Below are 57,671 nucleotides of genomic sequence, written 5' to 3'. Positions count from 1 at the left end.
CGAGAACGCCACGCTCACAGTGCCGATGACCGCCACCGCGAAGGGAACGGTCTACGTCAGTGAGATTGACGTCACCAAGACGGTGGACAAGGCCACCGTCGCAGTGGGCGAGCAGGCCACCTTCACCTTCGTCGTGAAGAACACCGGCACCGCCACCCTCAACACCGTCGCGTTGGATGACCCGAAGTTCCCCAGCTGCAACCAGGCCAATGTTGGCCCCTTGGCACCCGGGGCTTCGAAGACGGTCACCTGCACCGTCACCCCCTTCACCGCGGCCGCCGCCAGCGCCCTGACCAATACCGTCACGGCGACGGGCACCCCGCCGTCCGGCATCAAGGTCACCGACACCGCCCAGGTGGACGTCGGCAACAAGGCCCTCCAGCTGGTGAAGAAGGCGACCACCACCGACGTGAACGGCAACAGCCTGCTGGACGCCGGCGACACTGTGACCTACACCTTCACCGTCGCCAACACCGGCTCGCTGCCGCTGACCAAGGTGGTGGTGGCTGACCCGCTGCTCACCGGCCGGGCGATCACCTGCGTGCCGGACGCCCTGGAGCCGGGTGAGGTGTCCAACTGTTCCGTGGCGGAGACCCACACCGTCACCCAGGCCGACGTCGACGCCGGCACCCTGAAGAACACCGCCACCGCCACCGGTACGGCGCCGGACAACAGCACCACCACCGGCACCGCCTCGGTCACCCTCACCCCGGTGGCCCAGCCCGCCATCCAGCTGACCAAGACCGCCAACCGACCCACCGTCGATGCCGTTGGCCAGCAGGTGACCTACACCTTCACCGCTACCAACACCGGCAATGTCACCCTGAGCGGGGTTGCCCTCAGCGATCCATTGGCCGGCTTGTCCGCCCTGAGCTGCCGCAATGCCGCCGGCGCGGTGGCCCTCCCCACCAACCTGGCGCCCAAGGCCGTGCTCACCTGCACCGCCACCCGCAACGCCACCCAGGCCGACCTGAATGCTGGCACCGTGGTGAACACCGCCGGCATCAAGGGCACCGCCCCCAGCGGTACCACCGTGAGCGACACCGCCAGTGCCACTGTCGTTGCCACCCAGCGCAGGACCATGACGGTGACCAAGACCGCGGACAAGACCGAGTTCACGACCGTCGGTGAGGTCGTGAAGTACACCGTTGCCACCACGAACACCGGCAATGTGGTGCTCAACGGCGTCCAGATGACCGACTCGATGACTCGGCTGGCCAACCAGGCCTGCACCCCCAGCGCCCCGGCGCTCCTGCAGCCCGGCCAAACGCTGACCTGCACGGGAACCCTGACCGTCAACCAGGCCGACCTGGATGGTGGCGCCATCCTGAACACGGTCACCAGCAAGGCCAATCCGCCCAGCGGTGAACCGCTCACCGGAACGGCCCAGTTCGTGGTCACACCCAAGCCGTCCTCGGGCCTTGACCTGGTGAAGACGGCCAGCCGCCAGAGCATCACCGCAGCCGGGCAGTCGATCACGTACAACTTCACCGCCACGAACAGCGGCGCGAGCACCCTGAACAATGTACGGGTCACCGACCCGCTGCCCGGGCTCGTGATGGGCGCCTGCAGCCCGGCCGCCGGCAGCAGCCTGGTACCCGGCGCCAAGATGACCTGCTCCGCCACGTACACCGCCACCCAGGCCGACGTCGATGCCGGCAGGATCGTCAACACCGCCACCGCCACCGCCACCGACTCCCACGGGAATGATGTCTCGGGTCCGGGCACGGCCACCGTCATGGCCGCCTCCACCGGCGGCATCCAGCTCACCAAGACCGCCAACCCCAGCACCGTGGACACAGTCGGGCAACAGGTCACCTACACCTTCTTGGTGAAGAACACCGCCAACGTCACCCTCAACAGGCTGGCGCTGAGCGACAAGCTGGCCGGCCTGTCCGCGATCACCTGCACGCCCACCGCGCTGGGTGCATCGCTGGCGCCCGGTGCCACCACCACCTGCACGGCCACTCGCGCCACCACCCAGGCCGACCTGAACGCGGGGGCGGTGAACAACACCGCCACCGTCACCGGTACCACTCCGGCCGGGACCGCGGTCACCGACAACTCGACGGCCAAGGTGACCGCCACCCAGAACCCTGGCTTCAGCATCACCAAGACCGCCACTCCCCAGCAGGTCGTCAAGGCCGGGGACCGGATCAGTTACAGCATCGTGGTGGACAACAACGGCAATGTGGCGCTCACCAATCTGCGGCTGGCCGACCCGATGCTGGGCGGCATCACCTGCGCCCCCACCGCCCTGGGTGGCACGCTGACCCCTGGGGCCAGCACCACCTGCACCAGCAGCTACCCGGCCACGCAGACCGACATCAACGCCGGCACCATCAACAACACCGCGACGGCGACCCTCACCCCGCCCACCGGTACCGACCTGACCAGGGCCGCCTCCGAGGTGGTCACCACCCTGCAGAACCCGTCGCTGACGGTGAACAAGACCGGTTCCACCGCCACCTACGACGCGGTGAACGGCACCATCGACTACACCATCACGGCCACCAACGCCGGCAACGTGACCATGACCCAGGTCAACGTCACCGACACGATGTTCTCCGCCGGGCGCCTCAGTTGCACGCCCACCATGCCGGCCACCCTGCAGCCGGGCGGCGTGATCACCTGCAAGGCCACCCGGACCATCAGCCAGGCCGATCTGGACGCCGGCAAGCTGGTCAACACCGCCACCGCCACCGGCACCGCGAACGGCACCAGCTACACCGGGAGCGACAACTTCACCGCCACCGCCACCCAGAGGCCGGCCTTCACCCTGACCAAGACGCCCAACCCGGCCACCATCGCCGGCGCCGGTACCGCCATCGGTTACAGCATCGTGTTGACCAACTCGGGCACGGTGACCCTGAGCAATGCCCAGATCAGCGACCCGAAGCTCGGCTCCTTCACCAACTGCACCCCCGCCCTGGGATCCAAGTTGGCGCCCGGTGCCACGATGACGTGCACCGGTAGCTACACCAGCACCCAGACCGACGTGGATGCCGGCTCCATCCTGAACACCGCCACCGGCACCGCGGTCACACCCGGCAACGCGACGCTGACCAAGACCGCGCCGGCCGTGGTGAACGTCACCAGTGCCCCGGCCCTCACCCTGACCAAGAGTGCCGCACCCGCCCGCGTCGGCACCGTCGGCCAGGTGGTCACCTATTCCTTCCAGGTCACCAACACCGGTAATGTCACCGCCAACTCGCTGGCCATCACCGATGGGTTGTCCGGACTCTCCGCCATCAATTGCCCAGCCACCACCCTGGCACCGAAGGAGAGCACCACCTGCACCGCCACCCGGGCCACCACCCAGGCCGACCTGAACCTGGCCTCGGGCAAGATCGACAACACCGCGACCGCCACCGCCAAGGATCCCAAGGGCGCCGCCGTCACCTCCAACGCCTCCACGGCCACCGTGACCATCAACCAGACCCCCGGTCTGGGGGTCACGAAGACCGCCAATCCCACCACGGTGAAGGCCGTCGGGGACAAGGTGAACTTCACCATCGTGGTCACCAACTCCGGCAATGTGGACGCCACCGATGTCCGCGTCGCCGACAACCTGATCGACGCTGCCCAGGTCAACTGCACCCCGGCCCAGGGCAGCACCTTGGCGCCCAAGGCCACCATGACCTGCACCGCCACCCGGGCCACCACCCAGTCCGACCTGAATGCCGGACAGGCGATCAACACCGCGACGGTCACCGGAACGGCGCCCAATGGTTCCGCGATCCCGCCCGCCACCGCGAAGGCCACGGTCACCGCCACCCAGCTGCCGGCCATCACGCTGGACAAGACGTCAACCACCACTCTTGCCACGGCCGTCGGCCAGGCCATCGGGTACTCCTACCTGGTGACCAACACCGGCAACGTGAACCTCGGTTCGCTCAAGGTCACCGACCCTCACCAGGGCCTGAGCAACATCAACTGCAATGGCGTCAACAGCTTGGCGGTCGGGGCCAGCGTCACCTGCACCGCGACCTATTCAGCCACCCAGGCCGACATGAATGCCGGCGGCATCACCAACAACGCCAGGGTCACGGCAGAGAAGCCCGGCGGCAGCACCGCCAATGCCGCCGATGACGTCACGGCCACCGACTCCCTGGTGATCGCGACGGAGCAGCGGCCCGACCTGGGCTTTGCCAAGACGGCGAACCAGACCACGTATTCGGCCACCGGGCGCACCATCACCTACACCTTCTCCGCGGCGAACAGCGGCAATGTGGACATCACCAATGTGCAGATCAAGGATCCGCTGCCCGGCCTGACCGCCCTGACGTGCTCCCCGGCCCTGGGCTCGACCTTGGCGCCCCGAGGCACCATGAGCTGCTCGGCGACCTACGTCACCACCCAGGCGGACCTGGATGCGGGCAAGATCGTCAACACGGCGACGCTCTCCGGCCGGGCGCCCGATGGCAGCACCATCACCCGCACCGGTCAGGTCACCATCAACGGGTCGCTGGACTCCAAGCTCACCCTGAGCAAGACCCCCGAGCCGGCCCGCATCACCGCCGCGGGCTCGAAGATCACCTACACCTTCGTCGCCACCAATACCGGCAACTCCACCCTCAAGCAGATCAGCGTCACCGACACAGACCTGCCCGGGCTGAGTGCCATCACCTGTGACGCCACCACCCTGGCGCCCGGTGCCGAGACCACCTGCACCGCCAGCTACACCGCCACGCAGGCGGACGTGAACCGCGGGAACATCCCGAACTCCGCCACCGTCACCGGCGTCGACCCGACGGGCAAGCAAATCAGTGGCTCCGCGAACGCCACCGTGACCGTCACGCAGGCCCCGAAGCTGGCCATGGTGAAGACCGCCAGCCGCACCGGCATCGATGCCGTGGGCCAGCCGATCACCTACACCTTCCGGGTCACCAACAACGGCAATGTCACCATCAATGACCTGACCGTCACCGACGCGCTCCGGGGGATCTCCGCGCCCACCTGCCCCGTCAGCACCCTGGCGCCCGGCGCCAGCACCGACTGCACCGCGAACTACACCACCGTGCAGGCGGACCTGGACAATGGTGGGGTCACCAATGCCGCCACAGTCACCGGAACCACTGAAAGCAAGGCTACCGTCCCGCCGGCCACCGGCACCGTCACCGTCCCCGCCACCCAGACGGCCAAGGGCACATTCAGCAAGACTGCCAGCCCGCTGACCTACGGCCAGGTGGGCGACGAGGTCACCTACACCCTGCGCGTCACCAATACCGGCAATGTCACCGTCGGTGGCGTGCTGATCACCGATCCGGAGATCCGCAACCGGGTGGGCGCCCTGAACTGCAACATCTACAGCAGCTCCGGCACGCTGCTGCGCCCCGGCTCCGGTGCCGTCGCGCTGGCGCCGGGGGAGTACAAGGAGTGCCTGGCGACCGTCTCGGTCACCCAGGCGGACCTGAATGCCGGATCCATCACCAACGTCGCCCAGGTCAACGGCAAGAAGCCGGACGGCAGTCCGATGGGCCAACTGAGCGACAGTGCCGTCGTGACGGCCGACGCCCAGCCCGCCATGACCTTCCGGAAGACCTCCGACTCGCCGACGGTCTCCACGGTGGGCCAGCAGGTCGGCTACACCTTCGTGCTCACCAACACGGGCAATGTGGAGCTGACCAATGCCCGGATCAATGACCCGAAGATCCCGACGGCCAACCTGTCCTGCACCCCCGGCCTGGGGTCCACCCTGCAGCCCCGGACCTCGATGACCTGCACCGGCACCTACGCCGCCACCCAGGCCGATCTGGATGCGCGGAAGATCGTCAACGTGGCCACCGGTACCGCCACGGGCGCGGGCAAGCAGTTGAGCGCCACCGACACCAAGACCGTGGACGTGCAACTGAAGCCGGCCATCGCCTTGGCGAAGTCGGCCACGCCGAACCCCGTCGCCAAGGCGGGTGACGTGGCCACCTTCAACCTCGTCGTGACCAATACCGGCAACGTGACGCTGAGCGACATCGCGGTCACCGACCCGCTGGCCGGCCTGTCCGCCGTGACCTGCCCCGTGACCACCTTGGCTCCGGGCAAGGACACCACTTGCACGGCCACCATGACCCTCACCCAGGACCAGATCAACTCCGGCCAGGTGACCAACACCGCCTCGGTGACCGGCACCGACCCGGCCGGAACTGCGGTCACCAACACCGCCTCCGCGGTGCTGCGCACCAACCAGACCCCCACCCTGACCCTGGCCAAGTCGGCCACGCCCACCCAGGTGGCCAAGGCTGGTGACCCGGTGACCTACAGCTTCCTGGTGACCAATACCGGCAATGTCACCATCAATGACCTGGTGGTCAACGACCCGATGTTCACCCCCACCACGGTGGACTGCCCGGTCACCTCCCTGGCGCCGGGCGCGTCCACCACCTGCACCCGCGGCTGGAATGTGACCCAGGCCCAGGTTGACCAGCCCAGTTTCACCAACGTCGCCACCGCCACCGGCACGACCGCCAGCGGCGCCACGGTGCCGCCCGCGCAGGGCCAGGCCACCGTGACCACCGACCCGAAGCCGTCCTGGACCTTCGTCAAGACTGCCGACCACGACCAGGTCAACATCATTGGTGACACGGTGACGTACACCCTGACCGTCACCAATACCGGCAACGTGACGTTGAAGAACGTCTTCATGTCCGACCCCAAGGTGGCCAACCCGTCCACCAACATGCTCTTCGACTGCTATGTGCTCAACGCCGATGGCAGCCGTGCCACCGACGCCCCCGGCGCGATCGACCTGTTGCCCGGCCAGCAGAAGGTCTGCCACGGCGCCAAGACCTTCACCCAGCAGGACTTCGAGGTGCCGGACCCGAATGACGCCACGTCCGGCATCGACTGGCCCAATCAGGCCTATGTGAACGCCGTCACCCCCGATGGCACCAAGCTGCCCACGCTGAACTCCAGCCCGGCCGACGGTCAACCGGCCGGTCCGACCACGGTCTACCTGCACCCCAAACCCGATTTCGACATGGTCAAGACCGCCGATGCGCAGCGCTACTCCCGCGTCGGCCAGGTGATCAACTACACCATCCAGGCCACCAACTCCGGCAATGTCGAGCTGAACAATGTGGCCATCAGTGACAAGAAGCTGGCCGCCGCGAGCTTCCAGTGCTCGCCGGCGATGGGCTCCACCCTGCAGCCGAAACAGACCATGACCTGTTCCGGCTCCTACACCGTCACCCAGGCCGACATCGATGCCGGGTCCATCACCAATGAGGCCGTCGGGCACGGCACCGACAACCAGGGCGTGGTGCACGATGCCAGTGCCGCGGCCGTGTTGACCGTCGTCTACTTCGGCCAGGACGGCATGATGCTGGAGAAGATCCCCGAGCCCCGAACGGTGAGCAAGGCTGGCGACGTGGTCACCTACAGCTTCATCGTCACCAACCTGGGCACCGGCCAGATCAACGGCCTGACGGTGAGCGACCCGCTGATCACCAACTCCGGCGGCACCATCAGCTGCCCGGCCGCCATCCTGGCGGGTTCCCCCGATGCCACCCGGCCCAGCCAGTTGACCTGCACGGCCACCTACACCGCCACCCAGGCCGACATCGACAACAAGGGCTTCCCCAACACCGCCACGGCCACCGGCACCACCATCAATGGCGGCGTCACCAAGAACCTCAGCTCCGAGGCCTCCGCCCAGGTGCTGGCCAACCACGCCCCGTCGATGACCCTCACCAAGACCGCGAGCGTGCGCGACGGAGCGGTGGACACCGCGGGGGACCTGGTGGACTACACCTTCCTGGTCAAGAACACCGGCAATGTGGCGCTGAACAGCCTGGCGCTGACCGACGCCATGCCCGGAATCAGCGCGCCCAGTTGCCCGAAGACGGCGTTGCAGCCGAATGAGGAGATGACTTGCACCGCCACCCTGACCGTGAGCCAGGGGCAGCTGGACGGCGGCCAGATCACCAACCGCGCAGTGATCACCGGTCAGGATCTGGACGGCGAGCAGGCCATGGCCCAGGCCACCGCCACCGTGACCACCGCACCCAAGCCGGCGATCACCTTCGCCAAGACCGCCGACAAGCAGAACATCACGACGGTTGGTGAGGTGGTCACCTACACCTTCACCGGCACCAACACCGGCAATGTCACCCTCTACGGCTGGAAGCTGACCGACGGTCTGACCGATGCCGCCGGCAACAGCCGCCTGACCGCGGTCAACTGCCCGCCCGCCAGCAATGTGGCACCGGGCGAGTCCCGCGTCTGCACCGCGCAGCTGGTGGTCACCCAGGCCGACCTGGATGCCGGGTCACTGAACAACACCGCGACGGTCAGCACGGTGACTGCGGACGGCAAGCCCGGGCCCACGGGTACTGGGACGTGGACGCTCACGGCGACGGGAGATCCCAAGCTGGAGGTCACCAAGGATGTCGACCAGGCCGAGTACGCCACCGTTGGCCAGACGCTCAACTACTCCATCATGGTCAAGAACACCGGCAACTTGAGCGTGGCCAATGTGCAGTTGTCCGAGTCGCTCACCGAGGGGATGGGTGCGCTGAACTGCTCGCCCGGCATCGGCTCCACCCTGGCCAGCGGCCAGACCATGAACTGCACCATCAGCAAGACGGTCAGCCAGGCAGATCTCGACGCGCAGAGGATCACCAACGTGGCCACCGCCACCGGCACCACCAGCCAGGGCGCTCTGAGCCAGCCGAGCAATGAGGCCATCTCCACAGCCAAGCTGGCCCCGGCCATCAACGTCGTGAAGAATGCCAACCCGAAGTCGGCCGACACGGTGGGCACGGTGATCAACTACACCTTCGACGTCACAAACACCGGAAACGTCGCCCTCAACGGGCTCGCAATCACGGACCAGTTCACCAGCCTGGGGGGCGGCGCCACCCTCATGGTGACCTGTCCGCAGACCACGCTGGCCGCCGGTGCCACCACGCAGTGCACCGCCAGCCACACCCTCACCCAGGATGACATCGACGACGCCCGTCCCGCCGACGGCAAGGGGCTGGAGAACACCGCCACGGTGACGGCCACCGACGTCGCCGGCACCGTGGTCAACGCTTCCGACAGGACCGTCGTGCAGATCAACTTGGTCCCTGAGATCGAGCTGGACAAGACGGTGGTCAACAAGGCCACCAATGACGCCACCTTCTCGAAGGTCGGGGAGACGTTGGACTACACGATCCGGGTCACCAACACCGGCAATGTGAAGGTGATTGCCGGCCAGCTCACCGACCCGCTGTTGAAGAATGTCACCTGCGACGCCTATGAGCTGGAGCCGAACGCGGTCGCCACCTGTACCGGCAGCTATGTCGTCACCCAGAACGACCTTGACTACGGCCGGGTTCCGAACACCGCCACCGCCACCGCAACCGACACGGCGGGGACGCCGGTGCGTGACCAGGACACCGCCGAGGCCACCGCCGTCAAGAGTCCCGCCATCACCCTGGCCAAGTCGGCCGATCCGACCACCGTCGATGCGGTGGGCCAGCTGGTGACCTACACCATGGTGGCCACCAACAGCGGCAACACCACCCTCAGCCAGGTCTTCATCGAGGACAAGTTGCCTGGACTCAGCCTGCCGCTGCACTGCACCATCACCGAGGTCGACGGCAGCACCCGGCCCGGCTCCGGGCCGATTTCCCTGGCGCCCGGTGAGATCAAGACCTGCACTGCAACCCGGTTGGCCACCCAGGGCGACCTCGACTCCGGTCAGGTGACCAATACCGCCTCGGTCACCGCGGGGGAGCTGGACAAGCCGGTCACCGCCCAGGCCACCGTGCGCGCCACGCAGCGCGCCCAGCTGACCACCACCAAGACCGTGGACCGGCAGACCTATGCGACCGTCGGTGAGGTGCTGACGTACACCATCGGGGTCACCAACACCGGCAACACCTCGGTCAGCAATGTGCAACTGGCCGAATCCATCCCCGTTGAGGGAACGGTCTGTGATCCGGCGCTGGGTTCCACCTTGACGTCGGGCGCTGTGATGCACTGCACCGTGAAGCACACCGTCACCCAGGCGGACCTGGACGCCGGCAGCATCAACAATGTGGCCACCGCCTCCGGCAAGGATCCCAATGGCGCCACCGTCGAGGATCCCTCGGACCCGGCCATCTCCACCGCCCAGCTGGACCCCACGCTCACCGTCACCAAGACCGGCACACCCAGCACCGTCAATGCCGCCGGGCAGACGATCACGTGGGAGTTCGTGGTGCGCAACACCGGCAACGCCACCCTGTACGACGTCACGCTTGTGGACCAGAAGCCGAACCTGTCGGCGATCACCTGCCCCGGAGCCAGCGCGCCCTACACCCTGGCCCCGGGCAAGGAACTGACCTGCCAGGCCAGCTATGTGGTCACCCAGGACGACATCGACCAGGCCAATGCGGCGGCCACACCTCCCGTCGGCGTCGCGAACCACGTCGACGTGACCGCGCACGACGTGAACAACAAGCAGGCCACCGGCAGCGCCGACGCCCAGGTCACCGTGAAGCACGAACCGGCCATCACGCTGGACAAGACGGTCAGCCCCGACACCTTCACCGGGCCTGAGCAGGAGTTCACCTACACCTTCGTGATCACCAACACCGGCAATGTGATGCTGAAGGGCATCACCCTGACCGATCCACTGCCACGGATGGGGACCTTCACCTGTGACCGGGACCTGGCCACCGCCGAGCTGGAGGTGGGTCAGAAGATCACCTGCACCGCCACGCGCACCGCGCTGCAGACCGGCGTGGACCTGGGCAAGATCACCAACACCGCCACCGTCACCGCAGTCGACGCGGACGGCGGGATCTTCGTCAACGACTCCGACGACGCGGTGGTCACCGCCACCCAGACGCCGGACATGACCCTGGCCAAGCGCGCCGACCGGACCACCGTGGCCGCCGTGGGTGACGTGATCACCTACACGCTGACCATGAAGAACACCGGCAATGTCACCCTGAACAATGTCATGATCGAGGACCCGAAGGTGGATGCGGGCAGTTACAACTGCTCCGTGCTCGACGCCAATGGCGCCCAGGTCAGCGGCTCCAGCACCGCCGGGGTCGAGCCCGGTGGGCAGAAGATCTGCACCGCCACCCACACCACCACCCAGGCCGACCTGGATGCCGGCAGCGTGGTGAACACCGCCGTCGTCAATGCCGCCGGCCCGGGCGGAGCACTGCCCGCGGAACCGTCCAATGAGGTGGTCGTCGAGGCCATCCAGGGCGCCGGGATCAAGCTGGTCAAGAGCGCCACGCCGACCCGCGTCGCGACCGCCGGTGACACCGTCTCCTACACCTTCACCATCACCAACACCGGCACCACCAGCCTGAACAACATCCAGCTCACCGATCCGCTGCCGGGGATGTCGCCCCTCGACTGCGACCTGCCGCTGGGTGGCAGCCTGGCACCGGCCGCCGAGATGCACTGCACCGCCAGCCGCCAGGTGACCGAGCCGGAGATGAACCAGGACACCATCGTCAACACCGCCACGGCCACCGGCACCAGCCCCGGCCCCAAGGGCGGGCCGGTGACCTCCCAGAGCACTGCCACCGTGATCCCGGTGCACCGCCCGTCGCTGGCGCTCGCCAAGACCCATGACGTGGCCTCCGTGACCAAAGCCGGTGACCCGGTGACCTACACCTTCACCGTCACCAACAGCGGCAATGTGGCGGTGGACCAGATCGCCGTCGACGACCCGCTGCTGGGCGCCAGCCCGATCACCTGCCAGGCCACCCGCCTGGCGGTGGGCGACAGCACCACCTGCTCCGGCAAGTACACCGCCACCCAGGCCGACGTCGACGCAGGCCGCATCCTCAACACCGCCACCGTCACCGGCGTCGACACCCTTGGTGGGGACCCGGTGACCCCCGGCAAGGCCTCCGACGAGGTACCGGTGACCCAGACCCATGGTCTGGCCATCACCAAGACCGCCGTCAGCCCAGGGCCGCTGAAGCTGGGTGACCCCGGTGAGTTCAAGATTGTTGCCACCAACACCGGCTCCACCACCATCACCGATGTCACGGTGACCGAGGATGACTTCCTCTACCCGGGTGTGACGTTGACCTGTCTGCCCGCCCAGGGTGCCAGCCTCGCGCCGCAGCAGAGCATGACCTGCAAGGCCATCCGGATCACCGACCAGGACGCCATCGACTTCGGCGTGCTGGACAACCGGGCCGCCGTCAGCGGCGCCGACCCGAACGGCAACCCGGTGCAGGCCACCTCCGAGGTGGCGGAGATTCCCACCGAACAGGGAACGCTGACGCTGGGCTTCACCAAGACCCCGTCGGTCACCACGGTCAACCAGGTGGGCCAGCAGGTCACCTACACCATGGTGGGCAAGAACACCGGAACCAAGACCCTCTATGGTGCCAACATCACCGACGAGAGCCTGCCCGGCCTGTCGGCGCTCAACTGTGACTTCGAGGCCGACAGTTCCCTGCGGCCCGGACAGACCTTCACCTGCACCGCCAACTACACCGTGACGCAGGCCGACCTGGACCGCGGCACCATCCAGAACACCGCACTGCTGGACGGCTACGAGGCCACCAGTGACGCCTACGACCACAGGGAGCTGAAGGCGCCCGCCACCGTCACGGCCGCGGCGGCTCCCAAGCTGACCCTGGCCAAGACCGCCGACCACACAACGGTCTCCGCGGCTGGCGAGCCGGTGGTCTACACGCTGAGCCTGCGCAATGACGGCAATGTCACCGCCAAGGGCGCCACCATCGCCGACCAACTGCCCAACTTGGGCGCGCTGAGCTGCACCCGGGCCGACGGCTCCGTCGTCACCCTGCCGGCCGAGCTGGCGCCAGGTGAGGGCATCACGTGCCAGGCGGGCTACACCACTGTCCAGGCCGACATGGACAAGGGCAGCATCATCAACAACGCCCTGGCCACCGCCAGCGCCCCGTCGGGCGCGGCGATCACCTCCAACCCGGCCAGCACCACGGTCATCACCGAGAACCGGACCGGCCTGCAGGTGGCCAAGACCTCCGCCACGACGCTGATCCGCCAGGCGGGTGAAAAGGTGCCCTTCACCATCACCGCCAAGAACACCGGCAATGTCTCCTTCACCAATGTCCAGGTGGCCGATTCCCTCCCGCTGGACGGGCCGCTGACCTGTACCCCGGTCATGGGATCCACCCTGGCGCCGCAGCAGACCATGACCTGCACGGGCAGCTACACCGTGACCCACACCGACCTGATGCAGACCGGCATCACCAATGTCGCCACCGTCACCGGAACCGACCCCCAGGGCAATGTCGAGTCGAGGGAGGGGTCGGTCAACGTCCCGGCCGTGTACAACCCGAAGCTGGAGTTCACCAAGTCCGTCCAGGCGCCCGCCAACTGGGGAGTCGGGGACACCTTGAACTACACCTTCCACGTGCAGAATGTGGGCAACATCGAGGCCTACTACATCAATGCCGTGGACACCATGGCCGACCTGTCCGCCATCACCTGCACGGTGGACGGCACCAACATCGATGTCCCGCAGAACTTCAACGTGGCCATGAAGCCCGGCATGGGCGCCACCTGCAAGGCCACCTACACGATCAAGCAGTCCGACGTCGACCGTGGCGTGGTCAACAACACCGCCACGCTCAATGCCAAGGAGGAGGATGGACATGCCTTCCCCACGGAGGTGGCCTCTGCCCATACGGAGAGCACGCACACCGCATCGATCGCCTTGGACAAGCACGCCTCGGTGACCCAGGTCACCACGGTTGGCCAGAAGGTGGACTACTTCTTCGACATCACCAACACCGGTGAGTTGACCGTCTCCGGCGGCCAGATCGTCGACGAGCTGCCCGGGCTGTCCGGGATCACCTGTGACGCATATGGGCTGGAGCCCGGTGGCGTCGCGCACTGCAAGGCCGACTACGTGGTCACCCAGGAGGATCTGGACCGGGGGTACCTGGACAACACCGCCACGATCCAGGCTCGCGACCCGCAGGGCAACACCGTGGGCCCGATCAGTGACACCAATCACATCGTGGCAGTCGGCACCCCCGCACTGACCCTGGTCAAGGACTCCAAGAGCTCCCAGGTGGTCAAGGCCGGTGAGGTTCTGCAGTTCACCATCGTGGTCACCAATTCCGGCACCGTCTCCGCGCACGACGTACAGGTGGACGACCCGAACACCACGCTCACCGGCTGTGACCTGAAGGCCCCCGTGGCCCTGGCGCCCGGTGCCAGCATGAACTGCACCGTGAACTACACCGTCACCCAGGACGACATCAACCGCGGTCAGGTGCTCAACGTGGCCACCGCCACCGGTCTGGACCCGGCCAACAAGCCGATCCCACCGGCCCAGGGCAGCAAGACGGTGCCCGCGCTGCGCAATTCCCAGGTTGACCTGGTCAAGAGCGCCAGTCCCGCCATCTACTCCACCGTGGGACAGGAGATCACCTACACCTTCACCACCACCAACTCCGGCAACACGTCGGTGCAGGGCGTGACCGTCACCGACCCGATCGACGGGCTCTCCGCGCTGAGCTGCACGCCGGCGGCGGGGGCCACCCTGGACCCGGGCCAGCAGCAGACCTGCACGGCCACCCGCGCCATCACCCAGGCGGACCTGGATGCGGGCAGCGTGCCGAACACCGCGACGGTGCACGCCGAGAATGTCGGCGGCAACCCGGCCGATCCGGCCGACAACCTGACCGACACCGCCGATGCCACGATCACCGGCGAGAACAAGCCCGGTCTGAGCCTGGCCAAGCAGGCCGACAAGCAGAACGTCACGACGCTGACCGATGTGATCACCTACACCTTCGTCGCCAAGAACACCGGCAACGTCACCATCCACGACGTGGTGGTCTCCGACCCGAAGACCGGCCAGGGCATGACCCCGATCCAGTGCCCGAAGACGGAGCTGGCTCCGCAGGAGTCCATGACCTGCACCGCCACCTTCACCCCGGCCCAGATCGACCTGGACCGCGGCAGCATCCCCAACACCGCCACGGTGGCCGGTCTCGACCCGACCGGCTCGGCCGTCAAGCCCGGGGAGGGTTCCACCACGGTCGGCGTCACCCAGAAGCCGGCCTTTGGGCTGGCCAAGACGGCGGACCACACGCTGGTCACCACCGCGGGCGAGCGGGTGCTCTACACCTTCATCGGCACCAACAACGGCACCGTCACCCTGCATGATGTGACCATCAGCGATCCGCTGCCCAACCTGGAGCCGATGGACTGCTACCCGCGGATGCCCGCCACGCTGCCGCCGGGCGAGAAGCTGGTCTGCCGCGCCTACTACTCCGTCACCCAGGCGGACCTGGACGCCGGTTCGGTCACCAACACCGCCACCATGAACGGCCTCGACCCGAAGGACAAGCCGCTGGCTCCGGTGACCGACGACGAGATCATCCACACCGTGCCGTCGGACACCACCATGTCGCTGACCAAGAACGCCGACGCCACCGAGATCACGGCGCCCGGACAGGTGGTCAAGTACACCTTCGAGATCGGCAATGTGGGCAACCAGAGCACCGCCGACGTGGTGCTCAGCGACGAACTGGCCGGACTGGGCCCGATCACCTGTCTGGATGATGACGGTGTCTCCCACCCCATGCCCGAGAACGGGGTTCCGCTCACCCTGGCCCCCGGGCAGAAGCGGGTGTGCACGGCCAGTTACACGGTCACCCAGGCCGACATCGACCGCGGCGAGCTGTACAACGTCGCCACCCTCAATGCCAACCTGGGCGGCAAGGCGATCACCCCGCTGCGCGCGGACAAGCGCCTGCTGGGTACCCAGAAGCCGGGCCTGACGGTGGCCAAGACCAGCTCCGTGCAGACCATCACGGCGGCCGGCCAGCCGGTTCGCTACACCTTCACCCTGAGCAATGGCGGCAATGTCACGGCCCGCAACCTGAGCCTGACCGACCCGCTGGTCGGCCTGACCAACCACGCCTGCACCATCGACGGCACCGTGGTGCCGGTGACGGTGAACGGGGCCACGGTGACGCTGACCGGTGCCAGCCTGGCGCCCCAGCAGCAGGCCGTCTGCACCGCCGACTACGTCACCACCCAGGCCGACATTGACCGCGGCAGCTTGAGCAATGCCGTGGTGGTCAATGGCAACGACCCGGGCGACAAGCCGCTCACGGGCAAGGACAAGGTGGACATCCCGGCCAAGCCGGCCAGCGGCGTCAGCTTCACCAAGACCGCGGACAAGCCGGTGGTGAAGCCCGGCGAGGTGCTCACCTACACCTTCACCATGACCAACAATGGCCAGGTCAGTGCCACCATCAGCTCCCTGACCGACCAGCTGGTGGGCCTGTCCACGCCGACCTGTGACAAGGCGCTGCCCGTCGTGCTGGCACCGCAGGAGAGCAATGTCTGCCACGCCAGCTACCCCGTCTGGCAGCAGGACGCCGAGGTGGGCACCGTCACCAATGGCGCCTACATCAAGGCCAGTGACCCGCTGGGCGTCGAAATCCCGACTCCCGTGGCCAGCGTCGTGACCCCGGTCACGCCCAGCCCGGCCGCCACCCTGACCAAGGACGGCAGCCTGGTGGACAGCAATGGCGACGGCACCGGCACCGTCGGGGAGACCATCAACTACACCCTCGTCGTCACCAACACCGGTGACGTCACCCTCAAGGGCGCGGTGCTGGCCGATCCGCTGCTGCCGGCCCTGACCTGCAGCCCGGCCCAGAGCGAACAGTTGGCGCCCAAGGCCACCCGCACCTGCACCGGTGCCCACGTGATCACCCAGGACGAGGCCGCCAGTGGCAATGTGCACAATGAGGCCACCCTCAGCGGCCCGCAGCTGGCCACGCCGGTCACCGCCACCCATGACCAGCCCACCGGGGTGACCCCCGCCCTGAAGCTGGACAAGAGCGCCAGCCTGGTGGACACCAATGGTGACAAACTGGGCACCGTCGGGGAGACGATCAATTACACGATCATCGCCCGCAACACCGGTGATGCCGTGCTCACCAATGTCACCGTCAGTGATCCGATGCTGCCCGACCTGACCTGCACCCCGGCGCAGGACCAGCCGATCGGCGTCGACGAGTTCCGCACCTGCACCGGCTCCCACGTGATCACCGAGGCCGACGTGCTGGCCGGCAGCGTGAAGAATGTCGCCACCGGAAAGTCCCCGCAGCTGCCCCAGGACTCGACGTCGAACGAGACCGAGGTCAAGACCAAGGCGAATGCGCACGCCCAGTTCGTGAAGAGCGCCGCGCTGGCCGACACGAACAATGACGGTGTCGGCACCGTGGGGGAGACGATCAACTACACGATCATCACCACCAATGACGGTGACGTCACGCTGACCGGCCTCTCGGTCACCGACCCGATGCTGCCGAACCTGACCTGCACCCCGCTGCAGACCGCCCCGCTGCCCGTTGGGCAGGTGCGCACCTGCACCGGCACGTACGTGGTCACCCAGGCTGACGTCGAGGCAGGGCCGGTGCTCAACACCGCGACCCTGTCCGGCCCGCAGGTGTCGACGGTGACCTCCACCGCCACCGTGCCCACCGGCGGCAATCCCGACGCCAGCATCAAGAAGAGCCACGTGCTGGCCGACACCAATGGCGACGGCTTCGGCACTGTCGGGGAAACGGTGAACTACACCGTCACCGTGACCAACACCGGCGACGTTCGCCTGACCGACCTCACGGTCAATGACCCGATGCTGCCCGCCCTGACCTGCACCCCGGCGCAGGACCAGCCGCTGGATCCCGGAGCGGTGCGCACCTGCACCGGCAGCCACGTGATCACCTCGGCCGATGCCGAGGCGGGCCAGGTCACCAATGTGGCCACCGTCAGCGGACCGCAGGTGCCCGTCGAACCGTCGGATCCCGACGTGGTCAAGGTGACTCCGAAGCCGTCCGCCTCGTTCACCAAGGTCCCCAGCCTGGCCGACACCAATGGTGACGGTGTGGGCACCGTCGGGGAGACCATCACCTACACCCTGACCGTGACCAATACCGGTGACGTCGAGCTGCGCAACCTGCAGCTGACCGATCCCATGCTTCCCCGCCTGACCTGCACTCCGGCCGAGTCCGAGGCGCTGGCCGTCGGCGGCGTGCGCACCTGCACTGGTGTGCACCTGGTGACCGAGGCCGACGTGGTGGCCGGTGCGGTGAACAACACCGCGACGCTGGCCGGGCCGCAGCTGCCCGCCCCGCTGACCGACAGCGCGACGGTGCCCACCGGGGCCAACCCGAAGGCCACCGTGACCAAGGACCACCAGCTGGCCGACACGAACAACGACGGTGTCGGCACCCCGGGTGAGACGGTCACCTACTTCGTCCGGATCACCAATACCGGCGACGTGCCCCTGACCCAGATGACGGTCAAGGATCCGATGCCCGGCCTGGCGCTGACCTGTGATCCGACGTTGGACCAGCCGCTGGCCGTGGGCGCGGTGCGCACCTGCACCGGCACCCACGTGATCACCGCTGCCGAGGCGGCCGCGGGTTCGGTGAGGAATGTGGTGTCCGTCACCGCTCCCGGCCTGCCGGAGAATCCGTCGGATGACGACGAGGTGATCACCAGGCAGAATCCCAATGCCACGCTGGCCAAGACCGCTGAACTGCCCGGTGGGGCAACGGTGGCGCACGTCGGCGACCCGATCACGTACACGATCACCTTGACCAACACCGGCGACGTGCCGTTGACCGATGCGATGGTCTCCGACCCGATGCTGACCGATCTGGTGTGCACTCCGGCGCAGGACCAGCCGATCGAGGTGGGTGGCAAGCGGGTCTGCACCGGCACCCATGTGGTGACGGCCGACGATGCTCTGAATGGCCTGGTGAAGAACATTGCCAGCGCCACCAGCTCCACCACCGGCAAGATCCCGGATGCCGAGCACACCGAGCTGGTGGAATCCCGCCCGGATGCCAGCATCAACAAGGTGGCCACGTTGGATGACACCAATGCCAACGGCGTGGGCAATGTGGGGGAGAGCATCCGCTACACCATCACGCTGACCAATACCGGCGACGTCCCGCTGAGCGATGTGGTGATCAACGACCCGATGCTGCCGCAGCTGACCTGCACCCCGGCACTGACCGAGCGCGTCCCCGTCGCCGGTCAGGTCATCTGCACCGGCTCCCACGTGATCATCGAGGCCGACGCCGAGGCGGGTGCGGTGAACAACACCGTCGTCGCGAAGGTGCCGAATCTCCCGAATGGTCCGAAGGACTCGGAGATCGTGCCCACCGAGCCGAAGCCCGCGGTGGACTTCGACAAGCGGGCCGATCTGGTGGACAGCAATGCCGACGGCGTCGGCACCGTCGGCGAGACGATCAACTACACGCTCACCATCCGCAACACCGGTGATGTGGCGCTGACCAAGCTGGCGATCGACGACCCGATGCTGCCCCAGCTGGTGTGCGTGCCCGCGATGAGCGAGCCGCTCGCCAAGGGGGCGGTGCGCACCTGCACCGGCAGCCATGTGGTGACCCAGGTCGATGCCCTGGCCGGCTCCGTGGTGAACACGGCCACGCTGACCAGCCCGCAGGTCCCCGGCATCCCGCCCAGGACCGCGGTGGTGCCGACCCGGCCCAATGCCAGCCTGACGCTCACCAAGTCGCCGAACCTGGCCGACACCGACGGCGACGGTTACGGCTCGGTGGGGGAGACCATCGCCTACACCGTGACCGTCACCAACAATGGCGACGTGGCGCTGGATGACCTGACGGTCGCCGATCCGCTGCTGACCGACCTCACCTGCGCCACCACCGGGCCGCTGCAGCCCGGCGAGACCCGCAGCTGCACCGGCAACCACGTGGTGACCGAGGCGGATGCCGTGGCCGGTCAGGTGGTCAACACCGCCCATGCCACCAGCAGCCACACCGGCAAGGTGCCGTCGCCGACCGTCGTCGTCAAGACCAGGCCGAAGCCCGGCAGCACCTTGGTGAAGTCGGTCTCCGACGCCAATGGTGACGGGATCGGCCAGGTGGGCGAGACGCTGACCTACACGCTGACCCTGACCAACCGGGGCGACGTGCCGTTGGTCGACGCCGTGATCACCGACCCGATGCTGGGTGACTCGCTGACCTGCACCCCGGCGCAGGACCAGCCGCTGCCCGCGGGCGCGGTGCGCACCTGCACCGGCACACACGTGGTGACCGAGGAAGAAGCGCTGGCCGGTTCCATCCGGAATGTCGCCACGCTGCACGTGCCCGGTCGGCCGGACCAGCCGGCCGACGCGATCATCACGACCAACCCGGCCAAGAGCGCGACCATCAGTAAGAAGGCCGAGCTTCAGGACACCAACGGCGACAAGCTGGGCCAGCCCGGCGAGGTGGTCAACTACACGATCACCGTCACCAACACCGGTGACGTCACCCTGACCGGCCTCAAGGTCAACGACCCGATGCTGCCCAGCCTGGCCTGCACCCCGGCCGAGTCCGAGCCGCTGCCCGCCAAGGCGGTGCGGATCTGCACCGGTTCCCACACCATCACCGAGGACGAGGCCAGGGCCGGATCGCTGAGGAATGTGGCCACCCTGACCGGTGGCGACATCCCCGACCCGGGTCCGGCCAGCGGGGAGGTGCCCACCGCGGCCAACCCGAAGGCCACCGTGGTCAAGGACCACCAGCTGGCCGACACCAATGGTGACGGCGTGGGCTCGGCCGGTGAGGTCGTGACCTACATCATCCGGATCACCAACACCGGCAATGTGGCGCTGCGCAACATGACGGTCAAGGACCCGATGCCCGGCCTGGCGCTGACCTGTGATCCGACGTTGGACCAGCCGCTGGCCGTGGGCGCGGTGCGCACCTGCACCGGCACCCACGTGATCACCGCTGCCGAGGCGGCCGCGGGTTCGGTGAGGAATGTGGTGACCGTGACCACTCCGGACCTGCCCCAGAATCCGACGGATGAGGACACCGTCATCACGAAGCCCAACCCGAAGGCGACGCTGGTCAAGACCGCCGAGCTGCCCGGTGGGGCGACGGTGGCGCACGTCGGCGACCCGATCACGTACACGATCACCTTGACCAACACCGGCGACGTGCCGTTGACCGATGCGATGGTCTCCGACCCGATGCTGACCGATCTGGTGTGCACTCCGACGCAGGACCAGCCGATCGAGGTGGGTGGCAAGCGGGTCTGCACCGGCACCCATGTGGTGACGGCCGACGATGCTCTGAATGGCCTGGTGAAGAACATTGCCAGCGCCACCAGCTCCACCACCGGCAAGATCCCGGATGCCGAGAAGATCGTCACCGTGATCCCGCGGCCGGACGCCGAGGTGGTCAAGCAGGGCGTGCTGGACGACACCAATGGTGACAAGGTCGGCAGCCTGGGTGAGACGATCAACTACACCATCACCGTGACCAACACGGGCGACGTGCCGCTGACCAAGGTCACCGTCATCGACCCGATGCTGCCCCAGCTCAGCTGCACCCCGGCGCAGGACCAGCCCATCCCGGTGGGCGGATCCCGAGTCTGCACCGGTGCGCATGTGATCACGCTGGCCGATGTCCAGGCTGGTTCAGTGGCCAATGTGGCCACCGCCACCGGCCCGCAGTGGCCGCATGACCCGACCGGCTCGACGATCATCCCGACCGACCCGAAGCGCGACGTGGACATCAAGAAGTCCGCCGAGCTGCAGGACACCAATGGTGACGGTCTGGGCCAGGCGGGTGAGGTGGTGAAGTACACCATCACCGTCACCAACATCGGCCAGATCGTGCTCAATGGTCTGGTGGTCAGTGACCCGTTGCTGCCCAACCTGACCTGCACCCCGGCGCAGGACCAGCCGCTGCCGATCGGCGCGGTCCGGACCTGCACCGGTGAGCACACCATCACGGAGGCGGAGGCTGCCAGCGGCAAGCTGCGCAACACCGCCACCGTGAGGGGCCCCGGCATCGATCCGCACGACAGTTCGGTGGATCTGGACACCTCCGTGATCCCGACGCCGACGCCCACCCCGGTTGAGACGCCGACGCCGACTCCGGTTGAGACGCCGACTCCGGTTGAGACGCCGACGCCTACGCCGACGCCGGTTGAGACGCCGACGCCGACTCCGGTTGAGACGCCGACGCCTACGCCGACGCCGGTTGAGACGCCGACTCCGGTTGAGACGCCTACGCCTACGCCGACGCCGACTCCGGTGGAGACGCCTACGCCGACGCCCGTCGAGACCCCGAGTGACACCCCGTCGCCGACGCCGGTCCAGACGCCGACGCCGCCCGTGGTGCCGCCGACGACCCCGGCTCCCAGCGTGACCCCGACACCGCCGGCGGTGCCGCCGACCCAGCCGCCGTCGACCCAGGCGCCCACCCCGGTTCCGACGTCGAGCAACCCGACGGCACCGGCCCCGGCCAACCCGACCGTCCAGCCGACCAACCCGGCCCCGCAGCCGGTGGTCCGTCCGGTGCCGCCCACGGCTCCGGTGGCCAACACCGGTTCGAATGTCTCACCGTGGATGCTCGTTCTGGGCTTGCTCTCCACGCTGGCTGGCATCATGCTGATTGCACGAAAGAACAAGGAGAACTCGTGACCACTTCCCCCAACCTCCCCCTGGCCGGGCGCGGCCTGGCGGTGCTGGCCTGCGCCACCGTCGCCCTCGGCGGCCTGGCCGGCTGTTCCAACAAGGACGGCGAGGCCGAGGCCAGCCCGTCGGCGACGGCACCCACCGTCGCGTCCGCACCGCTGCCCAAGGAGCCCACCTTCAACAAGACCCCCGTAGGGGCCGTCTCCGACGTCAAGGTCACCGAGTGCGGCCTGGAGAAGGGCAACCAGACCGCCAAGCTGGAGCTGGTGAACTCGGCCAAGAAGCCGCGGGACTACTCGATCATGGTGATCTGGCTCAAGAATGACTCCGGCACCCCGCTGGGCTCCGGTCTGGTGAAGCAGGCGGCCGCGGCCCCGGGCAAGAAGGTTGCCCTGACCGCCAAGGGCAAGCTTGTTGACAAGGCCGATCGCTGCGTCCTGCGGGTGCTCGCGGGAGACCTCAAGTAGTGGCATCCGCCACGCGCGGTGCCACCCGGGTCGGCCGGCGTCGTCGATGGACGCCGTCGCGCTGGCTCGGGTTGGTGCTGCTGCTCGTCGGCCTGGGCATTCTGGGCTGGGCAGGCTGGCAGTTCTTCGGCACCAACATCGCCGCCCGCAAGGCCGCCACCCAGCAGAGCCAGGCGCTGCGCTCGGAATGGAAGGCCGCCGGCAAGCCAGCCGCCCCGGCCAGTCCGACGGCGGCGCCCGTTGCCGGTGGGGATGGGATGGCGCTGCTGCGCATCCCGGATCTGGGCGCCAGCTACGAGTGGCCGATCCTGGCCGGCACCGACGCCGAGGTGCTGGGCAAGAGCGTCGGTTGGTATGAGAAGACCGCCCGGCCGGGCCAGGTGGGCAATTTTGCCATTGCCGGTCACCGGGTGACCCACGGCGAACCCTTCCGTCGCCTGCTGGAGCTCAAGCAGGGCTCGGAGGTGGTGGTGGAGACCCAGACGGCCATCTACACCTACCTGCTGGACAAGGCTCCATCGGAGTTGACCGTGCAGGACACCGACGGTTGGGTGCTGGACCCGGTTCCGGGGAAACCCAGCGCCACCCCCACCCGCGCGCTGATCACCATGACCACCTGCCAGGACCTCTTCCATTCCAGCGACCGCTCCGTGGCCTTCGGCCATCTGGTCAAGACCGAGAAGAAGTAGTCCGTCAGAGGCCGAGGTCTTCCAGTCCCAGGGCGAAGCGGTATTCCAGCCCGGCGGCCTCGATGGCCTCCTTGGCGCCGGTGTCGCGGTCCACGATGCAGGCGACGCCCACCACTGTGGCCCCGGCCTCGCGCAGTGCCTCGACGGCGGTCAGAGCGGAGCCGCCCGTGGTGGAGGTGTCCTCCACCACCAGCACCTTGCGCCCGGAGACCTCGGTGCCCTCGATCCGGCGCTGCATGCCGTGTGCCTTCTCCGCCTTGCGCACGACGAAGGCGTCCAATCGGTCACCGTCGTGCGCAGCGGTGTGCAGCATGGCGACGGCAATCGGGTCGGCGCCCAGGGTGAGGCCACCCACCGCGTCGAAGTTCCAGTCCGCCACCAGATCCCGCATCACCCGGCCGACCACCGGGGCGGCTGCCCCGTCCAGCGTCACCCGCCGCATGTCGACGTAGTAGTCGGCCTCCTTGCCGCTGGCCAGCGTGACCAAGCCGTGCACCACGGCCAGGTTCTTGACATGTTCGATGAGCTCTTCGCGATCGGTCATGGCTTCACAGTAGTGGCCCGCCCGCTGACTACGCGCTGGGCGTAGCCAACGTCTGTTCGGTGGGCTCGGCAGCCGTTATGGTGAGGTGATCAGATTTCCAAGACCCGGAGTGACCCCATGATCTGGACCATCCTGTTCATCCTGCTCGGCCTGTTGGTGCTGGGCGGCATCCTGTTCATCGCTCCCTACAACGGCTTCGTACGGCAGCGCAATGTGATCCAGGAGTCCTGGCGCCAGGTCGACGTCGAGCTGAACCGCCGCTACGAGCTGCTGCCCAACCTGGTGGAGACTGTGCGCGCCTATGCCGGGCACGAGCGCAACACCATCGAGGAGGTCACCCGGCTGCGCAGTCAGGCGATGCAGCTCTCCCAAGGCAGTTCCACCGAGGCCGACCCGCAGCGGGCCGACGTCGAGGCCCAGCTCTCCGGCGCGGTGCGCAACATGATGGTCAGCGTCGAGGCCTACCCCGAGCTGCGCAGCAACCAGAACTTCCTGGAACTGCAGCGCCAGCTGGCCGAGACCGAGGATCGGATCGCCGCCGGCCGCCGCTTCTACAACGCCAATGTGCGGGCCTACAACACCAAGGTGGAGTCGGTGCCCAGCAACATCGTCGCCAACATGTTCCACTTCGAGAAGGCCACCTACTTCGAGGTCAACGACGCCGCCGTGCGCCAGGCCCCCGACGTGAACTTCGGCGAGATCAGCTACCGCGGCGACGCCCCGCAGCAGCACACCCCCGGTGTGAACCAGGCCGCACCCAGCGCCAGCAATGAGTTGCCCAACCCGCAGGCCCAGCAGGCGCAGCAGCCGGTCACCTGGGACCAGCCCCAGCAGCAGGCCCAGCCCCAGCAGCCGAACAACCCGCCGCAGGCCTGATCAGGCCACCACGACAGACGGCCCCGCCCCTCCATGGTGAGGTGCGGGGCCGTTTCGCGTCGTTTCCAGTCCATGGTTCCCAGCTCCCGGGCTCCCCAGCGCGCTGAACGCACCTGCGCCCCGGGCTTCCCAGCCCGGATTTCACCGCGCAGCACTCGCTGCACAGGGGCAGCAGTTCCAGCGGCTGCCCCTGGAATCAACGGCTGCGCGGTCAACCACGACCCAAACTGGCGAGGGTCTCGGACGCGGCACGTGTTGTCCGATTGTTGTCCTGGTGTTGTCAGCCCTTGTGGGGGCACGTGCCAAGGTCGTGGACTCCACCCATGGACACTGGCACGACGACATCGCGCAGCACACGGCAACTGTTGGCAGAGGGGCGGACCCCGGGCGAGCTGCGACGGGCCGTCGCCGCTGGGGATCTGGTTCACCTGCGCCGTGGCGCCTACGCCCAAGAGGCGGGGAAGACCCCGGAGGATCGGCATCGGCAACTGATCGAGGCCACCGTCGCCGGGCTCTCGGGGGCAGTGCTCAGCCACCACTCCGCCGCGGTGGTCCACGGCCTCTTGCTGCCCTATGGGCCGATGAAGGAGGTGCAGGTGATCCGGCCGCGCGCCTCCCGAGGCGGCGGAACCAAACGCGGGTCGCTCCATGTCCACGTCGCCCGGTTGGCGCCGGAGGATGTGACGGTGGTTGATGGTCTGGCGGTCACCACCAGAGCGCGCACCTTGGTCGACCTGGCCTGCCGGATGACCTTCGACGCCGGCGTGATCGCCCTGGACGCCGGTCTGCACCACCCCGAGGGCCGCGGACGGGAATCAGCGGAGATGCGCCAGCAGGTGGAGGCGGCCCTTTCCCGGATGCGACGGGTTGCCGGGATCAAGAAGGCCCGCGACGGGGTGGCCTTCGCCGACGGTCGGGCGGAGAGCCCGCTGGAGACTCGCAGCCGATTGCTGTTCTGGCGGGAAGGGATTGCGACGCCCGAGATCCAGCACCTCGTGCTCGACCGGTCTGGGCGAGAACTGGCTCGGCTCGACTTCGCCTGGCCGGCCCTGCATGTCTATGGCGAGTGCGACGGCAAGGTGAAGTACACCACCCTGCTGCGCCCTGGGGAATCAGCCGGGGATGTCGTGATGCGCGAGAAGCGTCGGGACAACGCCCTGGCCGATCTCGGTTGGCACCAAGTGCGGTGGATGGATCTGGACCTCCAGCGACCGAAGGTGCTGGCGGGGCGAGTGCGGCAGGCCTTGGTGTCCGCGTCGGGCTTCCCCGTCTGACCCATGACCCACTGCGCAGCAGTTACTGCAAGGGGGCAGCCGCTGGAGCAACTGCATGTGCACTCAACTGCTGCGCGGTGCTGGAGGCCCGGGCCAGGCGGGGGAGCGGCTCAGGCGACGGAAGCTGCTCAGGCGTCGACGCGCTCGGCCTTGGCCTTGCGCTTCTCGTTCCACCACTCGAAGACCATCGGCAGCACCGAGATCAGGACGATCAGCAGCAGCACCGCGTCGATGTTGTCGCCGATGAACTTCACATTGCCCAGCAGGTAGCCCAGCAGCGTGACGCCCCAGACCCAGATCACGCCGCCGATCGCGGTCCAGGTGATGAAGTGCCGGAAGTTCATGTTGGTGGCGCCGGCCACCATGGTGACGAAGGTGCGCACGAAGGGCACGAAGCGGCCCAGCACCAGCGCCTTGGAGCCGTAGCGCTCGAAGAAGTCGTGTGACTGCTGCAGGTGCTTCTCGCTGAAGATCTTGCCGAAGAAGTTGTCCCGCGGCTTGAACAGCCAGGGGCTGATGAACTTGCCGACGTAGTAACCGGCCATGTTGCCGACGATGGCGAAGAAGGTCATCACCAGGCAGGCCACGACCAGCACCATCGGCTTGCTCATGGAGCCGAAGGTGATCGACGGCGGGTTCATCGCGATGAACATCCCGACGGTGAACAGCAGCGAGTCGCCGGGCAGCACCGGGAAGATGGCGCACTCCAGGAAGAGGATCACCGCCACGCCCCACAACGCCCAGTTGCCCAGATTGTGGATCAGGGTGGCGGGGTCCAGCCAATCGGGCATCAGCATCGGAGTCAACAGCACGGTGCTCATCAGGTCGGTCACGCCCCAAAGGCTAACGTGGGGGACTGTGACCACGCTGAGCCCCGACGACCCCACGGCCCCGACGACCGGTGTCGGGCCGCACCCCGAGCCCTGGCCGGACGACCCTCGGCTGGATCCGGAACTGCTACGAGACGGCGACCGGCGCAATGTGCTGGACGAATTCCGCTACTGGCGACTGGAGGCGATCGTCGCAGAGTTGGACACCCGTCGTCATGGCCTGCACATCGCCATCCAGAACTGGGAGCACGACTTCAACATCGGCTCGATGGTGCGCACCGCCAATGCCTTCAACGTGGCGGGGGTACACATCGTCGGACGGCGCCGCTGGAACCGCCGGGGTGCCATGGTGACCGACCGGTACCTGCACGTGCACCACCACCCCGACGTCGAATCGCTGGCCCGGTGGGCACAGGACGAGGGCGTCACGCTGGTGGGGGTGGACAACCTGCCCGGCTCGGTGGCCTTGGAGCACGAGCCGTTGCCGCAACGCTGCTGCCTGGTCTTCGGTTCCGAGGGGCCGGGGCTGACCGAGGAGATGGTGGCGGCCTGCAGCAAGCTGGTGGCGATCACCCAGTACGGCTCCACCCGCTCCATCAATGCCGGGGCGGCCGCGGCGATCGCCATGTACGCCTGGGCCCTGCAGCACGCCTGAAGCACCCCGGCAGCAGACCACTTGGGCTGCAATTGGTATTCTCCAGAGACCACAAGCGTGGGTGGTTCGGCAGCGGAGGTCGGGATGGACGTCGTCGAGGACGACAAGGTGATCGCCACCAAGCGCGCGCAGGTGCGCCAGATCCTGCAGCGCCGGATCCAGGAGGAACTGCACGCCGGGGATGCCCTGGCGTCCGAACGCGAACTGGTCAACCAGCTGGGTGTCAGCCGGGTGACCATCCGGCAGGCGATCAGTGACCTGGTGGACGAGGGCCTGCTGGAACGCACTCAGGGCAAGGGCACCTATGTCACCGGGCCGCGGGTCAATTCCCGACTGCACCTGATGAGCTTCAGCCGGGAGATGCGGGCCCGCGGGCTGAAGCCCCGCACGGTGGTGCTGGCCGCCGCCGAGGAACCAGCCAGTGAACGGGTTGCCTCCGGGCTGGAGATCGAGCCCGGCGAGCCGGTGGTGCGGTTGGAACGCCTGCGCCTGGCCGACGGCACCCCGATGGCGCACGAGGTGGGGTGGTATCCGTCGCGGCTGATGCCCGACCTGCTGGATCACAAGCTGAACACCGTCTACGACCTGATGGCCGAGCGCTACGGACTGGTGGTCACCCGCGGCGAACAGAATGTCAGCGCCGAGGCGGCCGACGCCCTGCACGCCCGGATCTTGGGGATAGCCCGCCGCGCCCCGCTGCTGGTCACCGAGCGACTCACCTTTGCCGAGGACATCGTGGTGGAGTACTCGATCAGCAAGTACCGCGGGGATCGCTACCGGATCCACTCGACGCTGCATCCGCGCGACCAGACCCGCTGACCCATTCCCCTACGATGGGCCCCATGAGCCAGATGCCCTCTGCCGCGAACCAGGCCCCGTCCTTCGTGGTGGGTTTCAACCCCGTGCCGATGGCGAATGCGGTGGCAAACCTTGCGTCCGCGCTGCGTCGCTCGATCCTGTTCATGCTGCTGGGCGCCGCGGCCTGGACCGGGCTGTGGTGGTGGAAGCGCGACGAGTGGGGCAGCCCCTGGTTGCTGGTGGCCGGCTATGCGGTCAGCCTGGTGATGATCGGCATCACCGCGGCCCGGCTGCTGCAAGCCCAGCGCAACCTGACCCGGATCGGCCGCGGTGCCGCGCTGGAGGCACATCGGGGCGGACTGCGGCTGCACACCCTGGAAGGCGCGGTGCTGGAGCTCACCTGGGAGCAGGTGCGCGCGCTGAAGACCGCCGGGCTGAAGGTTGGCGCCGGCCCGGAACTGGTGGTGGAGGCGGTGCAGGGCAAGGTCTGGTCGATGCCGCTGAGCTTCCTGGACGCGTTGCCGGGCACCATCGACGGCGGTGTGCGCGCCCTGTCTGGCGGGCGGCACGGCCTTGACCTGAGTGGTCTGGACACGCTCTTCTGATCCATCGCGCCCCGGGGCTTCGCGGTCGGCTGAACCGTCCCCGCGGCGCTGGGCGGGGCAGATTGCACCCCGCTGCTGCGCAGCTTGGCCATCTTTGGAAGAATGGCCGTGAGCAACACCAACCCATAGAAAGAGGCAGATATGCCCATCGCAACTCCCGAGGTCTACGCCGAAATGTACGCGCGGGCCAAGGCCGGCAAGTTCGCCTACCCCGCCATCAACGTGACCTCCTCCCAGACCGTCAACGCTGCGCTGCAGGGCTTCGCCGAGGCTGGCAGCGACGGCATCCTCCAGCTCTCCACCGGTGGCGCCGAGTACGCGTCGGGCCCCACCCAGAAGAACATGATCGTCGGTGCCATCGCGCTGGCCGACTACGCCCGTGAGGTTGCCAAGCAGTACCCGATCAATGTCGGCCTGCACACCGATCACTGCCCCGAGAACAAGCTGGACACCTACGTCCGTCCGCTGCTCGAGGCCTCGGCCGAGCGCGTCGCCAAGGGCCAGGACCCGATCTTCAACTCCCACATGTGGGACGGTTCGGCCATGGACGATCTGGAGAAGAACCTCTCCATCGCCGATGAGCTGCTTAGCAAGACCAGCGCCAACCACCAGATCCTGGAGATCGAGATCGGCGCCGTCGGCGGCGAGGAGGACGGTGTCGTCGGCGAGATCAACGACAAGCTGTACACCCAGCCGTCGGACGCCCTGCGTACCGCCGAGGTGCTGGGCCTGGGTGAGAAGGGCGCCTACATCGTCGCCTTCACCTTCGGCAACGTGCACGGCGTCTACAAGCCCGGCAACGTCAAGCTGCGCCCGGAGATCCTGAAGGACCTGCAGGATGCCGTTGGCCAGAAGTACGGCCAGGAGAAGCCCTTCGCGCTCGTCTTCCACGGTGGCTCGGGCTCGACCGCCCAGGAGATCAGCGACGCGGTGGACTTCGGCGTCGTGAAGATGAACGTCGACACCGACACCCAGTACGCCTTCACCCGCCCCGTGGTCGAGCACATGTTCAAGAACTACGACGGCGTGCTGAAGATCGACGGCGAGGTCGGCAACAAGAAGATGTACGACCCGCGCGCCTGGGGCAAGCTGGCCGAGGCCGGCATGGCCGCTCGCATCGTCGAGGCCTGCCAGCAGCTGCGTTCGGCCGGTACCCACACCGCCTGATCGCTCACACCTGAACAACGAACCGGCCGGTTCCCCTTGGGGGAGCCGGCCGGTTCTTCACTCCCTCACGGGATCCGGAACAGAAGGAGTGGAGCGAAGCGACTTCAAGGTCTTCGGGGGTTCACGGGGGCGGAGCCCCCGTGAGGGGGTTTGGGGGGACGTAGCCCCCAAGGTGGGGTCACCAGCCCCCGACGCCGTTGCCGCCGTTGCCCTCGAGGGCTCGCTCGACGGGGGCCTCCATCACGGTCTGCGGCCGGGCCGCGGCCTTCTCGGCCAGGACGGCGGGGGAGACCTCACCGTCGGCATTGCGCGGGGTCCAGCCGAGCTCGCTGGTCCACTCGCTGCCGCAACCGGAGCAGGCGAAGATCCGCAGACCGTCGCTCACTTCCTCGGTGGGCTTCCAGTCGCACTTGCCGGTGCAGTCATTCGACTTCAGTTCACGGGTCATGCCATGAGTCTGGCATGGCTGCCGGGGCCACGGGTTGTGACCCTTGTCACGGGGCATTTTCGCTTGTGGTTTGACCATGGCTGGAAATGTCTCCGCCGCCTTTTGTGCGCGCCTGCACAAATGCCACCCCGGTCTGTCCACTGGAGCCGGAGCATGTAAGGATGGGACACATGAGTCCGCGACAAATTGGCGTTACCGAGGTCGCTCTCCGCGACGCACACCAGAGCCTGATGGCTACCCGTATGGCCATGGAGGACATGGTCGAAGCCTGTGCTGACATTGATGCAGCCGGCTACTGGTCTGTTGAGTGCTGGGGCGGGGCCACCTTCGATTCCTGCATCCGATTCCTGAACGAAGACCCGTGGGAGCGGCTGCGCACCTTCCGCAAGCTGCTGCCCAACAGCAAGCTGCAGATGCTGCTGCGTGGTCAGAACCTGCTGGGCTACCGCCACTACGAAGACATGGTCGTCGAGAAGTTCGTCGAGAAGTCCGCCGAGAACGGCATGGACGTCTTCCGCGTCTTCGACGCCCTGAACGACCCCCGCAACATGGCCCAGGCCATGCAGGCGGTCAAGAAGACGGGCAAGCATGCCCAGGGCACCATCTGCTACACCATCTCCCCGCTGCACACGACCGAGGGCTACGTGAAGCTCGCCGGCCAGCTGCTGGACATGGGTGCCGATTCCATCGCCTTCAAGGACATGGCCGCCCTGCTCAAGCCGCAGCCCGCCTACGACATCATCCGTGGCATCAAGGAGACCTACGGCGAGGACACCCAGATCAACGTCCACTGCCACTCCACCACCGGCGTGACCCTGGTCACCCTGATGAAGGCCATCGAGGCCGGCGCCGACGTCGTCGACACCGCGATCAGCTCGATGTCGCTCGGCCCGGGCCACAACCCGACCGAGAGCCTCGTCGAGATGCTCGAGGGCACCGAGTACACCACCGGGCTGGACATGGATCGCCTGATCTCCATCCGCGACCACTTCTCCACGATCCGCCCGAAGTACAAGGAATTCGAATCGGCCACCCTGGTGGACACCGACATCTTCCGTAGCCAGATCCCCGGCGGCATGCTGTCCAACATGGAGAGCCAGCTCAAGGCCCAGGGTGCGGGTGACCGCATCAAGGAGGTCATGGAGGAGGTGCCCGTCGTCAAGAAGGACGCCGGCTACCCGCCGCTGGTGACCCCGTCCAGCCAGATCGTCGGCACCCAGGCCGTGTTCAACGTCCTGATGGGCCGCTACAAGGTGATGACTGGCGAGTTCGCCGACCTGATGCTCGGCTACTACGGCGAGTGCATCGGCGAGCGCAATCCCGAGGTCGTCGAGGCCGCCAAGGCTCAGCAGAAGAAGGACGTCATCACCGGTCGTCCGGCCGATCTGCTGGAGCCCGAGTGGGAGAAGCTGGAGACCGACGCCCAGGCGCTGCCCGGCTTCAACGGCTCCGAGGAGGACGTGCTGACCAACGCCATGTTCCCGGGCGTCGCCCCGAAGTTCTTCGCCTCCCGTCAGGATGGCCCGAAGAATGTCGGCAAGACCCCCGATCAGCTCAAGCGCGAGGCGGACGTCGCCGCGGGCAAGGCACAGGCGCTCAGCTCGCCGATCACCTACAACGTCAGCTTCGACGGGCGCCAGCACAGCGTCAAGGTCGAGCCGGCCTGATCGACGACAAACCCACGAGTCGAAAAGACTAAGGAACATAATGGCAAAGCACACCATGGCAGAGCGCCTCGAGCACCTGGCCAGTGAGCGGGCCCGGGTCCATGCAGGTGGCGGCGAGAAGCGCATCGAGAAGCAGCATGCGAAGGGCGCGATGACCGCGCGCGAGCGCATCGATGCCCTGATCGACCCCGGCACCATGCTGGAGGATGGTGCCTTCCGCAAGAACCGCACGACCTTCTTCGGCATGGACAAGGCAGACATGCCCGCCGACGGCGTCGTGACCGGTGCGGGAGCCGTCCTCGGACGCCCGATCCACTTCGCCAGTCAGGACTTCACCGTTTCCGGTGGCTCCGCGGGCGAGACGCACAACATCAAGGTGGCCGAAGCGCTGCACGCCTCGCTCGAGACAGGCACGCCCTTCGTCTTCATCAACGACTCGGGCGGCGCCCGAGTCCAGGAGGGCATCGACTCGCTGTCCGGCTACGGCAAGGTCTTCTACGAGAATGTCCTGCTGTCCGGCGTCGTGCCGCAGATCTCGATCATCGCCGGCCCCTGCGCCGGTGGCGCGGTCTACAGCCCGGCTCTGACCGACTTCATCATCCAGACCCGCAAGGCCCACATGTTCATCACGGGCCCCGGCGTGATCAAGCAGGTCACCGGCGAGGACGTCACCCAGGACGAGCTCGGCGGCGCCGACGCGCAGATGGCGTCGGGCGTGGTCAGCTTCGTCGCGGATGACGACGAGCAGGCCCTGTTGATCGCCAAGAAGCTGCTCAGCTTCCTGCCGCAGAACAATGCCGAGGACGCCCCGATCGTCGATCCCGACGACAATGTGTCCCCGCGCCAGAGGCTGCGCGAGATCATCCCCGAGGAGAGCAACAAGGGCTACGACGTGCGCGAGGTCATTCGCGAGATCGTGGACCGGGGCGACTTCCTCGAGGTCCGGGCGGGCTGGGCGAAGAACCTCGTGGTCGGCTTCGGTCGCGTCGTGGGACGCACCGTCGGCTTCATCGCCAACAACCCGTCGGTGATGTCGGGCGTGCTGGACATCGACTCCTCTGACAAGGGTTCGACCTTCATCCGCTTCTGCAATGCCTTCAACATCCCGATCGTGAACCTCGTCGACGTGCCCGGCTTCCTGCCGGGCGTCGCCCAGGAGCGCGGCGGCATCATCCGCCACGGCGCGAAGATGCTGTTCGCCTACTCGGCGGCCACCGTCCCGAAGATCACCATCGTGATGCGCAAGGCCTACGGCGGCTCCTACCTGGCGATGTGCTCGAAGGACCTGGGCGCCGACAAGGTCTTCGCCTGGCCGTCCGCCGAGATCGCCGTGATGGGTGCCGAGGGTGCCGCGGCCGTGGTCTTCCGTCGGGAGATCGCCGCGGCCGAGGATCCCGAGGCCCGCAAGAAGGAACTGGTGGAGGAATACCGCGAGACCTTCTCCACGCCCTACATGGCTGCCGCTCGTGGCCAGGTCGACGACATCATCGATCCTGCCGACACTCGTCGTCAGATCGCCTTGACGCTGGAGATCCTGCAGAGCAAGCGCCAGCTGCGTCCCGCCAAGAAGCACGGCCTCGAGCCGGCCTGATCGGAGCAACAATGTCTGACGCAAGTACCGCTCAGCTGCAGGAGCTGGTGGCCGACCTCTCCAAGCGCCTCACCGCGCTGGAGGGCGAGGTTGCCAGCCTGAAGGCCAACCAGCAGATCCCCGAGGACGTCATGGTGGCCATCTCGGCCGCCGTGTCCGCCTACCTGGGTCACAACGCCAAGGTGCGCGCCGTGCACCTGCGCAACCATCGCAATTGGGCGACGGAGACCCGCGGGCGAGCCCACTACCGGGCCGTCTGACCAGTGAACCTGAGACGAGAGAAGTGACATGAAACTGAAGGTGACCGTCAACGGTCAGGAATATGTGATCGACGTCGAGGTGGAGGAGGAGCAGCAGACGCTGGCCCCCATCGTGATCGGTGGTGGCGGCCCCATGGCCGCTCCCGCCCCCGGCACCGCCTCCATGCCCGCCGGATCCTCGAATGCCGTCGTCGCGCCGCTGGCCGGCTCGGTGGCTCGTATCCTGGTGAAGGAGGGCGACGAGGTGACCGCCGGCCAGGTGCTGGTGGTGCTCGAGGCCATGAAGATGGAGACCGAGATCACCGCTCCGGCGGCTGGCAAGGTCGGCTCCATTCTGGTCGAGGCCGGCACGCCCGTCCAGGGTGGCCAGCCGCTGATCGAGCTTGCCTGACAGCAACGCATTCCGCGCGGCGGGTGTCCCCTGATGGGGGCACCCGCCGTGTGCGTTGGCGGGGAGCTGGGCTCGCGCCGTCCGGGAAATGCACAATGGCGAGGTCCGAAGACCTCGCCATTGCGTTTGCGTTCTCGCGATTGGCCTCGCGGCCATTCGCACATCCCCCACTTGGATGTAGAACCCCAACCTCCGCAACCGGTGTTGGTTAAGTAGACCGTACGTCATAGAAGTCTCGTTGCGAAGTGCGATTGGCTCAACTCAGCAGCACTTAAGGAAACTCTTAAGACGCTGGTCGAAGGACGCGGCGCACCGATTCCGCGTGTCATGTTTGATCGATCCAGCAAAGTTGGTCAGATGGCCGCCAGCCGTTTACCCCGCGTCCGATCAGCACATGTCTTGGCTTTCTATCCTCCCCCTGAGGGGTGAGCGTCCGTTCCGCCCCGGAGAGTTGAAAGGTCACGACATGAAGTCCACCTCCGTGCGGATCGCCGCATTTGCCACCATCGGTGTGCTGGCGCTGGGCGCCTGTGGTTCCACGGGTGAGAGCACCGATGCCAGCAAGGCGTCGGGCGGTTCCACCGTCGCGAGTGCCAAGGTCGCCAAGGCCACCAGCCTCAAGGACATCGGCACCATGGCCGACCTCGAGGCCGCAGCCAAGGCCGAAGGGCAGCTCAACGTGATCGCGCTCCCGCATGACTGGTCCAACTACGGCGAGGTGATCGAGACCTTCAAGAAGAAGTACCCGGAGATCACCGTCAACGAGGCCAACCCGAACGCGTCCTCCAAGGAGGAGATCGACGCGATCAAGACCAACAAGGGCACCGACAAGGCGCCGGACACCGTCGACGTTGGTGCGGGCGTCGCGAACGAGTATGCCGACCAGTTCGCCCCCTACAAGGTGGAGGCCTGGGACGCCATCCCCGCCGAGGTGAAGGACCCCGAGGGGCGCTTCACTGCCGACTACACCGGCATCATGTCGCTGGGCTACAACAAGACCAAGTACGGTGAAATCAACAGCTTCGACCAGTTGACCGACCCGAAGTTCAAGTCCACCGTGGCGCTCAATGGCAAGCCCGCGGAGGCGGGGGCGGCCTTCAACGGTTTCCTCAGCGCAAACCTGGGCAATGGCGGCACCCTGGAGAACCTGCAGCCCGGGCTGGACTACTTCAAGAAGCTGAAGGACGCCGGCACTCTCACCACCGTCGACATCAGCAATGCCACCGTTGACTCGGGTCAGACCGGAGTGGTCTTCGACTGGTCGTACAACCAGCAGTCGACCAAGGACCGGCTGGCCAAACAGGGCGTCGAATGGGAGTACAAGGTGCTGCCCGGCGCCGAGGTGGCCAGCTACTACAACCAGGCCATCAATGCCGACGCCCCGCACCCGGCCGCGGCCCGGCTGTGGCAGGAATACCTGTACTCGCCCGAGGCCCAGAATCTGTGGATGAAGGGCGGCGCCACGCCGGTGCTGCTGGAGAAGATGAAGGCGGACAAGACCGTCGACGAGGCCGCCCTGGCCACCCAGGTGAAGACCACCAAGACGCCTGCCACCTACACCTCGGCCGACTCCAAGCGGATCACCGCCTGGCTGGCCGCCAACTGGGACAAGACGATTGGCAACTGAGCCGTCTCCCGCGCGGCGCGGCGGGCTGGCAGGCCTGCTGCGCCACGCGGCGAGCATCCCCTTCTTCGCCTATGTGGCCATCTTCCTCTTGCTGCCGACGCTGATCGTGGTGATCGGCGCCTTTCAGGGTGTCGATGGCGGGTTCACCCTGCAGAACTTCAAGCGGCTGGCTGAGCCCAACACGATCGACTCGCTGCTCACCTCCCTGTGGGTCTCCTTCCTGTCAGCCCTGGTCGGCTCGATCGCCGGGGCCTTGGTGGCCTATGTGCTGGTGATCGGTGGCGAGCGTTCTCGAGTCATGTATCGGATCGTCACCGCGGTCAGCTCGGTGTTGGCCCAGTTCGGCGGTGTGATGCTGGCCTTCGCCTTCATCGCCACGGTGGGAACCAATGGCATCGCCACCCAGCTTCTGGCCAAGAGCATCGGCTACACCGTCGATCCCACCTGGATCAGCTCCCTACCGGGATTGGTGACCATCTATGCCTACTTCCAGATCCCGCTGATGATCATCGTCTTCGTGCCCGCCGTCGCCGGCCTGCGACCCCAGTGGCGCGAGGTGACGGAGAATCTGGGCGGTTCCACCTGGACCTACTGGCACCGGGTGGCGGGGCCGCTGCTGTGGCCGAGCTTCGCCGGCTCCTTCCTGCTGCTCTTTGCCAATGCCTTCAGCGCCTATGCCACCGCCGCCGCTCTCTTTGCCCAGCGCTCCTTCCTGCTGCCGCTGATGATCCAGGGGGCCCTGCGCAATGAGCAGGACACCTCGCAGAATGGCTTCGCGCAGGTGCTGGCCTTCCTGATGGTGCTGGTGGTCGCGATCGTGATGACCGGCTACGCCATGCTGCAGCGGCGTACCTCGAGGTGGTTGTGATGAGTGGCACGGTCGCCAAGGTGCCCCAGTTGCGCACCCAGCGGGCCCGCAAGGAAGCGCTGTTTCGTTGGCTCGTGCTCACTCCCGTGTTGCTCTTTCTGGCCATCCCACTGCTGTCCATGGTGCTGTTCAGCCTGCGATATCCCCTGACCGGCAAGTGGACCAACCGGGCCTGGCAACTCATCTTTGGCGGTGGTGAGGATGGCGCCGAGGTCCTGGAGCCGCTGTGGGAGGGCCTGGTGGTCTCGCTGGGGCTCGGGCTGTTCACCATCGTGCTGATGCTCGCCCTGCTGCTGCCCGTGATGCTCTCGCTGCGGCTGCGGCCCTCGCCGCTCAGCCGGATCGTGGAGTTCACCTGTCTGCTGCCGCTGGCGATCCCCGCCATCGTCCTGGTCGTCGGTCTGGCGCCGATCTACCGCTGGTTGGCGGTGAACGTGCTCAGCACCAACTCCATCTGGCTGGCGTTGGCCTACGCCATCCTGGTCCTGCCCTACTCCTATCGGGCATTGGACGCCGGATTCGGGGCGGTCAACATCAAGACCCTGGTGGAGGCAGGCCGTTCGCTGGGCTGCTCCTGGTTCGGTGTGATGTTCCGAATCGTGATCCCGACGCTGCGCCAGGCGATCCTGTCAGCCTGCTTCATCTCGATCGCGGTGGTGATGGGGGAATACACCATCGCGTCGCTGCTGAACCGCACCAACCTGCAGGTCGGGCTCTTCCTCGTGGGCCAGAGCGACCCGATGGTCGCCACCGCCATGAGTCTGCTCACCCTCACCCTCGGCATCGTGCTGCTGTTGACGCTCGGCCTCGTGGGCTCCGCACGGAAAGGACGGCGGTCATGACGATCGCACACGCAACCGCGGCCAGTGGCCGCCAGCCGGTCACCGTCGAAATGGTTGACCTGTACAAGCAGTACGGCCCCACCAAGGCCCTCAACGGCTTCAACTGCACCCTCAATCCGGGTGAGATGGTGGTGCTTCTGGGTCCATCGGGCTGCGGCAAGACCACCGCACTGCGGGCCTTGGCCGGGCTGGAGGACATCGACAGCGGCCGGATCCTCACCGACGGGCGGGATCTGACCGGCGTCGGGCCGGCCGGGCGGGACATGGCGATGGTCTTCCAGGCCTACTCGCTCTTCCCGCACCTGACGGCCCGGGAGAATGTCGAGTTCGGGCTGCGGGTGCGCAAGATGGGCGCCGGCAAGCGCCGTGAGGCGGCCCTGCGCCAGCTGGACCTGGTGGGTCTGGCCGACCAGGCCGACAAGTACACCCACCAGATGTCCGGCGGTCAGCAGCAGCGCGTCGCCCTGGCCCGGGCACTGGCCGTCGACCCCACCGTGCTGTTGCTGGACGAGCCGCTCTCCGCGCTGGACGCCAAGGTGCGGGTCAACCTGCGTGAAGAGATCCGGCGTCTGCAGCAGGAGGCCGGCACCACCGCCCTGTTCGTCACCCATGACCAGGAGGAGGCGCTGGCCGTCGCCGATCGGGTGGGCGTGATGCGCGGCGGCGTGCTGGAACAGATCGCCAGCCCCACCGAGATCTACGGTTCGCCGGTTACGGAGTTCGTGGCGGCTTTCATCGGCACCACCAATCGACTCGACGCCCGTTCCGACGGCAACACCGCCTACCTGCTGGGGCAGAAGGTCCCCCTGTTGCCCGGCTCCGCCACCGGTGAGGTCTCGGTGTTGGTGCGGCCCGAGGCCATCGATCTGTCACCGGCCACCGGCGACGAGAACGCAGTGGTGGAGCAGATGAGTTTCCTGGGGGCGCACACCCGGGTCACCGCGATGCTGGGCGACACCAGGATTGTGGCCCAGCTGGGCCCCTCCGCCGCGCTCCAGCTGGATGTTGGGGGCCGCGTGCACATCACCCTGCACAACACACCTGCACTGGCCGTGGCGGCCTGACGGGGCGGTGGGGTCAGTTCTCCCGGAAGACCTTGAACTGGGAGGCCTGGGCCCGCGGGCGGATGGTCATGCGGTCAATGTTCACGTGCTCGGGGCGGGTGGCCATCCAGGTGATCGCGTCGGCGATGTCGTCGGCCACCAGCGGCTGTGCCACCCCGGCATAGACCTTGTCGGCCTTGGCCTGGTCGCCGTGGAAGCGGGTCAGGCTGAACTCGTCGGTGTGCACCATGCCGGGGGCGATCTCGGTCACCCGGATGGGCTTGTCGAACAGTTCCAGCCGGCAGGCCTCGACGATGGCGCGCTCGGCGGACTTGGCGCCGCAGTAGCCCGCCGCGCCCTCGTAGGCTCCGTCGGCCGCCGTCGAGGTGACGAAGACGATGGTGCCCGCGGCCTTCTCCAGGGCCGGTAGCAGCGCCTTGGTCACCTTCGCGGTACCGAAGACGTTCACCTCGAACATGGTGCGCCAGGCCTCCAGATCCCCGTCGCTGACCGGCTCCAGACCCACCGCGCCGCCGGCATTGTTCACCAGCAGGTCAAGCCGGCCGCCCAGTTCTTCGGCCAGGGTGGCGACGTCGTCGTCCTTGGTGACATCAACCTCCAGCCAACGGCCACCAATCTCGTCGGCCAACGCCTGGATCCGTTCCGTGCGCCGGGCGACGCACCAGACGGTGTAACCCTCGTTGGCGAGCCGGCGGGCCGTGGCGGCCCCAATCCCCGAGCTAGCCCCTGTCACAACTGCAGTCCTGGTCTCCATGAAGCCGATTCAACCATGCCCAATCTCGCCGGGCTTGCGTCCGGTGCGGGTCGGGGCTCCCCGATAGACTCGCACCATGACCTACAAGCTGATCCTGCTTCGCCACGGCGAGAGCGAATGGAACCAGAAGAACCTGTTCACCGGCTGGGTGGACGTCGACATCAACGAGAAGGGCGTCGGCGAGGCCAAGAAGGCCGCCGAGCTGCTCATGGCCGAGGACCTGCTGCCCGAGAAGCTGCACACCTCGCTGCTGCGTCGCGCCATCCACACCGCCTACCTGGCGCTCGACGGCTGTGACCGGCACTGGATCCCGGTGGAGCGCAGCTGGCGCCTCAACGAGCGCCACTACGGCGGTCTGCAGGGCCTGGACAAGGCCGAGACCCTCTCCAAGTACGGCGAGGAGCAGTTCATGGCGTGGCGCCGCAGCTATGACACCCCGCCGCCCGTGCTGGACAAGGACGCCGAGTACTCGCAGTTCAACGACGCCCGTTACGCGGACATCCCCGAGGCCGAGCGTCCCCAGACCGAGTGCCTGAAGGACGTCGTGGCCCGCATGCTCCCGTACTGGGAGAGCAACATCAAGCCGGACCTGGCCGAGGGCAAGACCGTGCTGGTCACCGCCCATGGCAACTCGCTGCGCGCCCTGGTCAAGCACCTGGACGCCATCAGCGACGAGGACATCGCCGGCCTGAACATCCCCACCGGCATCCCGCTGTACTACGAGCTGGACGAGGACTTCAAGCCCGTCATCAAGGGCGGCAAGTACCTGGACCCGGAGGCCGCCAAGGCGTCCATCGAGGCCGTGAAGAACCAGGGCAAGAAGTAGTCATTCGGGGGCGTCCCGCCCCCAAACCCCCTGGCGGGATTGGGATTGTGCCCGGCCATCCACTTCGGTGGGTGGTCGGGTTCTCCTTTTCGTGACCTCGCTGCGCTCGCAGAAGAGAATGAGAAACCCGGCCACCAGGAAGCTGGTGGCCGGGCACGATCTCAACTCCGTCAGGGTTTGGGGGCGGCGCGCCCCCAATGTCAGGCGTTGGGCCAGTTCTCACCCTCGGGGGCCTCGCCGGTGATCACGTAGATGATCCGGCGGCCCATGGCGACGGCGTGGTCGGCGATCCGCTCGTAGTAGCGGCCCAGGAGAGCAGCGTCGACGGCCTTCTCCACGCCGTGGCCCCAGTCGTCGGCCAGCAGCACCTTGAACTGCTCGGCGCGCAGGGCATCCATCTCCTCGTCGTGCTCGGCCAGTTTGGCGGCCTCCTCGACGTCGCGGTCGTCCAGGGTGCGGCCGGCGGCGGCGATCATCGCATCGGCCAACTCGGACATGCGGGTGAAGTTGGCCACCAGATCCTCGGGGACGGCGTGCTCGGGGTAGCGCAGCCGGGCGATCTTGGCGACGTGGGCCGCCAAGTCACCCATTCGGGCCAGCTCGAAGACCATCCGCAGGGCCGCGACGATGGTACGCAGCTCACCGGCAACCGGAGCCTGGCGAGCCAGCAGCTGGAAGCACTGGCGCTCGATCTGCTCGTGCATGGCGTCGAGCCGCGAGTCGTCCGCGATGACGCGTTCCGCGGTCCGCAGGTCGGCCTGCAGCAGAGCCTTGGTGGCGTCGTGCACGGCGGTGCGCACATTGCTGCTCATGCTCACCAGCTGGTTGACGACGTCGTTGAGTTCTTCGTGATAGGTCTCGCGCATTGGAGAGTGCCTTCCTCGGTGGATTGCGATTGCTCGCGCCATGACATCCTGCCACCTTTGGAGCAGGCATCGGGGACGAGGTTAGGCATGTGCTGCTGACAGGACGCGGACGGGGAGTTTCCAGAAGGTGAACAGTCGGGAAATGGTTGCTCCCTCCACTGCCTCACCGCGACTGTCTCCCGTGGTCAAGCGTCATATGCTGGGGTGGTGATGACAGTGGTCTGGGCCGGGGTGGGGCTGCTGCTCGGACTTGTCCTGGGAGCAGCGGCCATGTGGTTGTGGCATCGCTCGGAGGAGCGCTTCGCGGAGATCGAACAGCCGGTGCGAACCAGACCCACCGTCGTCGAGCCGCAGGTGGTGGAGGTGGTTAACCTGTTGCGCTCGGCCGCCATGGTGATCGGCCCGCACGACGAGGTGCTGCACAGCAATCCGCAGGCCCGTTCCCTGGGAATGTGCCGAGGTGACCGGATCCTGATCAACAAGGTCCTCGACGAGGTCCGCAGCGTGCGCTTCAGCGAGGATCCCGTGGTCTTCGACACCGAGGTCTCCCGTGGCATCGGCGCCCCCTCCCTGCACCTCAATGTCCGGATCGCGCCGCTGGGGGACACCACCCTGCTGGTGCTGGCCGATGACCGCACCGCACTGTTGCGCGTGGATGAGACCAGGCGAGACTTCGTCGCCAATGTCGGTCACGAGCTGAAGACGCCGATCGGCGCCGTCTCCCTGCTGGCCGAGGCCGTGGAATCCGCCGCGGACGACGCCGACGCCGTTCGTCGGTTCAGCACCCGGATGCAGGGGGAAGCCGCCCGACTGGGCGAGCTGGTCACCCAGATCATCGACCTGTCGCGGCTGCAGGCGGACGACCCGATGCTGCGTGCCGAGCCCGTGCTGATCCGTGAGGTGATCAACCAGGCGCTGCAGCGCAGCCGGGAGCTGGCCACCAAGCAGGCGATCAATCTGGTGCGGGCCGGCAATGAGCAGCTCATCGTGTTGGGCGATGAACAGCAGCTGGTGGATGCCGTGGCCAACCTGGTGCAGAACGCCATGGTCTACTCCGATCATGGGGCCCGGGTGGTGATCACCACCAACACGATCGACGAGGACGGCGACGACTTCGTCGAGATCAGCGTTGCCGACAACGGCATCGGGATCAGCCCGGAGAACCAGCAGCGGATCTTCGAGCGCTTCTACCGGGTTGACTACGGCCGCAGCCGGGAGAATGGTGGCACCGGCCTGGGCCTGTCCATCGTGAAGCACATTCTCGCCGTACACGGCGGATCGGTGAATGTCTGGAGCAAGCTGGGACAGGGCTCCACCTTCACCGTCCGGCTGCCGCTGGAACCCGTTGCCACAAGCCAGCCCCCCAGGGCGCAGGACCACGAGGAAGATTCCGAAAGGGTGTCATGACGCGCGTATTGATCATCGAGGACGAGGAGTCCTACCGCGAGGCGACGGGCTACATGCTCCGCAAGGAGGGCTTTGAGGTCAGTGACGCCGCCGACGGCGCCAAGGGCCTGGCCGAGTTCGAGCGGGTCGGTGCCGACATCGTGTTGCTGGACCTGATGATGCCCGGCATGCCCGGCACCGAGGTCTGCCGCCAGCTGCGTTCCCGCAGCAATGTGCCGATCATCATGGTCACCGCCCGCGACGCCGAGATCGACAAGGTGGTCGGGCTGGAGTTGGGAGCCGACGACTATGTCACCAAGCCCTTCAGCCACCGCGAACTGGTGGCACGCATCCGCGCCGTGCTGCGCCGCGGCCAGGAATCCGAGCTGGTGCCCGAGCTGGTCGAGGCCGGCGGGGTCCGGATGGACGTCGAGAGGCACGAGGTGACCGTCGACGGCGAACCGATCCGGCTGGCGTTGAAGGAATTCGAGCTGCTGGAACTGCTGCTGCGCAATTCTGGCCGGGTGATGACCCGCGGCCAGTTGATCGACCGGATCTGGGGCGCCGACTATGTGGGTGACACCAAGACCCTGGACGTGCACGTCAAGCGGCTGCGGGCCAAGATCGAGCGCGACCCGTCCAACCCGACGCTGTTGGTGACGGTCCGGGGCCTGGGCTACAAGTTCGAGGGCTGAGCGCCCCAGACGAGCAAGAACCCCGACGCATCGGCGTCGGGGTTCTTGCTTGTCTGGATGGTCGTCAGGCCTTCGGGGTGGTCAGGCCAGCGGACTTGGCGTCCAGCACCGGCACGGTCAGCGTGAGCGGCGCGGCCTTGCCGAAGGTCAGCGAGATCTGGGTCATGCCACCGGCCTTCACATCGCCCTTGACCACCATCTTGGAATCGGCCAGGTTCACATTCTGGGCGGCGGGCAGTTTCACGGCGGGTGCCGCGATGGTCAGCGGGCCGGCCTGGTCGCCATTGGCCTTCAGGGCGGTGCCGGAAACCTTGGTCAGGCTGTCCTCGGCGTTCGCGATCAGGGTGCCGGCGAGGTGCATCGAGCCACCGTCGCTGACCACCATCAGGTTGCGGACCTTGACGCCGGCAGCGTCGGTCTGGACACCAGCGGCGGGCTGGTAGGGCTCCAGCGTCTCGTAATTGGCGCAGCCGCTCATCCCAAGGCCCAGCGCCAGGGCGGCGGCGACGGCGACGGGGCGAAGGCGGGCGGCAGAAGCAGACATGCTCATCGTCAGTTGGTCCTTTTCGGTGTCCGGACGGATGCGATCAGACTAGCCATTTTCCTTCCCGGGCGCCTGCCCCGGGGGCAACCTGTGCCAATCCTCATGCCGATGCGGTCTTCTCCGGCGCATATCACAGCAGATTTGTCAAGACCTCGCGAGATGTCTCATTACCGCTTGACAAGGAAAGATGCAAGTCGGTGGGGGCTGGGGTCGTGCTAGAATGGTCCGCGGGAAAGGGGTTGCAAATAATATGACTTTTACGGTCGGTGAGACGGTGGTGTACCCCAATCATGGGGCTGCTGTCATTGAAGACATTGAAACCCGCAAGATCAAGGGCGAGGACCGCCTGTACCTGGTGCTGAGGATCATCGGGCAGACCGACCTGGTGGTGAGGGTGCCGGCGTGCAACCTCGACCTGGTGGGTGTGCGCGACGTCGTCGACCAGGACGGTCTGGAGAAGGTCTTCTCCGTGCTGCGCGCGCCGCACACCGAGGAGCCCACCAACTGGTCTCGTCGCTACAAGGCCAACCTGGAGAAGCTGCACAGCGGCAATGTGCTCAAGGTGGCCGAGGTCGTGCGTGACCTGTGGCGCCGGGAGAAGGAGCGCGGCCTGTCCGCCGGCGAGAAGCGAATGTTGGCCAAGGCCCGTCAGATCTTGGTCTCCGAGCTTGCCCTGGCCGAGAAGGTCGAGGAGGATCGCGCCGAGGTCATGCTCGACGAGGTGCTCGCTTCCTGAGCCTGTGCGTGACCACAGTGCTCTAGAATCAACATCATGAATGAACCGGTCGTTGCCCTCGTGGTGGCGGCCGGTTCTGGTTCCCGGCTGGGTGGCGAGGTGCCCAAGGCCCTGGTGGAGATCGGCGGCAAGCCGCTGGTCCGGTGGTCGGTCGAGGCACTGGCCGCGGGCGGCTGCGAACGTGCCGTCGTCGTGGCCGCCGCCGCTCTGGTGGACGACTTCGCCGCGGTGCTGGCCGGCGTGCCAGTGCCGGTGGAGATCGTCGTCGGGGGAGCGCGACGGCAGGACTCGGTGGCCAACGGCTTGGCAGCCGCCGGGGACCGCGGCATTGTCCTGGTGCACGACGCCGCCCGGCCCTTCGTCCCCGTCGACGTGGTCCGCGGCGTGCGCGACGCGGTCTCCGGCGGGCAGGTCTGCGTGATCCCCGTCGTCCCGGTGGTGGACACCATTCGGCGACGTACCGGCCCCGAATCGTCCGAGGTGGTGGACCGCTCCCAGCTGGTGGCCGTGCAGACGCCCCAGGGCTTCGACCTGGCCACGCTGCGCGAGGCCCACGCCGAGGCCGCTCGTCGCGGGCTGGAGGTGACCGACGACGCCGCGATCTGTGAGGCGCTCGGCCACCCAGTCTGTCTGGTCCCCGGCTCCCGCGACGCCACCAAGGTCACCGAACCCTTCGACATCCTGGTGGCCAGCGCCATCGCCACCAGCAGAGCCCAGGAGCAGCCATGAGCGTCCCCTTCCGCACCGGGATCGGCGTCGACGTCCACCAACTCGTCGAGGGTGAGCAGATGCACTGCGCCGGACTGCACTTCCCCGACGAGCCCAGGGGGCTCTCCGGCCATTCCGACGGTGACGTGGCCTGCCACGCCATCTGCGACGCCCTGCTGGGCGCCGCCGGGTTGGGCGATCTGGGCTCCAACTACGGCACCAGCGAGCCCGAATGGGCCGGGGCCAGTGGCGTCGCCTTCCTGGCCGAGACCGCCCGACGGGTGCGCGCCGCGGGCTACCAGATCGGCAATGTCAGCGTGCAGGTGATCGGCAACCGTCCCCGGCTGGCCGCGCGTCGGGAGGAGGCGCAGCGGGTGATGAGCGAGGCGCTGGGCGCGCCGGTCAGCCTGGCCGGCACCACCACCGACAAGCTCGGCCTGACCGGCCGTGGGGAGGGCGTGGCCGCGATGGCCACCGCCCTGATCGTCGTCGTCTGAGGTCAGCGGACCTTCGACGGCGGCGCGGTGAAGGTATTGCACTGACCCACCGAGCCGCCCTTCAGGCCGGCATTGGTCCACAGCACCCGGCTGGCGCCCGAGCCGTGGTTGCCGACGTAGTTGGCCTTGCCGGTCAGCACGTCGTCGCCGATCGAGTGGAAGAGCCTGGCGACATTCTCCAGCTCTTGGTCGCTCATCTGGGTGGAGGTCTGGATCGAGCCCAGGAACTGCCCGGCGAAACAATCCGCCTGCACCTCGAGGCGTCGGCTGAGCTCCAGTGCGGTGGACTTGTTGGACTTCTCCTCCCAGGCCAGCTCCGAGACCAGGATGGCGCTGCGCGCCTGCACCGCATGGCCGAACTCGTGGGCCACCACGCTCTCGGTGATGAAGCGGGAATCGCGCAGGCTGCGCGGCACCATCCGCGGCAGGTCCTCGGCGTAGTAGACCTGCTGGTCGGCGCCGCAGTAGACCGCATTGGCCGCCGGCAGCTTGCCGCACTTGGTGGTGACCGCCCCGGAATAGACCGTCACGCTGGGCCGCACCGGGGTGAAGCCGGCCTTGGTCAGCGGTTCCTCCCAGACCCGCATCAGGCAACCCATCATGTCGTTCAGGTGGGTGGTCAGTTCCTCGGTGGAGGCGTCGGTCATGTTGATCGAACGCATCTCACAGCGCACCGGGCGGGGGACGTCGGTGGCGTAGAGCGGATTGTCCTTGAGCAGGCTGGTGGCCTCCTCATAGGTCTCCGGCTGGGGCAGGCCCGGGGGAGTCCGGTCCACCGGCGGCACCTGGTAGTCCTCGTTCTGGTAGTTGGCGTCCGGAGCGGAACCCCGCGGCTCGCTGCTGGCGGTCGGATTGCTGGTGCCCTGGCCGGAACCATCGGTCGGCTGGTCGGTGGGAACCGGTTGTGTGGCCACCGAGGTCGGCTGGGGTGCCGGCACCTGATCGGCGACATAGCTCAACAGGAAGCCCAGCATCGTCAACGCCAGGAAACCCAGTACGGCCAGCAGGAAGAGCGCCTTGAGAAAGGTGACCAGCGGATTGCGACGACGCTTCGGCGGCCGGCCATAGGCCTGCCCCGGGTAGGGCGGCTGGCCGGTGGGGTACTGGTAGTTGGGGCGCTGCCAGCCCATCTGCTGCTGCGGCGGCTGCTGGGCCCACGTCCCGTGCGGAGGCGGTGGGGCACCCCATGGACTGCCCTGGGGCGGGCCCCACGGGTTGTGCTGCTGGTTACCCCACGGCTGTTGTGTCACGCCTAGAGACTAACCGCAGGCCGGTCCCTCACGCCTGCCGTGACCGTCCCGGCGTGGCCGGCTGGCGATTGTCGGCATAGTCGATGCCGCAGGCCAGCCCGCTCAGACCACGACGACTGACCAGGATCGCGAGCACCGCCACCCCGGCCCAGACCAACCCCAGGATCCGGCCCGGCATCGTCGGCTGACCGAAGACCAGCACCGCCACCGGCACCAGGGTCACGAAGGGGCGCAGCAACCGACGTCGACCCGACGGTGCCGCACCGCAGGGACCCACCGGGCGCAGATAGGTGGTGCGCTGACCCATCGATGAGCCGTCGCCGCTGAAGGAGACCAGGGCGAAGCCCAGCGCCAGCAGGTCCGCCACCAGCATCACCGCGCGCCACAGCCGGCCGGGGTCCTGCCGTGAGGCCAGGCCGGTGGCCGCCATCAGCAGGGCCAGGAGGAAGCCCAGCACCGCCAGAGCCACCAGGAAGTACGCCGCATCCAGTGCCTGGCCCAGCCAGCGTCGCCCCTTGTCCACCTCGCGTGCCCGGTCGGCGTCGGCCTCCAACTGGTCAGTCGACGGGAAGAGCCGGGGGAAAAGCAGGGCCAGCGCAATCCCGACCAGCGTGCCGGTGGTGTTGGTCACCAGATCCACCACGTCGGCCAGCCGGTAGGCGCAGGGAAAGACGCCGTACACGCCGGTGTACTGGGTGAGCTCGATCAGCAGGCAGACCCCCATGCCCACCAGCACCGTGCTGAGCACCTTCCACTCCATGATCCGACGGCCAAACCAGCCCAGCGGCACGAAGAGCACCACATTGAAGACCAACTCCAGCACCGTGTGGTCCAGCAGGGCTTGGCGCAGGGTCAGGCCGCGGGTGCCGCGGCGGACCCGGGTGATCGCGTCTGTGACATCCAGGTTGAGGCTTTGACGGTGCGCGCAGTACTGCTCGGTGAGGGTGCCCGGGTGGGGCAGTGGGAACATCGTGTAGGCCACCAGCGCGGAGCAGTAGACCAACAGCGCGCCCAGCAGTCCCAGCCGGAGCTCCGCGATCTCGCCATAGCGGCGGTACTGCCAGATGACCACCGGCAGGAAGAGCACGATCGACAGGATGCCGCCGGCCAGCAGCGAGTTCAGGGCATTGGTGAGCACCCGACCACTATCGCCGGACCCACCGCCACGACGCCAACCGGGCCGGTCGGTGGCCAGGGCTGTGCAAAGCTGGTGTCCGTCACCGACCCTTCCAGAAAGGTCCGCGCGTGTCCGTTGCACGTCACCTCACCACGCCCGTCCGGCTCTGCGCCGCGGGACTGCTCGGCGCCACCCTGGGCCTGTCCGGCGTCGGACAGCCGATCGCCCACGCCGAGACGGTCGGCAACACCGTGCAGGTGGACGGTCGGCTCACCCCCGACGGCCGACTGGACGTCACCCAGACCATCACCCTTGCCGGTGGTGCTCCCGCGACCTTGGAACAGCGGATCGACACCACCGAGGACGTCCTGGACAAGGCGCACTACGTCTTCCAGATCAATGACGTCATCGCCAAGGCGGGCACGACTGACCTGTCGCCCATTATCAGCGCCGACGGCGACGACGTGGTGATCAGCGTGGAGACCGCCAAGGCAGCCAAGAAGCCGATCACCATCAGCTACTCCGTGATCGGGGCCGCCCGCGACGGGGCCGACGTCACCGGCGTCGCTGCCCGCACCGAGGTGAAGTGGCGGATGCTGCAGGGGCTGAACGTGCCGGTCAAGCAGGTCACTGGCACCGTGCAGACCCCCGGCACCATCAGCTTCGTCAATTGCGAATCCGGCCCGGTCCAGAGCCTCAGCCCGTGCACCACCTTCGGTGGCGGCACCCACGGCTCCCCGCAGCCAAGCTTCACCGACGGACCGCGCGCCGCCAACGAGGTTGCCGTGCTCGACTTCGCCCTGCCCGCCAGCGTGGTCAAGCCCAATGCCACCATCGAACACCGCTGGTCGCTGGACAGGGCCTTCAGCGTGAACCGCAACACCCTGCTGGCCTCCTTGCTGCCGCTGCTCCTGGGCGGCGCCGTGCTCTGGATGCTGCACCGCCGCACCGGCCGCGACGCCGGCAGCCGTGAGGTGACGCCGGTGGCCGAGTTCACCCCCGTCGGGCCTGGCCAGAGTCGGTTCACCGTGCTGCGCGACGTCCGCCCCGGCCACATCGGCACCGTCGCCGACGAACGCGTCGACCCGATCGACGTCACCGCCACGCTGCTGGATCTGGCCGCCCGCGGCTGGCTGCGGATCGTCGAACTGCCCCGTGAGGGCGAGCACAAGCCGCTCGACTGGACCTTCGAACGGCTCAGCGGAGGCGAGGACGACCTGTGCGGCTACGAACAGCGGCTGCGGGACGCCGTCGCCCCGGCCGACGGCCCCGCCGCCGTCGTCTCGGCCATCTCCGAGGCCGTCACCCCCGTGGTGGAGCAGGTGCAGCACGAGCTCTACCAGGACGTGGTGCACCGCGGCTGGTTCGATCGCAGCCCCGAACAGACCCGCAGCACCTGGACCCTGCTCGGCTGGGGCCTGCTGGCCGCGGCCATCGCCAGTACCATCGGGCTGGTGCTGTTCACCACCTTCGGCCTGGTCGGCTTCACCCTGACCGCGCTGGCCCTGGGCGCGCTGATCGTCGCGCAGGAGATGCCACGCCGTACCAGCCGGGGCTCCGCACTGCTGGCCGGGCTGTCCGCGCTGGCCTCCCAGCTGCGGACGCAGCCCACCAACCAGCTGCCGGCCGGCGAGGAGTACCGGGAACTCTCCCGGATCCTGCCCTATGCCGTCGTGCTCGGCGGCCGGGAGCGCTGGGTGAAGGCACTGGTCGAGGCCGATGACGACGACGATGCCGACGGCACCGACCTTGACTGGTACCACGCTCCCGGCGACTGGCACCTGCGGGACCTGCCGGACTCGCTGAACGCCTTCATCGTGACGGTGCAGGGACAGTTGTTCGGCCGCTGACGCGAGAACGCAAGAACGGGCCCCGTCATCACGACGGGGCCCGTTCTGTTGTTCGTGGCTCAGAGCTCGAGCCCGGGGTAGAGCGGGAACTTGCCCAGCAGTTCCGCCGAAGCATCCTTGGTGCGCTCGGCGACGCCGTCGGCCAGGGCGTACTTGGCCTTGCCCGGCTTGCCGGTGCTGGCGGTCACCGGGGTGGTGTTCTTCAGCACGTCGACGATCAGCTCGGCCACCCGGTCGAACTCGTCGGCACCGAAGCCGCGGCTGGTGAGCGCCGGGGTGCCGATCCGCACGCCGGAGGTGTACCAGGCGCCGTTCGGGTCGTTCGGGATCGAGTTGCGGTTGGTGACCACGCCGGAGTCCAGCAGGGCGCTCTCCGCCTGACGACCGGTCAGCCCGAAGCTGCTGGTGACGTCGAGCAGGTTGAGGTGGTTGTCGGTGCCACCGGTGACCAGCTTCACGCCGCGCTTCATCAGGCCCTCGGCCAGGCTCTGCGCGTTGTCGGCGACGTTCTGGGCGTAGGCCTGGAAGCTCTCCTGGCGGGCCTCGGCGAAGGCGACGGCCTTGGCGGCCATCACGTGGCTCAGCGGGCCACCCAGCACCATCGGGCAGCCCTTGTCGATGGAGGGGGCGTACTCGGCGGTGCTCAGCACGAAGCCACCACGCGGGCCGCGCAGCGACTTGTGGGTGGTGGAGGCTACGACGTCGGCGTAGTCAATCGGGTTCTCCTCGCCGGTGAAGACCTTGCCGGCCACCAGCCCGGCGAAGTGGGCCATGTCGACGAACAGGGTGGCGCCCACCTCGTCGGCGATCTCGCGCATCTTCGCGAAGTTCACCCGACGCGGGTAGGCGGAATAGCCGGCGATCAGGATCAGCGGCTTGAACTCCTTGGCGTCTGCCCGCAGCTTGTCGTAGTCGATCAGCTGGGTCTCGGGATCCGTGCCGTAGGAGCGCTGATGGAACATCTTGCCGGAGATGTTGTGGCGGAAGCCGTGGGTCAGGTGGCCGCCCGCGTCCAGGCTCATGCCCATCACGCGCTGGGAGGCGAAGGTCTTGCGCAGCGTCTCCCAGTCCTCCTCGGACAGGTCGTTGACGGTCTTGGCGCCCAGGCGCTCCAGCTCGGGGCTCTCGATCCGCTTGTTCAGGATCGCCCAGTAGGCCACCAGATTGGCGTCGATGCCGGAGTGGGGCTGCACATAGGCGTACTCGGCCCCGAACAGCTCGCGGGCATGCTCCGCGGCGACGGTCTCAACGGTGTCGACATTCTGGCAACCGGCGTAGAAGCGGTGCCCGGCCGTGCCCTCGGCGTACTTGTCGCTGAACCAGGTACCCATCGTCATCAGGGTGGGCAGGCTCGCGTAGTTCTCGCTGGCGATCAGCTTGAGGCTCTCACGCTGGTCGGTAAGCTCCTGACGGGTGGCCTCGGCAATTCGCGGCTCCACGCCACCGATGATGTCGAGCATGGTGCGGTAGGCGCTGGCTGCGGTGCTGTTGGTGGAAGCGACGTCGGTCACGAGGACTCCTGAACATGGAGGCGATTGGGACGCATCCCAATCTATCGCCTTGGGCATCTCGATCCATGGGCCCGACCAAAGTTCACGGGAAGTACTTGACGATATGGAAAGTACTTTCCATGCTGGAGTCATGACCGAGATGAGCCAGTTCGGCCGACTGACCGCGGACGATCCGCGCTGGTACGTCGCGATGCTGCCGCTCACGCTCGCCAGCCTGGTCACCGGCCTGCTCTTTCTGGGTCAGGGGATCGCCCGTCCCAGGGCACTGTGATGGCCAGCCCCCGCACTCGGCTGGACGACGTGATCCACTCGCCGGTCAGGTTCAGCATCATGGCGGTGCTGTCCAAGGCCGACCGGGCGGAGTTCGCCTTCGTCCGCGACGCCATCGAGGTGAGCGACTCCGTGCTCTCCAAGCAGGCCAGCGCCCTGGAGGCGGCCGGCTACATCCGGATCGAGAAGGGGCACGTCGGCAAGCGCCCGCGCACCTGGTTCGTCGTCACCAGCAAGGGCGACAAGGCCTACCGCGCCCACGTCGCCGCCCTCCGGGAGCTGGTCGACGGAGCTGTCTGATGGGCGGGGCGTGAGGTCACAGAGACAGGGCGGCCATCAGTTCTGGGATGTCGGTCGTGGCAGCATTCCGGATGAAGTCGATGTTGATCCCGACATACTGGTGGGCCAGCCGGTCGCGCATTCCTTGATCTCGATCGGCAGGTCCTTGGCGGCTTCCGAAACCCTGATCAGCAGATAGCAGACCGCATCCTGCACCATGGTGTTCGTCATGAATTCCTCCTCGCCAAGTGCTACCAAGGCGGCCAGACGAGCTGCGGACTCCTTGATGACCGACCGGGGGGCATCCAGCTGCTGGAGCTCAGTCTGCTCTGGGGAGAGCTGTCCCTCGCGCCAATGCCCGGTCACAGGGGTACGGCCTCTGCGCGGGCACGGTCGATCACGGGCGTGGAGCCTTTGTCGCTGACGAGGTCAACCGGGAAGCCCAAGAGGTCCGAGAGTTCGTCCGCCAAGCTGAAAGCCCTGATGCCGAAATCGTCCGGGAAGTCACACAACAGGTCCACGTCGGAATCCGGGGTGTCGGTGCCGCGGGCCACTGACCCGAAGACCCGCACATTTTCCACGCCCAGCCGCGAGAGCTCGGTCAAGACTTCGTCGGCATGCTCCCGCAGTGCGTCGCTGGGGCGCCGATCGACGACTGTCAGCTGCTTCCCCAGGCGATTCAGCAGACGGCTTGCCATCTGGGTGGTGGGAGTCATGCTCCCCGATTCGATTCGCAGGACCGTGGAGGTCGGGACGGCGCATTCACGCGCAAAGGCACTCAGGCTGAGGCCGCGGCGCGTCCGTTCGGTTCGGATGATCTCGGCAACATCCATGCACACAGGCTACGGCTGTCGTTGCGGATATGCAACGACTCCTCAGCCCAGCATGGTGCGCCAGACCTCGGTGAGGTAGTCGATCTGCACCGGGCCGTGGGCGTCGGCCTCGTCCAGCACGGCATTCCAGCGGGCGAGGCGCTCCGCACGGGTGGCCCCGTCGGCCACCAGCCAGGCGGAATGGGTCTTGTGCAGCTCCAGGAAGTCGTCGCCGGTCATCGTGCGCTGCCACGCGACGTGCTTGGACTCGAAGGGCATGAACTGTTCGCCCGGGTGCGGGTCGCGCTCCGGGGAGTCATTGAGCTGGATGCCGCGGGGCGCGCTCTGCACCTCTTCGAAGGCCTGTTGCCAGGGCTCGGTGGCCTGGTCGGCATTCCAGGCCATGGCGAGGCTTCCGCCGGCTACCAGGACCCGGGCGATCTCGGCACCGGCCACCAGGGGGTCCATCCAGTGCCAGGCCTGACCCACCACCACGGCATCCACACTGTCATCGGGCAGCGGCAGTGCCTCGGCCGAGGCCACGTGCGTCTCCGCTGCCGGATGGTTGGCGCGCAACACGTCGAGCATCTCCTGCGACGGGTCCACCGCCACCACGTCGAGTTCACGGGCCACCAGGGCGTCGGTCAGCTTTCCGGAGCCCGCGCCCAGATCCAGCACTCGCTGCGGTGAGCGCCCCGTCAAGGCATTGTGCGGCAGCATCCACTCGACCACCTCGAAGGGGTAGTCGGGACGCAGCCGGTGGTACTCCTGGCCGATGGACTGGAAGCTCTGGGCGCGCTGCTCGCGGTTCTCGATCTGCATGCTCAACGGCAGCGGCTGATCTCGTAGAGCGCGATCGACGTGGCCACGGAGGCATTGAGGCTCTCCACAGCAGACGTGATCGGGATGCTCGCCAGATGGTCGCACTTGTCCCGGGTGAGCCGGGCCAGGCCGTCGCCCTCGGAGCCGACGATCACCACCAGCGGCCCGTCGACGCCGGGGATCCCGCCGATCTCCACGTCGCCCTCACCGGCCAGCCCGACGATGGTGAAGCCCGCTTTCTGGAAGCTGTCGATGGCGCGGTTCAGGTTGGTGCACATCCCCACCGGGATCCGGGCGGCCGCACCGGCCGACGACTTCCACGCCACGGCGGTCAGCGAGGCGCTGCGCCGCTCCGGGATGAGCACGCCCTGCGCGCCGAAGGCGGCGGCGGAACGGATGATCGCGCCCAGGTTGTGCGGATCGGTGATCCCGTCGCAGAAGACCACCAGCGGCGACTCCGACTCCAGCGCCGCCGACATCAGGTCGTCGGGGTGGGCATAGTCGTAGTGCGGCAGTTGCAGCGCCAGGCCCTGGTGCACGGCCCCACCGGTCAGCCGGTCCAGCTCCGCGCGGGTGATCTGCAGCAGCGGCAGGGAATTCTCCGCAGCGAACTTCAGCACGTCGGCCAGCCGGGAATCCCGCTCGGCACCCTCGGCGACGTAGATGCTCTTCACCGGCATCCCGGCCTGCAGCGCCTCGAAGACCGGATTGCGGCCCACCACCCATTCGGCGCCCACCTTGCCGGCCGGCTTCACCGAACGCTTGTCGGTGCCTTGGCGTCGGGCCAGCTGCTCCTTGGTGGTGCCCGGCTTCACATTGCCCTTGTAGGCCTTGTGGTACGGGCGATCCTCCGCCTTGGGTGTCGGGCCGCGGCCCTCCAAGCCCTTGCGGCGACGCCCACCGGAACCGGCGGTATTGCCCTTGCCCTTGGTCGTCGCACCGCGACGGCTCGAATTACCTGCCATGGGTCACTTCTCCAGTTCCCAGCGAGCACCCTCGGGGGTGTCGGTGATCTTGAGGCCGGTGGCGGCCAGGGTGTCGCGGATCGCGTCGGCCGCGGCCCAGTCCTTGTTCTTGCGTGCCTCGGCGCGCTGCGCCAGCAGGTTCTGCACCAGGGCGTCGACTACGGGTTCCAGGTCGGCGTCGCCCTCGCCCTCCAGGTGCGCCCACTCGTCGGCGTCGGGGTCGAGGCCGAAGACGTCGAGCATGTCGCGCACGGCCCGCAGGTGCTCGCCCACTGCGTCGGCATCCTTGGCGGCGATGGCCTTGTTGCCCTTGCTGATCTCGTCGAACAGCACGGCGACGGCCTTGGGGGTGCCCAGGTCCTCGTCCATCGCCTCGGCGAAGGCCTGCGGCAGGGCGCGCTCGCCGAACCAGGCGAACTGTGGCCCGTCGCCGAGCGCCTCCCGGTTGACCGCGACGGCCCGTTCCAGGAAGGAGTCGATCCGCTCGATCGCCTTCTCCGCCTCCACCAGCGAACCGCGCGACTCCTCGTCGGCGGGGGAGAACTCGATCATGCTGCGGTAGTGCGGTGCCAGCAGGAAGAAGCGCACCGCGCGCGGGTTGTAGGTCTTGGTCACCTCGGTGACCAGCGCGGTATTGCCCAGCGACTTGCTCATCTTCTCGCCGGCCATGGTCACCCAGGCGTTGTGCATCCAGTACTTCGCGAACGGGCGCCCGGCCGCGGTCGACTGCGCCAGTTCGTTCTCGTGGTGCGGGAAGCGCAGGTCCAGGCCGCCACCGTGGATGTCGAAGGCGTCACCGAGGTACTTTCCGGCCATCGCGGAGCACTCGATGTGCCAGCCCGGACGGCCGCGGCCCCACGGGGAGGGCCACGACGCGGTCTCGGGCTCGCCCTGCTTCCAGCCCTTCCACAGGGCGAAGTCGCGAGGGTCACGCTTGCCGCGCGGGTCGGAATCCTCGGCGGCCTCCATGTCGTCGGCCTTCTGGTGGGACAGGCGGCCGTAGGCGGGCCAGGACTTCACGTCGAAGTAGACGTCGCCGGACTCATCGGGCGCCGGGTAGGCGTGGCCCTTGTCGATGAGTTCGGCGATGAGCTCGACCATCTCCGGGATGTGGCCCGTGGCACGCGGCTCGTAGCTGGGCGGCAGGCAGCCGAGCGACCGGTAGGCGGCGTGCAGTTCGTTCTCGAAGCGGTAGGCGTGCGCCCACCACTCGACGCCGGCCTCGGCGGACTTGGCGAGGATCTTGTCGTCGATGTCGGTGACATTGGCGACGATGGTCACCTCGCATCCGCTGAAGGTCAGCCAGCGCCGCAGGACGTCGAAGACCACCTCCTTGCGGATGTGGCCCAGGTGCGGGGCGCTCTGCACGGTCAGGCCACAGTGGTAGATCGACACCTTGCCCTCGTGGAGGGGTTCGAAGTCGGTCAGTTGGCGCGTGGCGCTGTCATACAGGCGAAAGTTCACCGCGCCAGTCTACGGGACCGGGCACGGCCAGTCCCCAGCATGATCAGCGCAGCCGATCCTGGCGTTGGGCCAGGAAGATCACCAGCGCGGCAATCCAGCAGATGCCGGCGAAGAGCCAGGCGCCGACCGGGATGCTGGAGGTGCAGACCTGCTCGGGGCTGGGGGAGCCGTCGGCCAGCGAGAGGCACTCGGTGGTGCGGGCCAGCAGGAGCGGCACCAGTCCGGTGATGAACAGCATCGCGGGGGCCACCCAGATGGGCAGCTCGCGGCGGGACGGGTGGGTAGGCATGGTCAGGACTTCGCCTTCGCTCGCAGGGCAAAGATGTCGAAACCGCCGAAGGGTGCGGGGGTCTCCTCGGTCTCGTCGAGGCCATCCTCCCACGGGTCATAGGGCTTGTCCTCCACCTCGTCCAGGTAGCCCTGGGAAGGGTCGAAGGGATTGGCCAGCACTCGATTGCCCTCGGCGATCTGCTCCATCGCGTCCTCGGCGATCGCCTCGTCGGGCAGATTGCGCATCACATCCTGGATGTAGCCGTGGGCGGCATCGATGGTGGAGACCTCGTATCCATTGCGCTGGCTGGCGTACCAGCGGTAGTCGAGCACCTCGTGGAAGAACTGCGCGGCATCGCGCTTGCCCGCCAGATCCGGCGGGATGCAGGCCACGGTCGGTTCGAAGATCTGGGTGAGCCACTGGTGCGCCACCTGGGATTCGTCGACGTGCTGCTGGTTGGTGCGCGCCCGGAAGGTGTCCAGATCATTGAGCAGCCGTCGGGCCTGGTTCTCCTCGGTGTCCAGCCCGGTCAGGCGCATCAGGCGACGGGAATGGTGCCCCGCGTCCACCACCTTGGGTTGGATCCGCACGGTGTGGCCGTCGGCCGAGGTGGTGATGTCCAACTCCGCGACGTCGAAGCCCAGCGCATTCAGTCGACGCACCCGGGACTCGATCCGGTGCAGCTCATTGCCGCCGAACTCTTCGACACCGGTCAGCTCCGCCCACAGCTCACGGTAGCGGCTCTCGATGGTCTCCACCAGGTTCAGCGGGTCGAGTGCCTCGTCCAGCAGGCCGCCGGCCTCCAGGTCCAGGAATTCGCCGAACAGGTTGGTGCGGGCAATCTGCAGGTCGTGCTCGCGCTGGCCCTTGGTCAGCTCGTCGTGCAACTCGCCGGTCTCGGCGTCCACCAGGTAGGCGGCGAACGCCCCGGCGTCGCGCCGGAAGAGCACATT

General features: G+C 67.4%; 42 protein-coding genes and 1 pseudogene (2 of these 43 running past the window's edge). 26 read left to right on the top strand and 17 right to left on the bottom strand.

Translation table 11 applies throughout. The features are described from left to right. The 3 genes in view from AAEX57_RS10975 to AAEX57_RS10965 are tightly spaced (each overlapping or abutting the next) and all read left to right on the top strand, a layout consistent with a single transcriptional unit that may run on beyond the window. Positions 1 to 22,438 carry the 3' portion of a DUF7507 domain-containing protein gene (locus AAEX57_RS10975; RefSeq protein ID WP_342092216.1) on the top strand. Its footprint begins 1,709 nt before the window's first position, so 22,438 of the gene's 24,147 nt are visible here — the last part of the coding sequence; its start codon lies off the left edge, out of view; its stop codon occupies positions 22,436 to 22,438. Beyond that, on the top strand, positions 22,435 to 22,899 hold the full coding sequence (locus AAEX57_RS10970; RefSeq protein WP_342092144.1) for a hypothetical protein: 465 nt from the start codon (positions 22,435 to 22,437) through the stop codon (positions 22,897 to 22,899). Before AAEX57_RS10975 ends, AAEX57_RS10970 begins: the two co-directional genes overlap by 4 nt. Beyond that, positions 22,899 to 23,588 carry a class E sortase gene (locus AAEX57_RS10965; RefSeq protein ID WP_342092145.1) on the top strand — a complete coding sequence of 230 codons (690 nt, stop codon included), beginning with the start codon at positions 22,899 to 22,901 and terminating at the stop codon, positions 23,586 to 23,588. The genes AAEX57_RS10970 and AAEX57_RS10965 overlap by 1 nt, the downstream gene beginning before the upstream one ends. A gap of 4 nt (positions 23,589 to 23,592) precedes the next feature. Here the strand turns inward: AAEX57_RS10965 and pyrE are convergent, their stop codons facing one another. Continuing rightward, the gene (gene pyrE, locus AAEX57_RS10960) at positions 23,593 to 24,132 is read right to left on the bottom strand and encodes an orotate phosphoribosyltransferase (RefSeq protein ID WP_342092146.1); all 540 of its coding nucleotides are present in this window, start codon (positions 24,130 to 24,132) and stop codon (positions 23,593 to 23,595) included. Positions 24,133 to 24,249: 117 nt separating this feature from the next. Between pyrE and AAEX57_RS10955 the strand changes: the two genes are divergently transcribed. Together AAEX57_RS10955 and AAEX57_RS10950 are read left to right on the top strand one after the other, a co-directional pair. Continuing rightward, complete coding sequence (locus AAEX57_RS10955; protein ID WP_342092147.1) at positions 24,250 to 25,008, top strand: LemA family protein; 759 nt, start codon at positions 24,250 to 24,252, stop codon at positions 25,006 to 25,008. A gap of 323 nt (positions 25,009 to 25,331) precedes the next feature. Next, entirely contained in the window at positions 25,332 to 26,282 is a 951-nt protein-coding gene (locus AAEX57_RS10950; RefSeq protein ID WP_342092148.1) for a hypothetical protein, read from the top strand. Between the two features lie 128 nt (positions 26,283 to 26,410). Here AAEX57_RS10950 and AAEX57_RS10945 read toward each other — a convergent pair whose 3' ends face one another. Next, positions 26,411 to 27,115 carry a DedA family protein gene (locus AAEX57_RS10945; RefSeq protein WP_342092149.1) on the bottom strand — a complete coding sequence of 235 codons (705 nt, stop codon included), beginning with the start codon at positions 27,113 to 27,115 and terminating at the stop codon, positions 26,411 to 26,413. Between the two features lie 34 nt (positions 27,116 to 27,149). Between AAEX57_RS10945 and AAEX57_RS10940 the strand changes: the two genes are divergently transcribed. From AAEX57_RS10940 to fbaA, 4 genes are all read left to right on the top strand, one after another. Then, positions 27,150 to 27,767, top strand: coding sequence for a TrmH family RNA methyltransferase (locus AAEX57_RS10940; protein WP_342092217.1), 618 nt, complete (start codon positions 27,150 to 27,152; stop codon positions 27,765 to 27,767). 57 nt (positions 27,768 to 27,824) lie between these two features. Continuing rightward, positions 27,825 to 28,586 (top strand): GntR family transcriptional regulator, encoded by a 762-nt coding sequence (locus AAEX57_RS10935; RefSeq protein WP_342092150.1) that lies wholly within the window; start codon positions 27,825 to 27,827, stop codon positions 28,584 to 28,586. 23 nt (positions 28,587 to 28,609) lie between these two features. Beyond that, positions 28,610 to 29,170, top strand: coding sequence for a hypothetical protein (locus AAEX57_RS10930; RefSeq protein ID WP_342092151.1), 561 nt, complete (start codon positions 28,610 to 28,612; stop codon positions 29,168 to 29,170). Positions 29,171 to 29,311: 141 nt separating this feature from the next. Beyond that, the gene (fbaA, locus tag AAEX57_RS10925) at positions 29,312 to 30,337 is read left to right on the top strand and encodes a class II fructose-bisphosphate aldolase (RefSeq protein WP_342092152.1); all 1,026 of its coding nucleotides are present in this window, start codon (positions 29,312 to 29,314) and stop codon (positions 30,335 to 30,337) included. Between the two features lie 178 nt (positions 30,338 to 30,515). On the opposite strand, the gene AAEX57_RS10920 is transcribed toward fbaA, so the two are convergent. After that, positions 30,516 to 30,785, bottom strand: a complete 270-nt coding sequence (locus AAEX57_RS10920) for a hypothetical protein (protein ID WP_342092153.1) — start codon at positions 30,783 to 30,785, stop codon at positions 30,516 to 30,518. Positions 30,786 to 30,955: 170 nt separating this feature from the next. On the opposite strand from AAEX57_RS10920, the gene AAEX57_RS10915 reads away from it, so the two are divergent. The 8 genes from AAEX57_RS10915 to AAEX57_RS10880 all read left to right on the top strand — a co-directional run bounded on the left by AAEX57_RS10915 (position 30,956) and on the right by AAEX57_RS10880 (position 39,095). Further along, entirely contained in the window at positions 30,956 to 32,452 is a 1,497-nt protein-coding gene (locus tag AAEX57_RS10915; protein ID WP_342092154.1) for a methylmalonyl-CoA carboxytransferase subunit 5S, read from the top strand. 40 nt (positions 32,453 to 32,492) lie between these two features. Further along, entirely contained in the window at positions 32,493 to 34,043 is a 1,551-nt protein-coding gene (locus tag AAEX57_RS10910) for an acyl-CoA carboxylase subunit beta (RefSeq protein ID WP_342092155.1), read from the top strand. Positions 34,044 to 34,054: 11 nt separating this feature from the next. Then, a complete protein-coding gene (locus tag AAEX57_RS10905) occupies positions 34,055 to 34,303 on the top strand; it encodes a hypothetical protein (protein ID WP_342092156.1) in 249 nt (82 codons plus the stop codon). A 28-nt stretch (positions 34,304 to 34,331) separates the two neighbouring features. Then, positions 34,332 to 34,694, top strand: coding sequence for a biotin/lipoyl-containing protein (locus AAEX57_RS10900; RefSeq protein WP_342092157.1), 363 nt, complete (start codon positions 34,332 to 34,334; stop codon positions 34,692 to 34,694). Positions 34,695 to 35,160: 466 nt separating this feature from the next. Then, positions 35,161 to 36,321, top strand: a complete 1,161-nt coding sequence (locus tag AAEX57_RS10895; protein WP_342092158.1) for an ABC transporter substrate-binding protein — start codon at positions 35,161 to 35,163, stop codon at positions 36,319 to 36,321. Beyond that, positions 36,311 to 37,189 (top strand): ABC transporter permease, encoded by an 879-nt coding sequence (locus AAEX57_RS10890; RefSeq protein WP_342092159.1) that lies wholly within the window; start codon positions 36,311 to 36,313, stop codon positions 37,187 to 37,189. The genes AAEX57_RS10895 and AAEX57_RS10890 overlap by 11 nt, the downstream gene beginning before the upstream one ends. Then, positions 37,189 to 38,031, top strand: a complete 843-nt coding sequence (locus tag AAEX57_RS10885; protein WP_342092160.1) for an ABC transporter permease — start codon at positions 37,189 to 37,191, stop codon at positions 38,029 to 38,031. The genes AAEX57_RS10890 and AAEX57_RS10885 overlap by 1 nt, the downstream gene beginning before the upstream one ends. Further along, complete coding sequence (locus AAEX57_RS10880; protein ID WP_342092161.1) at positions 38,028 to 39,095, top strand: ABC transporter ATP-binding protein; 1,068 nt, start codon at positions 38,028 to 38,030, stop codon at positions 39,093 to 39,095. Before AAEX57_RS10885 ends, AAEX57_RS10880 begins: the two co-directional genes overlap by 4 nt. Before the next feature lie 13 nt (positions 39,096 to 39,108). On the opposite strand, the gene AAEX57_RS10875 is transcribed toward AAEX57_RS10880, so the two are convergent. Further along, positions 39,109 to 39,849 carry an SDR family oxidoreductase gene (locus AAEX57_RS10875; RefSeq protein ID WP_342092162.1) on the bottom strand — a complete coding sequence of 247 codons (741 nt, stop codon included), beginning with the start codon at positions 39,847 to 39,849 and terminating at the stop codon, positions 39,109 to 39,111. A 76-nt stretch (positions 39,850 to 39,925) separates the two neighbouring features. Between AAEX57_RS10875 and AAEX57_RS10870 the strand changes: the two genes are divergently transcribed. Beyond that, a complete protein-coding gene (locus AAEX57_RS10870; RefSeq protein ID WP_342092163.1) occupies positions 39,926 to 40,675 on the top strand; it encodes a phosphoglyceromutase in 750 nt (249 codons plus the stop codon). A gap of 200 nt (positions 40,676 to 40,875) precedes the next feature. Here AAEX57_RS10870 and phoU read toward each other — a convergent pair whose 3' ends face one another. Beyond that, a complete protein-coding gene (phoU, locus tag AAEX57_RS10865) occupies positions 40,876 to 41,541 on the bottom strand; it encodes a phosphate signaling complex protein PhoU (RefSeq protein ID WP_342092164.1) in 666 nt (221 codons plus the stop codon). A gap of 210 nt (positions 41,542 to 41,751) precedes the next feature. On the opposite strand from phoU, the gene AAEX57_RS10860 reads away from it, so the two are divergent. After that, positions 41,752 to 42,948: a sensor histidine kinase gene (locus AAEX57_RS10860; protein ID WP_342092218.1), complete on the top strand. Its 1,197-nt coding sequence runs from the start codon at positions 41,752 to 41,754 to the stop codon at positions 42,946 to 42,948. Next, complete coding sequence (locus AAEX57_RS10855) at positions 42,945 to 43,622, top strand: response regulator transcription factor (protein WP_342092165.1); 678 nt, start codon at positions 42,945 to 42,947, stop codon at positions 43,620 to 43,622. Before AAEX57_RS10860 ends, AAEX57_RS10855 begins: the two co-directional genes overlap by 4 nt. 64 nt (positions 43,623 to 43,686) lie before the next feature. On the opposite strand, the gene AAEX57_RS10850 is transcribed toward AAEX57_RS10855, so the two are convergent. Continuing rightward, a complete protein-coding gene (locus tag AAEX57_RS10850) occupies positions 43,687 to 44,172 on the bottom strand; it encodes a hypothetical protein (RefSeq protein ID WP_342092166.1) in 486 nt (161 codons plus the stop codon). 244 nt (positions 44,173 to 44,416) lie between these two features. Between AAEX57_RS10850 and AAEX57_RS10845 the strand changes: the two genes are divergently transcribed. From AAEX57_RS10845 to ispF, 3 genes are read left to right on the top strand one after another with little or no spacing between them, the layout of a single operon-like run. After that, the gene (locus AAEX57_RS10845; RefSeq protein ID WP_342092167.1) at positions 44,417 to 44,902 is read left to right on the top strand and encodes a CarD family transcriptional regulator; all 486 of its coding nucleotides are present in this window, start codon (positions 44,417 to 44,419) and stop codon (positions 44,900 to 44,902) included. 36 nt (positions 44,903 to 44,938) lie between these two features. Beyond that, positions 44,939 to 45,631 carry a 2-C-methyl-D-erythritol 4-phosphate cytidylyltransferase gene (gene ispD, locus AAEX57_RS10840; protein WP_342092168.1) on the top strand — a complete coding sequence of 231 codons (693 nt, stop codon included), beginning with the start codon at positions 44,939 to 44,941 and terminating at the stop codon, positions 45,629 to 45,631. Continuing rightward, positions 45,628 to 46,107, top strand: coding sequence for a 2-C-methyl-D-erythritol 2,4-cyclodiphosphate synthase (ispF, locus tag AAEX57_RS10835; RefSeq protein WP_342092169.1), 480 nt, complete (start codon positions 45,628 to 45,630; stop codon positions 46,105 to 46,107). Before ispD ends, ispF begins: the two co-directional genes overlap by 4 nt. A gap of 2 nt (positions 46,108 to 46,109) precedes the next feature. On the opposite strand, the gene AAEX57_RS10830 is transcribed toward ispF, so the two are convergent. Next, entirely contained in the window at positions 46,110 to 47,357 is a 1,248-nt protein-coding gene (locus AAEX57_RS10830) for a neutral zinc metallopeptidase (RefSeq protein WP_342092170.1), read from the bottom strand. A gap of 28 nt (positions 47,358 to 47,385) precedes the next feature. After that, entirely contained in the window at positions 47,386 to 48,495 is a 1,110-nt protein-coding gene (locus AAEX57_RS10825) for a VanZ family protein (RefSeq protein WP_342092171.1), read from the bottom strand. 107 nt (positions 48,496 to 48,602) lie between these two features. Between AAEX57_RS10825 and AAEX57_RS10820 the strand changes: the two genes are divergently transcribed. Continuing rightward, positions 48,603 to 50,324, top strand: coding sequence for a DUF2207 family protein (locus tag AAEX57_RS10820; RefSeq protein ID WP_342092172.1), 1,722 nt, complete (start codon positions 48,603 to 48,605; stop codon positions 50,322 to 50,324). A gap of 59 nt (positions 50,325 to 50,383) precedes the next feature. Here the strand turns inward: AAEX57_RS10820 and AAEX57_RS10815 are convergent, their stop codons facing one another. Further along, positions 50,384 to 51,835 (bottom strand): glycine hydroxymethyltransferase, encoded by a 1,452-nt coding sequence (locus AAEX57_RS10815; RefSeq protein ID WP_342092173.1) that lies wholly within the window; start codon positions 51,833 to 51,835, stop codon positions 50,384 to 50,386. Positions 51,836 to 51,965: 130 nt separating this feature from the next. On the opposite strand from AAEX57_RS10815, the gene AAEX57_RS10810 reads away from it, so the two are divergent. Next, on the top strand, positions 51,966 to 52,106 hold the full coding sequence (locus tag AAEX57_RS10810) for a hypothetical protein (RefSeq protein ID WP_342092174.1): 141 nt from the start codon (positions 51,966 to 51,968) through the stop codon (positions 52,104 to 52,106). After that, the gene (locus tag AAEX57_RS10805; protein ID WP_342092175.1) at positions 52,106 to 52,405 is read left to right on the top strand and encodes a winged helix-turn-helix domain-containing protein; all 300 of its coding nucleotides are present in this window, start codon (positions 52,106 to 52,108) and stop codon (positions 52,403 to 52,405) included. The genes AAEX57_RS10810 and AAEX57_RS10805 overlap by 1 nt, the downstream gene beginning before the upstream one ends. 16 nt (positions 52,406 to 52,421) lie before the next feature. On the opposite strand, the gene AAEX57_RS16245 is transcribed toward AAEX57_RS10805, so the two are convergent. From AAEX57_RS16245 to AAEX57_RS10770, 8 genes and pseudogenes are all read right to left on the bottom strand, one after another. Then, a complete protein-coding gene (locus AAEX57_RS16245) occupies positions 52,422 to 52,526 on the bottom strand; it encodes a HepT-like ribonuclease domain-containing protein (RefSeq protein WP_446721138.1) in 105 nt (34 codons plus the stop codon). Between the two features lie 17 nt (positions 52,527 to 52,543). Next, a pseudogene (locus AAEX57_RS10800) lies at positions 52,544 to 52,750 on the bottom strand (HepT-like ribonuclease domain-containing protein); the annotation flags it as partial. Further along, positions 52,747 to 53,217, bottom strand: a complete 471-nt coding sequence (locus AAEX57_RS10795; protein ID WP_342092177.1) for a nucleotidyltransferase domain-containing protein — start codon at positions 53,215 to 53,217, stop codon at positions 52,747 to 52,749. The pseudogene AAEX57_RS10800 and the gene AAEX57_RS10795, both read right to left, overlap by 4 nt. 42 nt (positions 53,218 to 53,259) lie before the next feature. Continuing rightward, positions 53,260 to 54,018, bottom strand: coding sequence for a class I SAM-dependent methyltransferase (locus AAEX57_RS10790; RefSeq protein WP_342092178.1), 759 nt, complete (start codon positions 54,016 to 54,018; stop codon positions 53,260 to 53,262). Between the two features lie 2 nt (positions 54,019 to 54,020). Beyond that, a complete protein-coding gene (rlmB, locus tag AAEX57_RS10785; RefSeq protein WP_342092179.1) occupies positions 54,021 to 54,983 on the bottom strand; it encodes a 23S rRNA (guanosine(2251)-2'-O)-methyltransferase RlmB in 963 nt (320 codons plus the stop codon). Between the two features lie 3 nt (positions 54,984 to 54,986). Continuing rightward, positions 54,987 to 56,447, bottom strand: a complete 1,461-nt coding sequence (cysS, locus tag AAEX57_RS10780; protein ID WP_342092180.1) for a cysteine--tRNA ligase — start codon at positions 56,445 to 56,447, stop codon at positions 54,987 to 54,989. A 43-nt stretch (positions 56,448 to 56,490) separates the two neighbouring features. Then, entirely contained in the window at positions 56,491 to 56,736 is a 246-nt protein-coding gene (locus AAEX57_RS10775; protein WP_342092181.1) for a hypothetical protein, read from the bottom strand. A 2-nt stretch (positions 56,737 to 56,738) separates the two neighbouring features. After that, a protein-coding gene (locus tag AAEX57_RS10770; protein ID WP_342092182.1) for a DUF4032 domain-containing protein crosses the window boundary here: on the bottom strand, positions 56,739 to 57,671 show its 3' portion. Its footprint extends 456 nt past the window's final position; 933 of the gene's 1,389 nt are visible here — the last part of the coding sequence; its start codon lies beyond the right edge, outside the window — the gene reads right to left on this strand; its stop codon occupies positions 56,739 to 56,741.

Source organism: Luteococcus sp. H91, assembly GCF_038433135.1.
GTDB lineage: Bacteria > Actinomycetota > Actinomycetes > Propionibacteriales > Propionibacteriaceae > Luteococcus.
Note: the sequence above shows the minus strand (reverse complement) of the source record. Positions and strands in the feature narration are given on the sequence as shown.

Bases quoted from the DNA above. Each gene is read 5' to 3' on its own strand.
- ispF (WP_342092169.1), top strand. From the start codon at position 45,628: ATGAGCGTCCCCTTCCGCACCGGGATCGGCGTCGACGTCCACCAACTC.
- ispD (WP_342092168.1), top strand. From the start codon at position 44,939: ATGAATGAACCGGTCGTTGCCCTCGTGGTGGCGGCCGGTTCTGGTTCC.
- AAEX57_RS10915 (WP_342092154.1), top strand. From the start codon at position 30,956: ATGAGTCCGCGACAAATTGGCGTTACCGAGGTCGCTCTCCGCGACGCA.
- AAEX57_RS10955 (WP_342092147.1), top strand. From the start codon at position 24,250: ATGATCTGGACCATCCTGTTCATCCTGCTCGGCCTGTTGGTGCTGGGC.
- AAEX57_RS10775 (WP_342092181.1), bottom strand. From the start codon at position 56,736: ATGCCTACCCACCCGTCCCGCCGCGAGCTGCCCATCTGGGTGGCCCCC.
- AAEX57_RS10920 (WP_342092153.1), bottom strand. From the start codon at position 30,785: ATGACCCGTGAACTGAAGTCGAATGACTGCACCGGCAAGTGCGACTGG.
- AAEX57_RS10845 (WP_342092167.1), top strand. From the start codon at position 44,417: ATGACTTTTACGGTCGGTGAGACGGTGGTGTACCCCAATCATGGGGCT.
- phoU (WP_342092164.1), bottom strand. From the start codon at position 41,541: ATGCGCGAGACCTATCACGAAGAACTCAACGACGTCGTCAACCAGCTG.
- AAEX57_RS10880 (WP_342092161.1), top strand. From the start codon at position 38,028: ATGACGATCGCACACGCAACCGCGGCCAGTGGCCGCCAGCCGGTCACC.
- AAEX57_RS10855 (WP_342092165.1), top strand. From the start codon at position 42,945: ATGACGCGCGTATTGATCATCGAGGACGAGGAGTCCTACCGCGAGGCG.
- AAEX57_RS10895 (WP_342092158.1), top strand. From the start codon at position 35,161: ATGAAGTCCACCTCCGTGCGGATCGCCGCATTTGCCACCATCGGTGTG.
- AAEX57_RS10875 (WP_342092162.1), bottom strand. From the start codon at position 39,849: ATGGAGACCAGGACTGCAGTTGTGACAGGGGCTAGCTCGGGGATTGGG.
- AAEX57_RS10810 (WP_342092174.1), top strand. From the start codon at position 51,966: ATGACCGAGATGAGCCAGTTCGGCCGACTGACCGCGGACGATCCGCGC.
- AAEX57_RS10930 (WP_342092151.1), top strand. From the start codon at position 28,610: ATGAGCCAGATGCCCTCTGCCGCGAACCAGGCCCCGTCCTTCGTGGTG.
- AAEX57_RS10870 (WP_342092163.1), top strand. From the start codon at position 39,926: ATGACCTACAAGCTGATCCTGCTTCGCCACGGCGAGAGCGAATGGAAC.
- AAEX57_RS10900 (WP_342092157.1), top strand. From the start codon at position 34,332: ATGAAACTGAAGGTGACCGTCAACGGTCAGGAATATGTGATCGACGTC.
- pyrE (WP_342092146.1), bottom strand. From the start codon at position 24,132: ATGACCGATCGCGAAGAGCTCATCGAACATGTCAAGAACCTGGCCGTG.
- AAEX57_RS10850 (WP_342092166.1), bottom strand. From the start codon at position 44,172: ATGAGCATGTCTGCTTCTGCCGCCCGCCTTCGCCCCGTCGCCGTCGCC.
- AAEX57_RS10950 (WP_342092148.1), top strand. From the start codon at position 25,332: ATGGACACTGGCACGACGACATCGCGCAGCACACGGCAACTGTTGGCA.
- AAEX57_RS10805 (WP_342092175.1), top strand. From the start codon at position 52,106: ATGGCCAGCCCCCGCACTCGGCTGGACGACGTGATCCACTCGCCGGTC.
- fbaA (WP_342092152.1), top strand. From the start codon at position 29,312: ATGCCCATCGCAACTCCCGAGGTCTACGCCGAAATGTACGCGCGGGCC.
- AAEX57_RS10905 (WP_342092156.1), top strand. From the start codon at position 34,055: ATGTCTGACGCAAGTACCGCTCAGCTGCAGGAGCTGGTGGCCGACCTC.
- AAEX57_RS10885 (WP_342092160.1), top strand. From the start codon at position 37,189: ATGAGTGGCACGGTCGCCAAGGTGCCCCAGTTGCGCACCCAGCGGGCC.
- AAEX57_RS10790 (WP_342092178.1), bottom strand. From the start codon at position 54,018: ATGCAGATCGAGAACCGCGAGCAGCGCGCCCAGAGCTTCCAGTCCATC.
- rlmB (WP_342092179.1), bottom strand. From the start codon at position 54,983: ATGGCAGGTAATTCGAGCCGTCGCGGTGCGACGACCAAGGGCAAGGGC.
- AAEX57_RS10795 (WP_342092177.1), bottom strand. From the start codon at position 53,217: ATGGATGTTGCCGAGATCATCCGAACCGAACGGACGCGCCGCGGCCTC.
- AAEX57_RS16245 (WP_446721138.1), bottom strand. From the start codon at position 52,526: ATGCGCGACCGGCTGGCCCACCAGTATGTCGGGATCAACATCGACTTC.
- AAEX57_RS10910 (WP_342092155.1), top strand. From the start codon at position 32,493: ATGGCAAAGCACACCATGGCAGAGCGCCTCGAGCACCTGGCCAGTGAG.
- AAEX57_RS10860 (WP_342092218.1), top strand. From the start codon at position 41,752: ATGACAGTGGTCTGGGCCGGGGTGGGGCTGCTGCTCGGACTTGTCCTG.